Annotated in this window: 50 protein-coding genes (1 of these 50 running past the window's edge); 9 read left to right on the top strand and 41 right to left on the bottom strand. The window is 53.3% G+C overall.

Features of this window, described 5'->3' with window-relative positions; genetic code table 11:
* On the top strand, positions 1-326 hold the 3' end of the coding sequence (locus tag PT964_RS08055; protein ID WP_274362835.1) for a Ger(x)C family spore germination protein. Its footprint begins 817 nt before the window's first position; only the last 326 of its 1,143 coding nucleotides appear in the window; the start codon falls outside the window, past its left edge; the stop codon is at positions 324-326.
* Between the two features lie 77 nt (positions 327-403).
* Here PT964_RS08055 and PT964_RS08050 read toward each other — a convergent pair whose 3' ends face one another.
* The 5 genes from PT964_RS08050 to PT964_RS08030 form a co-directional block, all read right to left on the bottom strand.
* Positions 404-1,576, bottom strand: coding sequence for a trans-sulfuration enzyme family protein (locus PT964_RS08050; RefSeq protein WP_274362834.1), 1,173 nt, complete (start codon positions 1,574-1,576; stop codon positions 404-406).
* 40 nt (positions 1,577-1,616) lie between these two features.
* Positions 1,617-2,444 carry a carbohydrate ABC transporter permease gene (locus PT964_RS08045; RefSeq protein ID WP_274362833.1) on the bottom strand — a complete coding sequence of 276 codons (828 nt, stop codon included), beginning with the start codon at positions 2,442-2,444 and terminating at the stop codon, positions 1,617-1,619.
* A 4-nt stretch (positions 2,445-2,448) separates the two neighbouring features.
* The gene (locus tag PT964_RS08040; protein WP_274362832.1) at positions 2,449-3,330 is read right to left on the bottom strand and encodes a carbohydrate ABC transporter permease; all 882 of its coding nucleotides are present in this window, start codon (positions 3,328-3,330) and stop codon (positions 2,449-2,451) included.
* 66 nt (positions 3,331-3,396) lie between these two features.
* Positions 3,397-4,755, bottom strand: a complete 1,359-nt coding sequence (locus PT964_RS08035) for an ABC transporter substrate-binding protein (protein WP_274362831.1) — start codon at positions 4,753-4,755, stop codon at positions 3,397-3,399.
* A gap of 112 nt (positions 4,756-4,867) precedes the next feature.
* Positions 4,868-5,545, bottom strand: a complete 678-nt coding sequence (locus tag PT964_RS08030) for a FadR/GntR family transcriptional regulator (protein ID WP_274362830.1) — start codon at positions 5,543-5,545, stop codon at positions 4,868-4,870.
* 278 nt (positions 5,546-5,823) lie between these two features.
* Here PT964_RS08030 and PT964_RS08025 point away from each other — a divergent pair, with 278 nt between their 5' ends.
* Both PT964_RS08025 and murA read left to right on the top strand, forming a co-directional pair.
* Positions 5,824-6,693 (top strand): DeoR/GlpR family DNA-binding transcription regulator, encoded by an 870-nt coding sequence (locus PT964_RS08025; protein WP_274362829.1) that lies wholly within the window; start codon positions 5,824-5,826, stop codon positions 6,691-6,693.
* A complete protein-coding gene (gene murA, locus PT964_RS08020; RefSeq protein WP_274362828.1) occupies positions 6,629-7,927 on the top strand; it encodes a UDP-N-acetylglucosamine 1-carboxyvinyltransferase in 1,299 nt (432 codons plus the stop codon). Before PT964_RS08025 ends, murA begins: the two co-directional genes overlap by 65 nt.
* A gap of 273 nt (positions 7,928-8,200) precedes the next feature.
* Here the strand turns inward: murA and PT964_RS08015 are convergent, their stop codons facing one another.
* From PT964_RS08015 to PT964_RS07940, 16 genes are all read right to left on the bottom strand, one after another.
* On the bottom strand, positions 8,201-9,115 hold the full coding sequence (locus PT964_RS08015) for an oxidoreductase (protein ID WP_274362827.1): 915 nt from the start codon (positions 9,113-9,115) through the stop codon (positions 8,201-8,203).
* A 4-nt stretch (positions 9,116-9,119) separates the two neighbouring features.
* Positions 9,120-10,223 (bottom strand): threonine aldolase family protein, encoded by a 1,104-nt coding sequence (locus PT964_RS08010; protein ID WP_274362826.1) that lies wholly within the window; start codon positions 10,221-10,223, stop codon positions 9,120-9,122.
* 37 nt (positions 10,224-10,260) lie between these two features.
* On the bottom strand, positions 10,261-11,562 hold the full coding sequence (gene proS, locus PT964_RS08005) for a proline--tRNA ligase (RefSeq protein ID WP_274362825.1): 1,302 nt from the start codon (positions 11,560-11,562) through the stop codon (positions 10,261-10,263).
* Between the two features lie 352 nt (positions 11,563-11,914).
* Entirely contained in the window at positions 11,915-12,388 is a 474-nt protein-coding gene (locus PT964_RS08000) for a YkvA family protein (RefSeq protein ID WP_337995013.1), read from the bottom strand.
* Positions 12,389-12,400: 12 nt separating this feature from the next.
* Complete coding sequence (locus PT964_RS07995; protein ID WP_274362824.1) at positions 12,401-12,691, bottom strand: hypothetical protein; 291 nt, start codon at positions 12,689-12,691, stop codon at positions 12,401-12,403.
* 24 nt (positions 12,692-12,715) lie between these two features.
* Positions 12,716-15,514, bottom strand: a complete 2,799-nt coding sequence (locus PT964_RS07990; protein WP_274362823.1) for an ATP-binding protein — start codon at positions 15,512-15,514, stop codon at positions 12,716-12,718.
* On the bottom strand, positions 15,495-15,950 hold the full coding sequence (locus PT964_RS07985) for a hypothetical protein (protein WP_274362822.1): 456 nt from the start codon (positions 15,948-15,950) through the stop codon (positions 15,495-15,497). Before PT964_RS07985 ends, PT964_RS07990 begins: the two co-directional genes overlap by 20 nt.
* Before the next feature lie 10 nt (positions 15,951-15,960).
* A complete protein-coding gene (locus tag PT964_RS07980; RefSeq protein WP_274362821.1) occupies positions 15,961-16,704 on the bottom strand; it encodes a hypothetical protein in 744 nt (247 codons plus the stop codon).
* A gap of 14 nt (positions 16,705-16,718) precedes the next feature.
* Entirely contained in the window at positions 16,719-17,123 is a 405-nt protein-coding gene (locus PT964_RS07975; protein WP_274362820.1) for a hypothetical protein, read from the bottom strand.
* A 35-nt stretch (positions 17,124-17,158) separates the two neighbouring features.
* A complete protein-coding gene (locus PT964_RS07970; RefSeq protein WP_274362819.1) occupies positions 17,159-17,578 on the bottom strand; it encodes a hypothetical protein in 420 nt (139 codons plus the stop codon).
* A 12-nt stretch (positions 17,579-17,590) separates the two neighbouring features.
* Positions 17,591-17,944, bottom strand: coding sequence for a hypothetical protein (locus PT964_RS07965; RefSeq protein ID WP_274362818.1), 354 nt, complete (start codon positions 17,942-17,944; stop codon positions 17,591-17,593).
* A gap of 16 nt (positions 17,945-17,960) precedes the next feature.
* Positions 17,961-18,914, bottom strand: a complete 954-nt coding sequence (locus PT964_RS07960; RefSeq protein WP_274362817.1) for an ATP-binding protein — start codon at positions 18,912-18,914, stop codon at positions 17,961-17,963.
* Between the two features lie 514 nt (positions 18,915-19,428).
* Positions 19,429-20,814, bottom strand: a complete 1,386-nt coding sequence (locus PT964_RS07955; protein ID WP_274362816.1) for a glycosyl hydrolase family 18 protein — start codon at positions 20,812-20,814, stop codon at positions 19,429-19,431.
* Positions 20,815-20,985: 171 nt separating this feature from the next.
* Entirely contained in the window at positions 20,986-22,056 is a 1,071-nt protein-coding gene (locus PT964_RS07950) for a hypothetical protein (RefSeq protein WP_274362815.1), read from the bottom strand.
* A gap of 3 nt (positions 22,057-22,059) precedes the next feature.
* Positions 22,060-23,838: an HSP90 family protein gene (locus tag PT964_RS07945; protein WP_274362814.1), complete on the bottom strand. Its 1,779-nt coding sequence runs from the start codon at positions 23,836-23,838 to the stop codon at positions 22,060-22,062.
* Positions 23,839-23,931: 93 nt separating this feature from the next.
* Complete coding sequence (locus PT964_RS07940; protein ID WP_274362813.1) at positions 23,932-24,723, bottom strand: YitT family protein; 792 nt, start codon at positions 24,721-24,723, stop codon at positions 23,932-23,934.
* Positions 24,724-24,977: 254 nt separating this feature from the next.
* Here PT964_RS07940 and PT964_RS07935 point away from each other — a divergent pair, with 254 nt between their 5' ends.
* Complete coding sequence (locus PT964_RS07935) at positions 24,978-25,595, top strand: class I SAM-dependent methyltransferase (protein WP_274362812.1); 618 nt, start codon at positions 24,978-24,980, stop codon at positions 25,593-25,595.
* Here PT964_RS07935 and PT964_RS07930 read toward each other — a convergent pair.
* The 11 genes from PT964_RS07930 to PT964_RS07880 all read right to left on the bottom strand — a co-directional run bounded on the left by PT964_RS07930 (position 25,585) and on the right by PT964_RS07880 (position 39,351).
* Positions 25,585-27,261, bottom strand: a complete 1,677-nt coding sequence (locus PT964_RS07930) for a hypothetical protein (protein ID WP_274362811.1) — start codon at positions 27,259-27,261, stop codon at positions 25,585-25,587. The genes PT964_RS07935 and PT964_RS07930 overlap by 11 nt on opposite strands.
* A 4-nt stretch (positions 27,262-27,265) precedes the next feature.
* Positions 27,266-28,132 carry an ATP-grasp domain-containing protein gene (locus tag PT964_RS07925; RefSeq protein ID WP_274362810.1) on the bottom strand — a complete coding sequence of 289 codons (867 nt, stop codon included), beginning with the start codon at positions 28,130-28,132 and terminating at the stop codon, positions 27,266-27,268.
* Positions 28,133-29,029 carry an ATP-grasp domain-containing protein gene (locus tag PT964_RS07920; RefSeq protein ID WP_274362809.1) on the bottom strand — a complete coding sequence of 299 codons (897 nt, stop codon included), beginning with the start codon at positions 29,027-29,029 and terminating at the stop codon, positions 28,133-28,135.
* Positions 29,026-29,694 (bottom strand): hypothetical protein, encoded by a 669-nt coding sequence (locus PT964_RS07915; protein WP_274362808.1) that lies wholly within the window; start codon positions 29,692-29,694, stop codon positions 29,026-29,028. The genes PT964_RS07920 and PT964_RS07915 overlap by 4 nt, the downstream gene beginning before the upstream one ends.
* Positions 29,695-29,739: 45 nt before the next feature.
* A complete protein-coding gene (purU, locus tag PT964_RS07910) occupies positions 29,740-30,600 on the bottom strand; it encodes a formyltetrahydrofolate deformylase (protein WP_274362807.1) in 861 nt (286 codons plus the stop codon).
* A 414-nt stretch (positions 30,601-31,014) separates the two neighbouring features.
* Positions 31,015-32,856: a glycoside hydrolase family 127 protein gene (locus PT964_RS07905; RefSeq protein WP_274362806.1), complete on the bottom strand. Its 1,842-nt coding sequence runs from the start codon at positions 32,854-32,856 to the stop codon at positions 31,015-31,017.
* Positions 32,857-32,891: 35 nt separating this feature from the next.
* The gene (locus PT964_RS07900; RefSeq protein WP_274362805.1) at positions 32,892-33,779 is read right to left on the bottom strand and encodes a carbohydrate ABC transporter permease; all 888 of its coding nucleotides are present in this window, start codon (positions 33,777-33,779) and stop codon (positions 32,892-32,894) included.
* Positions 33,776-34,696, bottom strand: coding sequence for a carbohydrate ABC transporter permease (locus PT964_RS07895; RefSeq protein WP_274362804.1), 921 nt, complete (start codon positions 34,694-34,696; stop codon positions 33,776-33,778). Before PT964_RS07895 ends, PT964_RS07900 begins: the two co-directional genes overlap by 4 nt.
* Before the next feature lie 76 nt (positions 34,697-34,772).
* Positions 34,773-36,185, bottom strand: coding sequence for an ABC transporter substrate-binding protein (locus PT964_RS07890; RefSeq protein WP_274362803.1), 1,413 nt, complete (start codon positions 36,183-36,185; stop codon positions 34,773-34,775).
* Between the two features lie 113 nt (positions 36,186-36,298).
* Positions 36,299-37,573, bottom strand: coding sequence for a response regulator (locus tag PT964_RS07885; protein ID WP_274362802.1), 1,275 nt, complete (start codon positions 37,571-37,573; stop codon positions 36,299-36,301).
* Positions 37,570-39,351, bottom strand: a complete 1,782-nt coding sequence (locus PT964_RS07880) for a sensor histidine kinase (protein ID WP_274362801.1) — start codon at positions 39,349-39,351, stop codon at positions 37,570-37,572. The genes PT964_RS07885 and PT964_RS07880 overlap by 4 nt, the downstream gene beginning before the upstream one ends.
* 155 nt (positions 39,352-39,506) lie before the next feature.
* Between PT964_RS07880 and PT964_RS07875 the strand changes: the two genes are divergently transcribed.
* The gene (locus tag PT964_RS07875; protein ID WP_274362800.1) at positions 39,507-40,229 is read left to right on the top strand and encodes a response regulator transcription factor; all 723 of its coding nucleotides are present in this window, start codon (positions 39,507-39,509) and stop codon (positions 40,227-40,229) included.
* 22 nt (positions 40,230-40,251) lie between these two features.
* Here PT964_RS07875 and PT964_RS07870 read toward each other — a convergent pair whose 3' ends face one another.
* The 8 genes from PT964_RS07870 to PT964_RS07835 all read right to left on the bottom strand — a co-directional run bounded on the left by PT964_RS07870 (position 40,252) and on the right by PT964_RS07835 (position 52,801).
* Positions 40,252-42,132, bottom strand: coding sequence for a SpoIIE family protein phosphatase (locus tag PT964_RS07870; RefSeq protein WP_274362799.1), 1,881 nt, complete (start codon positions 42,130-42,132; stop codon positions 40,252-40,254).
* The gene (locus tag PT964_RS07865; RefSeq protein ID WP_274362798.1) at positions 42,125-43,081 is read right to left on the bottom strand and encodes a sensor histidine kinase; all 957 of its coding nucleotides are present in this window, start codon (positions 43,079-43,081) and stop codon (positions 42,125-42,127) included. Before PT964_RS07865 ends, PT964_RS07870 begins: the two co-directional genes overlap by 8 nt.
* Positions 43,078-43,473, bottom strand: coding sequence for a DUF1987 domain-containing protein (locus PT964_RS07860; protein ID WP_274362797.1), 396 nt, complete (start codon positions 43,471-43,473; stop codon positions 43,078-43,080). The genes PT964_RS07865 and PT964_RS07860 overlap by 4 nt, the downstream gene beginning before the upstream one ends.
* A gap of 23 nt (positions 43,474-43,496) precedes the next feature.
* Positions 43,497-44,042, bottom strand: a complete 546-nt coding sequence (locus PT964_RS07855) for a SiaB family protein kinase (RefSeq protein WP_274362796.1) — start codon at positions 44,040-44,042, stop codon at positions 43,497-43,499.
* Between the two features lie 74 nt (positions 44,043-44,116).
* Positions 44,117-44,485, bottom strand: coding sequence for a response regulator (locus tag PT964_RS07850; RefSeq protein ID WP_274362795.1), 369 nt, complete (start codon positions 44,483-44,485; stop codon positions 44,117-44,119).
* A 45-nt stretch (positions 44,486-44,530) separates the two neighbouring features.
* Complete coding sequence (locus tag PT964_RS07845; protein ID WP_274362794.1) at positions 44,531-45,619, bottom strand: GGDEF domain-containing protein; 1,089 nt, start codon at positions 45,617-45,619, stop codon at positions 44,531-44,533.
* 178 nt (positions 45,620-45,797) lie between these two features.
* A complete protein-coding gene (locus PT964_RS07840) occupies positions 45,798-51,680 on the bottom strand; it encodes a DUF3320 domain-containing protein (RefSeq protein WP_274362793.1) in 5,883 nt (1,960 codons plus the stop codon).
* An 83-nt stretch (positions 51,681-51,763) separates the two neighbouring features.
* Positions 51,764-52,801 (bottom strand): methyltransferase domain-containing protein, encoded by a 1,038-nt coding sequence (locus tag PT964_RS07835; protein ID WP_274362792.1) that lies wholly within the window; start codon positions 52,799-52,801, stop codon positions 51,764-51,766.
* A gap of 136 nt (positions 52,802-52,937) precedes the next feature.
* Here PT964_RS07835 and solA point away from each other — a divergent pair, with 136 nt between their 5' ends.
* Positions 52,938-54,065, top strand: coding sequence for an N-methyl-L-tryptophan oxidase (gene solA, locus PT964_RS07830; protein ID WP_274362791.1), 1,128 nt, complete (start codon positions 52,938-52,940; stop codon positions 54,063-54,065).
* A 48-nt stretch (positions 54,066-54,113) separates the two neighbouring features.
* Here solA and PT964_RS07825 read toward each other — a convergent pair whose 3' ends face one another.
* Entirely contained in the window at positions 54,114-55,319 is a 1,206-nt protein-coding gene (locus PT964_RS07825; protein ID WP_274362790.1) for a threonine synthase, read from the bottom strand.
* Between the two features lie 192 nt (positions 55,320-55,511).
* Between PT964_RS07825 and panD the strand changes: the two genes are divergently transcribed.
* The 3 genes from panD to PT964_RS07810 all read left to right on the top strand — a co-directional run bounded on the left by panD (position 55,512) and on the right by PT964_RS07810 (position 56,984).
* Positions 55,512-55,922, top strand: a complete 411-nt coding sequence (gene panD, locus PT964_RS07820) for an aspartate 1-decarboxylase (RefSeq protein ID WP_274362789.1) — start codon at positions 55,512-55,514, stop codon at positions 55,920-55,922.
* Positions 55,923-55,961: 39 nt separating this feature from the next.
* Positions 55,962-56,684 (top strand): YheC/YheD family protein, encoded by a 723-nt coding sequence (locus tag PT964_RS07815; RefSeq protein WP_337995017.1) that lies wholly within the window; start codon positions 55,962-55,964, stop codon positions 56,682-56,684.
* A 111-nt stretch (positions 56,685-56,795) separates the two neighbouring features.
* Positions 56,796-56,984 (top strand): hypothetical protein, encoded by a 189-nt coding sequence (locus PT964_RS07810; RefSeq protein WP_274362788.1) that lies wholly within the window; start codon positions 56,796-56,798, stop codon positions 56,982-56,984.
* The last annotated feature ends 687 nt before the right edge of the window (positions 56,985-57,671 follow it).

The raw sequence follows: 57,671 nt of genomic DNA, 5'->3' as shown, positions 1-57,671 counted from the left end.
CTCCGTACATGCGGGGAAATGAAGCCAGCTTTACCATTAAGGTGGAGGCGGAGGGATATATCTCGGAAGCTTTCATTCAAATGTCCGAATCGGCTCTGGAGCGAAAAACGGCGGCTCAAGTCCGTAAACAAATCAAAGAAACGTACGAAGAAGGGCTTACATACAATTTGGATCTTCTGCGGCTGGAGCACGCATTGTATCGGAAGAAGACCCGGGATTGGAAAAGACTGCAGGCGCAAGGCGGCTTGCATTTAACGCCGGATTCCCTGGAAAGCATCAATGTAACGATTAAGCTCGAGCACTCGGGCAAAAAAAAGAGTAAATGAAAAAAGCCTGCAGACTCGGGCACTTGCAGTACCGTCTACAGGCTTGCCTCATCTCTCGTTAGGTCCGCTCCGCAGCTTTATCCCAAAACTTCGTTCCAAGCCCGTTCTATATCTTCTATTAAAATGTCCGGATCCTCCATCCCGATGAACAATCGGACCAATGAAGGGTTGGAGCCGTCCGGGTTTCTGCTTTCATGCACCGCGTTCACCGTAACGAGACTTTCATAGCCGCCCCAGCTGACGCCGATGCGGAAATATTGCAGCGCATCCGCCCAACGCTTCATCCGATCGACCGGATGGATCGTCTCGAAGGAAAACAAGCTGCCGAATCCTCGCAGCTGCTTTGCCGCCAGCTCATGCTGAGGATGCGACGGCAGCCCGGGATGGTTGACGCGGTTTACGCCCGCCATCCTCTCCACATGCGCGGCAACCGTCATTCCGCTGGATTGGTGGCGTTCCATCCGCAGCGGCAGCGTCCGTACCCCTCGCGTAATCAAGGCAGCGGTGTGTGCGGTCATTATTCCGCCGAGCAGCATATAGCCTTTGCCGCCAATCTCCTGCACGAGTTCCCTTCGGCCGACAACGACTCCTCCCAAGCTGTCGCTGTGCCCGGAGAAATATTTCGTGAGCGAGTGCACGACCAGATCGATTCCCAGCTGTAACGGCTGCTGGCAGCAGGGCGTTGCCCACGAATTGTCGATGACGGTCAGCGCGCCGGCCTTCCTCGCAACGGCTGCGACTGCCTCCAAGTCTTGCAGCTGAAAATACATCGAAGTCGGACTTTCCAAATACACGATTCTCGTATTCGGACGGATCGCTTGCTCGAAATCCTCAACCCGGCTGCCGTCTATGAAGGTAACCTCGATTCGGTATCTTTGCGCCATATCCGTTAGAAACTCTCTGGTCGGCCCATACGCTTGCTCCACGCAGATGACGTGATCGCCGGTACTCAGCAGCGAATGCAGCGTGCCTGCAATGGCTCCCATTCCCGAGGCGAAGCAGCGCGCCGTTTCCCCGCCTTCCAGCTCCGCAATTTTATTCTCCAGATACTGTACCGTAGGGTTGTTCCCCCTGGAATACACATGCGACGATAAAACATCCTTCATGGCATGCTCGAAGGCTTCGTACGTATCGAAGGTAAACAAGCTGTTCAAATAAACCGGCATATTCACCGCCCCATGGTGCCGGCCGTCAACCGTATCGTGGGAAACCGTCGTATGCAGATGATCGCTCGAATCCTTTTTACTCATGGCTGTTATCCCCTATCCGTTCGCAAGTAATCTCTCTTCCTCAACCTTTCTCAGCGCCTTGCGTCAAGCCTTCAACGATATATCTTTGCGCGAAAGCAAACAAGATGACGGTCGGAATGACGGACAGCACCGTTCCCGCCGACATCGCTCCCCAATCCACGTCGAATTTCAATATAAACGAGTTCATCGCCACGGGCAGCGTCTTAGACGTTTCGTTGTCGATAAACATGACCGCCATGAACAATTCGTTCCAGTTCTGTACGAAGGCGAAGATGAAGGTGGACGCAATGCCGGGCAGCATGACGGGAATGATGACCCGAATGAGCGCCGAAAGCCGCGAGCAGCCGTCGATCATCGCCGCTTCTTCAAGGCTGGAGGGGATTCTCTGGAAGAAGCCGCGGAGCATAATCGTTGAAAAAGGAATCAGCATTACCGTATACATGATGACCAGCGACAACCGGTTATTGATCAAATCCAGGCGCGCCATCAGCAAATATAACGGAGCCAGCGCGATGAAGCCCGGAAGCATCTGCGTGGAGAAGAAGGCCAGCATAATTTGCTTGTGGCCGCGGAACGTAAACCTGGCCATCACATAGGCGCTCAGCACGGAGATGCAAATGACGATCGACGCCGCAATAATCGAGATGAGCAGGCTGTTGCCGATATAAATATGAAACTTGGAAATTTTGAAAATATTGATATAGTTGTCGAGCGTAAAGCGCTCCGGCCAATATTGCAGCGGGAAGCTGAAAATATCTTTCTGAGGCTTGAGCGACGTAATGACGATCCAATAGAGCGGAAACACCATGAGCACCAAATGAATGGACAAATAAGTGACCTTTAAGCCCGTAAACAAACGAGTTTTCATGCTCTTAAAAGTCACCTGCCTTTTCGGATTTCGTGACGAACAAATAAAACAACGTATAAAGCAGCAAGATGCCGATCATGATGACGCCGATCGCCGAAGCCGCTCCGTAATCTCCGCCGTAAATGATTTTATCCAGCATAAGGGATGACAAAATATGTGTCGTACCCGCCGGCCCGCCGTTCGTTAATCCGTAAATAATGGTCGGATCGTTAAAAATCCAGATGGCTCTTAACAAAGTCGTTGCAATAATCGTCGGTAAAATATATGGAAGCGTCACGTTGAAAAATTTGCGGACGGCGCCCGCACCGTCCATGCCCGCTGCCTCGTACAATTCCGCAGGCACCGATTGCAGCGCGGCCAGCAGCATGATCGCGAAGAAGGCGATTCCGTACCAAACGTTAGCGACGATGACGGACACCATCGCCCATTTCGGGTCCGACAGGAAGCCGATCCGCTCTTCGATGATGCCAAGCCGCATCAGAAGATCGTTAATGACGCCGATCTGCGAGTTAAACATCCACTTCCAGATGAGTCCGATCAAAAATCCGGATAATGCCCAAGAGTAAAATACGAACCCTTGGTACACGCCTCTCCCGCGGAAGCTTTTCCGCAGCAGCAGGGCGAGGGAAAGTCCGATCAGAAATTGGAAAATGAGCGAGAAAAACACCCAATACGCGCTGTTAGTCAACGCCTTTAGAAATTTCGGGTCGTGAAACGCGTTCGAGAAGTTCTGAAGACCGATAAAGCGCACGTTCGTCAGATCGAATAGAACATAATTTTGGAATGCCATCACCACCCCTTGCAGGAAGGGATAGAACGTAAAGACGATCAGCAGCACCAACGCAGGAAGCAAGCTGAATAATATAAATGTCCGCTGCTTTACCAATTCATGTTCACCGCCTTGATTAGAAAATGTGATGGGCAACGCAGGCCGCCCATCACACATTCGAAATTATTTATTTTTTTCTTCCTTCGCTTTTTTCCAATACTCGTCCCATTTCTTAAGCGTATCCTGAGCTGTTGCTTGCCCAAGCAGCATCGCTTGCCCGGTTTCCATGGAGACCGTCCCCCACTGCCCGTTGGCAGGATATTCGAACGGCGGCTTGAAGTTCAAGAACGTGTCCGGCATGTTGGTCATGTCGAGGAGCGTTTTATACGGGCCTGTTTTGAAAAATTCGTCCTCGGCTGCCGAAGAGTGAATCGGAACCGTCCCGTAGTCCTTTGAGAACTGCGTATTTTGCGCCGGCGACGACAGGAACGCAATCAGCTTCCATGCCGCATCCTTATGCTTGGAGTAAGACGTAATTCCCCATCCCGCGCCTCCTGCGGAGATGAGCGCTTTGCCGGAAGGTCCTGTCGGCATCGGAGCCGTCGACCACGTACCTTCATCCATGTTCTCCTGCAGCACTTGAATGACGTCAGGGTCCTGCAGCAGGAAAGCGGTTACACCCGATGTGAACGCTTGAACCTGCTCTTGGAAGCCCCAGTTCACGGAGTCCGGCGGAGATCCTTCCTTATAAAGCTTCAAGTAAAGGTCCACAGCCGCCTTCGCTTCCGGCGACGAGTAAATCGTGCCGCCGTCCTTCAAGAACATCGCATCGTTCAAGTCGACCTTCTCCGCGTTATAGGCTTGGATCATCGTGTCCGGCACCGCGTTCGCACCCGGGCCGCCGCGGAAGGAGAAGCCGTACCGGTTGCTCTTGGAATCCGTAAGCGCAACGGATGCGCTCACCAAGTCCACGTAGGTGGCCGGTACTTCGATTCCCTTCTCTTTCAGCCAGTCCGCACGGTAAAACATCTGGCGCTGATACAATCCGTTGGGAATGAAGTACAGCTTGTCTCCCACTGTCGCCGTAGATTTGGCGGCGGACGTCATCGTCGCGAAGTCGCTCCAATTCGCCGTGTAATCGGTCAGCGGCTCCAGAAAGCCGTTGTTCACGAATTCCGCCACGTTCAAGTCGCGCGCTTCGACAATATCGAGCTCTTGCTTCGCGCCGAGCATCGTGCGAATTTTATTGTCCGCTTGATCGAACGGCGGCGATATTAATTCCACTTTAATGTTGGGGTTTTCGTCCTGGAACTGCTTCAGCATCGCATTGAGCAGCTCCGTGCGCTTAGGGCTCGTTAAGCTTTCAATCATACGCAGTTTAATCACTTCGTCGCTGCCGGAACCGTTCGCATTGCCGGAATCTTCCTTCCGGTTCGAACCCGAATCGGCAGAATTGCTGTTGCTGCAGGCGGTAATCAAGCTCACAATCAGCAGCGCCAGCAGCGCGATCTTCATGAGCTTCGTTGAAGCTTTATGACGCATGTATATCCCCCCTAGTATTGGTATCATACTAACAACCTGTATGATAGGTTAATCATAGAAGCACCTGCACGATTATGTCAATATGGAATTGTAAGCGATCTCACATCTTTTTTTAATATTTTCGAATGTTTTCTTCGACGCAGTCCATCATCTTGTGAAATTCCCGCAGCGCATGCCCGACGTCGTGTTTGACGAGACCTTGATAAAGCGTTCGGTGAAACGGATAGGTGTCGTCAAAAAGCTGTTTCTCCCCTAGCGGCTCTACGAAAAAACGCTCGTACAGCTCTGAGATCGACTCGAAGACGCTTTGCAGCAGCGGATTGGCCGCCGCCTTGTAAATATATTGATGAAATTCAAAGTCGATTGCGGAAGTGTCCAAGCCTTTGCGTTTCCGGTCGTCGTACTCTTCCAGGCAAATTCTCATCAGCTCGATCGTCTCGTCGTCGATTCTTTGGGCCGCCAGCTCGACCGCTTTGCCTTCCAATGCTCTGCGAACATCGAGAATATGCAGCAAAAACTTTTTCTCGCTCTCGATTTTCACCTTGCCGGTATACCGGAACGACCGTGCATCCTTCACATAAATGCCTTTGCCGTTGACAACTTTAATAATATCGATGGCTTCCAAATATCGCAGTGCCTCGCGCAAAGAAGACCGGCCGACGCCCAGCAGCTTGGTCAGCTCCTCTACCGACGGAAGCTTGTCCCCTTCTCCGAGCTCTTTCTCCGCTATATATTTCTGCAATTCCTCCGAAACCAGCTCATGAACGTGCCGCTTATTTATTTTCCGCATTTTACGCGTTTCCCCCCTTCCATATTTATGCATGCAAGTCAGAAGGAATGGTATAAAAATAATGTGGTTTTGTCAAATAGGAAAAAGGTTCGAAGAATGATAGTCGCTTAATCATTCCATACCTTGAGGATAAATCCTCCTTCTTCAGAATGCTTGTCCAAAACGCTGAGAAATGCTGAAAAAAACGGAATTATTTCATTGACGATCATGAAGCATACAGAATAAAATGAGTAAAGGTCCATGGCATGGTAACTTATCACAAATGTGGAGGGCGTTTAATGCTTGCAGAGGAGCGAAGGCAGCTCATACTGGAACTGCTCGCCAGTGACGGTAAAGTCATTGCGAAGGAGCTCGCTGAGCGATTCCACCTCTCGGTCGACTCGATTCGCCGGGACCTGACGATCATGGAGGAACAAGGCCTGCTCCGGAAAACATACGGCGGCGCCATTTCGATTGCGCCTCCGACGAAGGTTCGCAAGCTGCCTCAGCCGCAATCGATCCGATACGGGAGCGGGACGCCTCATCAGAACGCCATTTCGAAGCTGGCCGCATCCTTCATACAGAAGCATGACACCGTCTTCATCGGCGGGGCCGGCATTCATTACGGGATGCTGAAATATTTCCCTGAAGGCATTCCCTTTACGGTCGTTACCAATTCGCTAACGATAGCGGAGCTGATTCGAAGCCGTCCGCATGTCGAGGCTTATCTGATCGGCGGCAAGCTTCGCCCGACGGCAGGCGGAACGATCATCGATACGATTGCGGTCGATATGCTCAGGAAATTTAATTTGGATATCGGATTTATAACCGGAGGCGGAATTGCCGAGAATGGTATTAGTACCGCCACGCCCGAGGGAGCGGCATTTACCCGCGCGGTCGCGGAAGCGTCGCAGCGCGTCGTTTGCCTCGCCCCGCATGAAAAGCTGGGCGTTAAGATGTTCGCCACCTCGATCCCGGTCGAGCGCATCGATTTGCTGATCACCGATGCAGCAGCGGCGGAAAAGATGATTCAACATTTCGAACGAAGTAATATACAAGTGATGATTGCAGATGATGAAAAGCACCTAAGCGGAGGAGTTATCCATGAAAGCGATCCAAGTGAAACGGTCCACCCCTTTGCACGGCAGCGTGAAAATACCGGGCTCTAAAAACAGCTCCCTCGCATTGCTTGCCGCCGCCTGTCTGGCGGATGAGCCGGTAACGCTTCTGGGCATCCCGAATATTGCCGATGTAAGAGTCATTTACGATATCGGACGAGAAATCGGATTGAAGTCCGAACGCGACGCCTCCGGCGCCGTCGTGATCGACCCGAGAACGATAAGCGACGCGAATTTGGATCCGGAGAAATCTTCCTCGTTCCGGGCCGCCTACTATTTTGTAGGCTCCCTGCTTGCCAAGTTCGGCAAAGTGTCGGTAGGCTATCCGGGCGGAGACGACTTCGTAAGCCGGCCGATGGACCAGCACGTGAAAGCGTTAAAGATGATGGGCGCGACGTTCACGTTCTTTGATCGTCATTACACGGTGGAAGCGAAACAATTAAGAGGAGCGACCGTCTATTTCGATATGATCACCAGCGGGGCCACGATAAACGTAATGCTGGCCGCCGTTCGGGCGAAGGGCACGACCGTGCTGTTGAATGCGGCTCGGGACCCCGAAGTGACGGATACGGCGAACCTGTTGAATCAGATGGGCGCCAAAATTACCGGAGCCGGAACGGACACGATCCGCATCGAAGGCGTTTCCGCTTTGCACGGATGCACGTATACCGTCATTCCGGATCGGCTCATAGCGGGAGCCTTCTTGATGGCTTCGGGCGTGTCCGGCGGTTCGATCACCGTTGAGAACGTCATTCCGGAGCATCTTTCGTCGTGCATCGCCAAGCTTAGCGAAATCGGTCTGGAAATCGGCGTCGGCGAGCAGACCGTCACGGCTCATTCCAACGGCTTGCTGCGTGCGACGCGGGTGAGAACCGCGATGTATCCGGGCTTCGCCACCGATTTGCAGCAGCCCTTGACCGCATTGCTGACGCAAGCCCGCGGCAAAAGCATCATCGGGGAGCGCATTTACCCCGGCCGATTCAATCACGCCTATCAACTCATTCGAATGGGCGCCCATATCAAGGTGCGCTCAGGCGTCGCGTTTATCCAGGGCGGCCAGCCGCTGCACGGCACGCTGGTGCATGCATCGGATGTGAGGGCGGGAATATGCTTGATTCTCGCGGGGCTTTGTGCGGAAGGCACGACTACGATTGCCGGCGTGCAGCATATCGATCGGGGCTACGAAGACGTCGTCGGATCGTTCCGCGCGCTCGGCGCCGACATTAGCCTGTACGACACGGACGAAGCTTCGGATTTCGGTTCCGGTCTCCGATTAAGCAATTGACGGACTCCCCCTACGATGGGGGAGTTTTTTTGTCTCCCCTTCTCTCCCCTTCCCTCTTCTCATTTCGTCTTCTATCTTGTTTCGCTCCGAGTTGTCAGTCAAATTGACAAATTTGTCAGCGTAGATTGACTAATTTGTCAATTCGATTGACTCGTGAAGGCAAATGACAATGCGATTGACAAAATAGTCAGCGCCCGCTGACAAATTAGTCAATATTGCTGACAAACTCGTCTTACTGCAAATACAGCCGGAACCTCAGGATGCTCAGCCTGTTTAAAGCGGATATGTCACACCCGTCAGCTGTTCCGACACCGCCCAAAGCCGCTCCGCCACGGGCGCATTAAACAGCTTCTTCTCTTCCCCTGTAACCGCCGGGTACCCTTTGCGGTTCCCTTTGCCGTCCGGCCCGATGAACTCGCCGCCCCGGAGGTCCGGATCGGTTGCGGCATACAATGTCGGCAACGCTCCCATGGCCGCAGGCTGGCTCACCAGCCCCATCGCCAGCTTCATGAACCGTCCCGCCTCTTTGCCGGAGCCGCGCGACAACAAATTCGTCGACGAAATGCCGGGATGACAGCATACGCTGATCGTCTCCGCGCCGCTTCGCAGCAGCCGATGCTGAAGCTCGACCGCGAACAGCAAATTCGCAAGCTTGCTTTGCTGGTAAAACTTAAAGGTGCTGTACCCGTTGCGGCCGTCCAAATTATCGAAATGAATCGTCCCTCCACGGCTTGCAATGCTGCTTACCGTCACGATCCGCGACCCGGGTGCCGCGAGCAGAGCCGGGAGCAGCCTGCCGGTTAACGCGAAGTGGCCTAGATGGTTCGTGCCGAATTGCAGCTCGAAGCCGTCCTTCGTCTTGCGGTAAGGAGGAATCATGACGCCCGCATTATTAATCAACACGTCCAGCCGATTAAAGCGATCCGAGAACTGCTCCGCAAACTGCTTTACGCTGCTTAAATCCCCAAGGTCCAAGTGCATCACGCTTACCTTCGCATGCGGATCGTTAGCATGGATTTGTTTCGCAGCCCGGTTCCCTTTTTCTTCGTTGCGGACCGCCAAAATGACTTCCGCGCCCTTGGAAGCAAGCACGCTCGCCGCTTCGAACCCGATCCCGCTGCCGCCGCCGGTTACTACAATCGTTTTCCCTTCCATGCTACCGATTTGATCTGTCGTCCATTGTGCCATGGTCTCACACGCCCCCGTTCTTACTCAATTTCTGATCCAACAGCCGAAAAGCGGTATGCAGCCGATCCTTGGGAGCCTCGCTATATTTGTCGCCGATATTGACCTCGAAATAGCAGCTTTGATCCCCGGTTTCGTTAATTCTAGGCGTAAGTCCGATACCGCTCTCGCTGTAAACCGAAATCAGAATCGGTTCAAGCTCCGCCTTCGATAAGCCGACATGAACGTGAAACATATTCGAAACCGGATGTTCCGGCCGGGTCGCGATGCCGAAGCATTGATTATATAGAGCGGCAAGCTCCTTCGCCTGCTCATAATACTGCCGCATCAACGGCAATCTTCGTTCCATATAGTAGTCCGCGCTTACGATATAAGGATATAAGCTGATTAAATCGCCGCCGTGGCGCCTTTTCCAAATTTTCGATTCGTCCGCAAAGTCCTCCGGACCGGCAACAATTGCTCCCGCAATGCCTCCGATGCCTTTGTAGAACGAAATATACACGCTGTCGAACAAGCTGCAAATTTCCGTTGCCGTCTTTTCATAGTAGGGGAGAATTTCAAAAAGCCGTGCACCGTCCAAATGCAGCTTTATTCCTCTTTCTCTGCAAACCGCCGCAATGTTTTCCAGTTCCGCATATTCGGGCAATTGTCCCCCGATTTCTCGCTGGGGCAGCTCAAGCAGCAAGCAAGAGATGTCCTCGCCCAAATTCAGCACATCGTCCAATCGAATAAGCCGGTCCCGGTCGCCCAACAGAACGGCCTCTATATGGTGCAATTCATGCAATCCTCGCTGCTCGTGAATTTCCAGATGGCATAGCGGATGATACGCCACCTTCTTGATCCCTCGGCGGTCGCACCAGATCCGCAAAGCAATTTGCTGCGCCATCGTACCGCTCGGGAAAAACACGGCCGATGGTTTCCCGAGAAGCTCCGCCATTTTCCGCTGGAACGCTTCGATCATTTCGCCGGAGCCGTACAGATCGCTGTCGAGATCGCCGTTCATATTATCGAATGCTTCCTTCAGCACTTGAACGTTTCTTTTCCCGTTTCCGATTAACGGATGGGCGGATGCGTAATAAGCTTCCGATAGAGTAAGTTGATTGTCGCTCATAGGGGAATCCTCCTGGTCAATATTTCATCGCAGTATGTTATCCAACAGTTCCGTAACCATATACTAACTTACTGATACGGGCTATTGCATCTTCGATTTGCATCTCTTGTTTTTCGCCGGCTCCGCGTTCTTCGAATTCGACGATTCCACTCGCCGACTGTTTGCCGGCGATCATCCGGATCGGAATTCCGATCAGGTCGGAATCGTTGAATTTTACACCTGCCCGCTCGTCTCTATCGTCGATCAAAACTTCGATTCCTTGATGTTTCAGCCGTTCATATATTTGTTCCGCAGCCTCCATCTGCATTCCGTCCCGAGCCGATACCGGAATCATATGGACATGATAGGGAGCAACGGCCATAGGCCAAATGATGCCCTTCTCATCGTGATTTTGTTCCACGATCGCCGCCGCCATGCGGGAAACGCCGATTCCGTAGCACCCCATCACAACGGGCCGCTTCGTGCCGTTCGAATCCGAAAACAATGCGCCGAGCTTTTCACTGTATTTCGTCCCTAGCTTGAAGACGTGCCCCAGCTCGATCGCTTTGGAAAATATCAATTCGCCGTTCAGACAATGCGGACATGAATCCCCTTCGTTTAACGCTTGCGAATTCCCCGCACCGGCTTGAACGATTTCCAAATTTGCCGCATAACCGCAGCGATCGCAAGCGACGATCGTATCTTCGCCGATATCGGCTAGCGCCATAAACTCATGTGTTCCGCCCTCTCCGCCGATCGCGCCCGCATCGGCCTCTACGGCGCGAAATCGAAGTCCGCACCGCTCGAATATACGCATGTATGCATCAAACATCGTCCGATAGGAACGATCCAGCCCTTCCAAGCTCGTATCGAACGAATACGCGTCTTTCATCAAAAACTCCCTGCCGCGCAGCAGCCCGAATCGGGGACGCCGTTCGTCCCGAAACTTCGTTTGCAATTGATATAGCGTAACCGGCAGCTTGCGGTAGGTGCCGATCTCGTTCTTTACTAATTCCGTTATGACCTCTTCGTGAGTAGGACCTAACGCAAATTGTCTCTCGTGGCGGTCTGTTAGCCGGATCAGCTCCTGCCCGTAGACGTCGTACCTTCCGGATTCCTTCCATAATTCCGCGGGCTGCAGTGCCGGCATCAAAATCTCCTGCGCTCCCGCCCGGTCCATTTCCTCGTGCACGATCCGCTCGAGCTTGCGCAGCACCCGCCTTGCAAGCGGCAAATACGTATAGATTCCGGCTGCAAGCTGCCTGATCAACCCGGCCTTCAGCAGCAATCGATGACTGGCGATTTCGGCGTCGGACGGAGCTTCCCTTAGCGTATTTACAAATAAAGCCGACTGTCTCATTGCATGGACCACCCTTCATCTTTATTAGAGAAAATAAAAAAACACATCCGTCAGGGACGAATGTGTCGTGGTACCACCCTAATTCGGCCGCCGTTCAACACGGGCGACCCTCTCTCGGATAACGGCCGACACCGGCAGCGGATACTTCTTGTTCGCCGCTGCAGCTCTCAAAGCGGGAGGGCATTGGGTCGGCGGGAAATCTTTCAGCCTTGGATTTCCTCTCTGGAATGCAGATTTAGAGAATGCCTTGTCTTTGGTCAACGCCTTTGGAACAATAAATTGGAACTAATTTACTACATGATGGCCGAATCGTCAAGAAGGCGCTCACATGTAGGCCTCCTCCGTTTCTCAACTATTTTTTGGCCCGATCAGCTTCGCCGTCATCTTCATCGCTTGGAGCGATCTCGTTTATGCTATTCTCCGCCTCAACGATTTTTCCTTCGATTTCGATAATATCTTTGTCGTCCACCCGAACGTCGCCGAACCAATCCTGCATTTTTCGAACCGCGTTGGTGCGGACGTCCTCGTTAATATATCCTGCGATGCTCCCGATCGCATACAGCAAAGCCGTCAAGTCGTCGCCGTAGCCGAGCACCGGTACCATGTCCGGAACGAGGTCGATAGGTAATATCAAATACCCGAGCGCGCCGTAAATAATGAGCTTCGCCTTCATCGGGACATTAGGATTTTGTACCGCATAGTAGCAAAGCAGCGCGCTGTATACGACCTTCTTGCCCGCGTCGATCGCGTGCTTCTTCAGCTTATCCCAGAACGATTCCTCCGAATAATGCTTCTCATAGCTTTTATTGCCGCCGTTGTTCATCATATCCCCCTCTTGCTAGAGCTGAAGCACTCCCAACTGCTTCGCTTTTTGCGTAATGTCTTTATTCTCATACGTTCGAGCGCGGATTTCCTCCGGCACTTCGCTCTCGTCCACGATCCGCGTCTCGCTCTCGATCGTAATGATCTGCTGACGGTTGTTATACTTTCGGATGTACATGCGGGACCACGACTTGATTTTGTAGCTGATTCCTTTGATCCAGTTTTTAATATTTTCCCAGAAAGCGCTCAGCGCAGCGCCTGCCAGCAGCCCGATAATCACCCATTCGATAAGCAAAACGATTCTCATATCGCCCGCTCCTTCCATTATACTTTATTTGCTCCGCACCGTCCCCGCGATTTCAACAGAGCGTATATCAAAATAAGCTTCCAGCAGCGATGAATAGTCCTCAAACTCGTAAAGCATCATGGCATAGGTAAGCTGCTTCTTCTGTTCTGCGCTCAGCAAATCCGTCCGAACCAACGCCCCTGTTTCCGATTGCTTCAGAAGCAGTTGATGGAGCGCGGCGTTCTCGTAATGCAAGCCTTCCTTAATCTTGGCGATCACACCGGACAGCCGATCCTCCCGGTACGCCGAAACCGTTCGGAAGAAGCGGTACCGTTCGAATAAGGATGAGAAGCGAGCCATTTTATGCTTGCTTTGAGCAAGAGGAAGGGCAGTGTGTGCCCATGCCGCAAAGAAAGCAAGCGGATCGCCGCTCGACTCGACGCCTCGGATCAAATCGAGCGCAACAGGGTGTGCGACGCGTTCGAACAATCGCGTATGTTTATAATACCGTTCGATCGCCATTGCCCATAGACGCTGCAAATCCGGCTCAGCCGATAGAATGCCGGGAGCGGCCGATCGAATTTCTCTTTTCAGCTCCTCATTCATTCGGTCTTCAGCTTCCGGAAACAGCAAATAGGTGTTCATGAGCCGGAAAATCGTCTTTAGAAACGAATCGTCCTGCAGCAAGTAGTTTTCGAGAACGAGCGGAATTTTCTCCGGCCTTCTCGACTCCTGCTGATCTTCGGCAAGAATCGACCGGTCGACCTCGATGCTCACCTTCATCGGCGCATCCGCCTTTCCGTGGAACACGACGGCTTCGCCTTGCTTCAGCCGCAGCAGCTCGTTCATCTGCTCCTCGCTTAGGCCCATCGAATCTCCCAATACTTGACGGTCGTCCTTGGCGTACAATCGATGTACGATTTTCATATTCGTATTTTTAATTATGTCAGGAGAAAGCTTCGTCGGAATTTGGTCGGCCACGATCAAGCCTTGGCCGTATGCCCGAATTTCCGAAAGCATATTATTGAACGCTTCCACCGCCTTCCCCTTCATATCGGCCACCTCTTGATTGCCGCTGGGGCGGGTGTTTTCAAGCAGACGGTGCGCTTCTTCAATGACGAGCAGATGCTTCAGCTCCCCGGTCGGCCTCGCCTCGGAAACATAATGCTCATAGATCGCGATCAGCAGCAGCCCCATAAGGAACACTTTCTCTTGATCGTCGCCGATGTACTCCAGCTCCATGATCGTCGGCGATTGCAGAAGCGATGCGACGGAATGGCTTTCCCGTGTGTTCAGCATCGTCCCTTTCGAGCCGCTCAGCAGACTGCCGATTCGGACCTTTAGCGCGCCGCGGATATCGCTGGACAGATCGGCGGAATAGCCGGCCGCTTCAATCGCTTGGTCGATGGCCATATACAGATCCTCAAGCGTCGGAAACAGGTCGGCCCGCTCAAGCGTCCCTTCAAAGATGTTCCGGCCGGAAACGAAATCCCATCCCGCACGGCGGTAAATGTGATAGAATGACGTCTCCAAAATATACGGCATCGGCCCGTACATCGGAAAGGCAGCCGTAAATACCGATTTCAAATGATCGAGATGCGTTTGAATATGGACATGCGCCGGAAATTCGAAAGGATTGATTTTAAAGCTGAGGCTGCCTTCGATTCCCAAGGTGAATCTACGGAGCGACGGCACCTGAGCGTCCAAATATTTATACTCCGTCTTGGCCGGCTCCAATACGAGGAAGGGGACCTTGTTCCGAACGGCTTGAACGAGCATCGACTTGACCGTGCTCGTTTTTCCGCTTCCGGTAACGCCGGATATGAACATATGCTTCGTCAAGTCGGATAGCGGAACGGATACCGGGATATTCGTATGGTAAGAGGTCATGAGCTTTCCGAGCTCGATCCGCTTTCCATCTGCGGTCTCCCCGGCTTCAGCGCCAAAAGTCGCGCGTACGTTAAGCTTCAAGCCGGGTGTAGGCTTCATCGGCAGAGCGATCAGCGAGGCGACGCCGTTTACGCTGGCGAAATTCAAGTAATCGGACGTAAACGTTTGCCCTTTCCTAAGCCGATACAGGCTGAGAGAACCGGATCTTCTGGACGTCCGCTCCAGATGGGAGGCGATGGCCGGGGCGGTTTTCTTGCTGCCGTAAATATGAAATAAGGAGGAAGCGAATATTCCTCCTTGGGTGGTGAGCATATACAAATGATTTTGCAATATTTCCATCTGCTGCTTGGCGGAAGCGTTCGTTTGCTGATACGACAAATTTTCGCCGCCCGCGAACAGCTTTCGCAGATGTTCGCCCAAGTTTCCTTGCTCGCCGACCTGCTTCTCCGCCTCTTTGGAAATTTCGTTGATATGCTTTTGCAGCAGGCTCATTTGGCGGCTCATATGGTCCGAATCCGCAACACCGAGCTTGATTTGAATCAGGAACGGCTCTTTGCCGGCTAGCCGGATCAGCTCGTCCACGGGGTTATCGTCCCGCTCCTTCAAAATCAGCGGGCTGGCGCTGCCGGCAAGCGTAACCTTATCGGCGGCGAATGCAGCGTCAAACGGCTGCCGCTCTTTCGTCCATCGCAAGCGCGGCGTGCTCTGGATCAGAACGTCAAGCAGCTCCGCACTGTCGCATTGTACGTAGTACTTGATTTGCTCGTCTATATACGCAATATGCATAATCACCGACTTGCCGGCGCTCAGCTGCGAATGTACGCACTCCAGCAGGTCGCGCACCGCCGTAAAGCCGGTATTCAGTTGAACCTCGAGCTCCTGCAAGCCTTGATACACATAGTAGCTGTGCTTCTCGGCCGGTAAATCGGCTTCTTCAATTCTGTAGAATGTCATCCGCTTCAAGCTCCCCTACATTCCAAAAAAGTACGTAATCGTCCGAAGTCATAGGCCGAAGCAACGAATAATAAGTTTCGGTCAACACGCCCGTAAGTCGTTCCTTATGGGCATCCAACAGTTCACGCAGCCTCGACGAATCGTACAAGCCGTTCATGAAAACGTATTTGGCCGGCGAATCCCCGAACCCGGAGAACGACGCTTCGGGCAGCCGGTACACCTGCGCCGAGCCTGAAGCATGCAGATGCGATATAGCGGCTTCGATGTCGCGTTTCGCCGATTCCGCGTCTTTCATCAGCTCTACTTTGCGTGCGAACGCCACGTCCTTGCCGGCCGCCGTCGCAAACCGGTCGCTGTAACGGGCGAACGCCTCCCGCAGCTTCGAATCGTTGGAGCGGAGCGCCAAAACCGTCATTTGGAAAGAAGATTTCGTCATCATAGCCCTCCTAGCTTAAAAATATAGCCGACTGCACCGCTTGGTCCGGCAGCCCGACGATCAGCTTGCCTCCGGCGTCTTGAATCGCTTGAATGATTTTGAAGCCCGCTTCCGGATTCGCCATGATCGCTCTTGCCGTATCCTCGTTGATGACGACGAACGAATGGTCCGATATGCTTTTCCCCGCTGCAATTTGCTGCTGCAGCTCGCCTGCGGCCAGCTCCTGCCGGAGATACGGCATTCCGCCGTTCTTCACCTCGAAGGAGGCGGATTCCCCTTTCATGACGTCGTAATTGTCTGTGGATACGATGCCGCCGTCCTCCACGGTAAGCTCGGTTTGTTTCAAATTCATTTTGGATTCCGTTAATTGCAGGTCTACGACGTTCGAGCTCGGGGCTCCGTCCAGCTCGACCGGCACTTGCGATTTCACTTCGCCGGCAGGCGACAGCTGCGCTTCCATAATCGCCTCGCCCATTTGTCCCTTTACATGAATGTCGCCAGACAGCGCTCTGGCCGCTTCGGGATCGGTCTGGGACAGCTCGCGAAATTCCGCCAGCTTCTTATATTTATCTTGATCAAGCAGCTCGTTTAGCGTATGTATCGTCTTTTCGTTCAATGTAACGTCTGCGACCGCACTCTTCTCCGCCGCGGCGGAGCTAAGCTCGATGGCGTGCAACGCCGCTTCCTGCATCGCCGCCCCTTCCGCGGCGGCTTCGGCGGCGACGGCCGCTGCACCGGATGTAAAAGGTTCCACAAGCTTTCCCTCCTTTAACCGGCAGTTGCGGCCGATGTCTTTGCGGGCGCATCGATATCGAACAGAAGCACGCCTTGCGCCTTGAGCTCTTGCAGCGCTTCTTTCGTTAGGATGCTGACCGGCGCCGCATCTTTATTGGTTTTCTTCACCCATTCTCCTTGCGCGTTCTGAAAATAATAGTCCGAAATGACGACGATTTGCCGCGCCGTCTCATCCAGCCGGATCGAGGTCTGGCCCGAGATAAAGGTAAGCCCGCCCTTCGCAAGCTCATCGCGGATTATTCCGTCCGTTAGTTCGGAGTATCGCTCTATTAACCGTTCCAACGTAGTCGGCGTCCGATTCGGTTTCAACATAGCGTACAAAAGTCCCGCAGCCGCAATCGCACCGGCGGCGCTTCCGACGATAATCCATTGATTCATTCGATTCATTCTCCAATCTTTATCGCGTTCGTCCGTTATGCTCTTCCATCTTCCAGTGGATTCGTAACGTCGTATTCCAACTTCTTCTCTCTCTTCAATTTCGTTTGGCTGTCCAAAATAAGTTCATACAAAGGAATAGCGGCCGAACGCCATTTCTTTCGAACCCATTCCCCGTCGAAGCGGCGGAAATACAGGTCCATCCCGTTATGAAAATGCCCGCCGTCAGCGGAAAGCTCGAAATAAAAGTTGCCCCCGACGTAATCCAGCCGTTCCATTTGAACAGCCTTCTTAATGATGGAATCGATTTTCGGCGCATACGCCTCCGCGATCCGATCGTGGCTCGGTTTTTCGATCGACAGCGTTCCGCCTCGGTATTCAGCCCAAAAATTGTCCAAAAAGCCCTCGATTCCGTTCAAAAGCTTATCCACAGGATCCCACCCGGTGCCGGCGCTCATAGACTCACCCCTCTAAAGAAACATCTTCAGCTCTTTTTCCAGCTCGTTCGTAATATCCGCTTCTTTGTTCATTTGCTGCGCTTTGGCGCGAATTTCCGGCGGCACTTCCGATTCGGGAACCGTTCTCGTTTCCGTCGTCATATGCCATTGGCCGTTCTCATCCTTCTGATACCCTTTAATGATTTCAACGTATGCTTCCTTCGTCCGCTTGATAAAAGCTTTGATGCCGATCAACGTCGCTTTTACGGCGGCGTTGAGCTTCTTCACAACATTTTTCAACCAGCTTCTAATATCGTCCCAGAACGCTATAACCGCCGCGGCCCCCGCCGTTGCCAAAGCCGCAACCAATATCGTCGTCAATATCATGTATCGATGCATCCTCTCACGATGGAATTGTTCCGAGCACGGATTTTACGGCGTCTTCGCTGACGGGAACGCGGTCGGTTCGAACCGTCCCCTGATTCGCCGCTTGGCTTTTCTTAATATCGGACAAAGCGGAATGGAAATAATGGTGTTTTACCGTCGTTTCATTCGCTCTTGCCGCCGCAAAGGCAGCCATTAATATCGCATTCGAAATATCGCTGCCGGATACGCCCTCAAATTCCTCCGCCAATACGGCAATGTTAACGTCCGTAGGCATTTTGCCCGGGATTAAGCGGGCGTACATTGTCTTCCTGCATTCTAGGTCCGGCAATTCGAATTCGATATGGGCCAAAATACGCCTCATAAACGCCGGATCGTAATTGGATATGTAATTCGTTGCGAATATGATGATGCCTTGATAATCGTTAAGCAGCGTCAGCAGCACCGATCGCGTTTGGTTCACGCTCGTATCGGTTGCGTTGTTCATATTCGTTACGCGCTTGCTCAATATGGCGTCCGCTTCGTCGAAAAACAGGATGCTGTCGCTCTCCTTGGCGATGCGGAATGCTTCCGTAATGTTTTTCGGCGTATCGCCGACATACTTGGATTCGATATCCGCATAGTTGATGATCATGAGCTTTTTGCGAAATTCATGCGCGATCGCATGCGCCGCCATCGTTTTCCCCGTTCCGGGAGGACCGTACAGATTGATGCCTACTTTACTGGAATGCTTGTGGGTCTCTTCAAGCCCCCAAACTTGAAACACGAGCTCGCTCTTTTCTCGCAAAGCAAGCGCATTGCGTATCGAAGCTATCGTTTTTTCCGGCAAAATCATATCGCTTAAACGGTATTTGGGCATCACAGGAATGAAGGACGGAAAGCTTTCCTTCTTCGCTTCTTGTTTTGCCGGGGGCTGCTGCGGAGCTGCCGGCGGTGGAACGGAAACAGCGGTGTTTTTGGGGATTAGCGCCATAATTGTCATTCCTTCTCGTAAAAATGTAGATAAAAAAAGACTGCTCCGATTACGGTAGCAGCCATAGAAGCAATTGAAGACTCTGCCTTGATCGCGATAGCACCCGATATGGAAATCCGTTGTAAATCTAGTGCTCAATTCCTAGTTCCATAGAGATAAGATACCATAATCGTTTTTCGTTTTACACCAAATTCGCGAGCTTCAATTTAACTTGAATATTGTCGGATAGTATGATACAAAATTCTCTTTACTAAGTAAAAATACCTAACGGGGCCGTTCGCACATTTTTCAGCAGCTTGCCATCGTATTCGGATGACTGGCTGGCTCTTCCCTCTAACGGACATGGTTGCAGTTATTAGGCGTTTTAGATGGAGTTTACAGTTGTAACGGACACCACTGCAGTTATTTCCTCAAAAATGCAGGGATAAGCACCAGAAATCGGGTTTTAGCGTCTGTGGTGTCCTTTAGCGGATTTTCGGTGGGCAAATTGGCGATTTAGCGTCTGTGGTGTCCGTTATTTCACCTCATAAGCTGCCGCACCGGTTCTTCCGTTATATTGAGGGTGCGTAACATTAACGGAAATATTGTAAGTTCCTTTGATCGTCCGACCCGAAGTAAAGCCGATAAACAGTGCCTTTCCGTTCGCATCGGTCGTACCGGAATAAACGGTTACTTTGCCGTTAGGATTCGTATGAATCATGTTTGCGATCGCGCCTGCAACAGGCCGTTGATTCGCATCCTTCACCTTGACGCTCATATATACGATATCGTCGCCTGTAAAGCTCGGCTTGTTCGTCAAGACCGACGTGAACAACGCGTCAGTCGCAGGCGCGGAAGCCGTCGCCCGCGTTTGCAAGCCTCTCCTCACCGCTTGCCAGAAGCCGGCGTCCTCCAGGCGCAAACACCAAGCGGCCGCTCCGGCAATGGCGTACTTGTTCACCAAAGCGGTCTTAGCGGCGATGCTTTTGGCGTTTTCATACCAAACCGTATGCTCCGCTCCGTCACCCGCGGTGTAGGAAAAGTACGGAGATTGCGATGCCGCATCCCACTTGGGAACCGCGTTTACGGCGGCGAGCAGCTTCGGCATATACTTCCACGCAACCGGTTTATGGCCGGTGCCGGTCGTTACATTCCAGTCGTAGCCGTATGCGGGAAGTCCGATCAAAATTTTGCCCGCCGGTATAAGAGAGGTCGCATATTTCAACACGCTCTCGACCCAGTCGGCCCCCGCCACAGGACCCGGTGCGCCCCATGCGCCGTGCTGCTCGTAGGTCATAATCTGCACATAGTCCGCGTGCTGCCCTAATGAGGCGTAATCGATCGTGCCCGACCATTCGCAATCGGCGCAGTCCGCCGTCTTGGCCATAACGGAAACGATCAGCTTCAGCCCCTTCGCATGCAGGGCGTCCGTCAGTTCCTTCACGAACCGGGAATACAGCCCCCGGTCCGCGGCAAACATATTTTCGAAGTCAAGATTGATGCCGCTGTATCCGTTCTTAACCGCCATCGTTACCAATTGATCTATAACCTTTTGCCGTAAAACAGTGTCAACCAATATCGAGTGAGCGATATTCGGATCGAATGCTTCGTTATATTCGTTCGTTACGGCGGCAAAGGCGCCGATCCCGTTGCTGCGCGCATAGCTCACCGCATCCGCGGGCGTTGAACCATGGACGTTGCCCAGCGAATCGACGGTGAACGTTTTGACGGAAATATCATTCATATAGGAGCCATTCGCGGCAAGAGACTCGTAAGAGGCACGATCGCCGGAATAGTAGACGGTATAAAATCCTAAAACAAGCTTATCGGCCGGTTGCTCAAGCCCCTGCGCCATGGCGGGAACAGGCAAGCCGGTAAAGATGAGGGCGGCGATCGACACAATGATGCTTACAAACTTCACGTAGGTTCTCTCACTCTCTCTATAATCTATATTATTTTAGAGTATAAGTTTTGAGATTTTTTGTATAGCCTTCGAAACGTTGAAAATGTTGTCGCCGCCGGCAAAAAAACGCTCAAACACTAAACTTATCCAAACGGACAAGCTCAGCGTTTGAGCGTATCTCATTAGCGATTATTCTTCGCCGCGCATGGTATCGTACTTCCGGGACAGCCGCTCTACCTGTTCGGTTTTCCGCACGATCAGGTCCGTGTAATAGCTGTTCCGGTTGCGCGCATCGAACACCTCGGCCAGCCGGTCCGTCTCGCGAACGATCCAATCAAGCGTCACATGCTCCGGTGCGGACAACGCCTTCCTGTGCTTGCGCACGGAGTGCCATCGCTGCATAAAGATGCGTGCGGACAACAGGTAACGGAACCGGTTCCAATCGACCTTCGTATCGAGAGCGTAGCGGATCGTCCGCTCATAGATTCGCTGCGCCTTCGCAAGATCGACCGCACTGAAATATTCCATGAACTTCCCGGAATCGTTCATAAACCGCTGGCCGTCCAATAAACGCTGCCCTTTTTTTGCGATTGCCGCCGCCTGCTCAAAGTCGCCCGTCTCCAGCAGCGAAAGCAAAATATTGCCGTATGTGTTTTGCGGCACTTCGGCGCACGTCAATCGGCCGTCCAAAATCGGTTTTACCGATTGCAGAGCCCGTTTATGGCGGCCCATGAGCACGTGATACAGCCCGAAATCGTTCTGGTCGCACGCCTTGCAATCGGACAATGCGTCGCGGCGGGCTTTCCGCCATTTCTCGTAATGCTTCGCCGCATCTTCGACTCGTCCGTTATAAAGCGAATATACATGAAAATACTTATAATACGCGTTTAAGCCGTAGCCTTGCTCCAAACATTTGGCTTTAAAGTCTTCAAAGATGCGCTCGATCCGCTCCGTCGGGATTTGTGGGAACCGCCAAATTTGGTTCACAACCCACTTATAGTGCCACAGCAGCAAGTAGCTAGAATACTCGCCGGGATGTTTCTCGAATTCGGACAGGCACCAAGCGAACGAGACAAGCAGCCGCTCCGCGTGTCCGGCTTCCAGTGCGGCTTCCCCGTACGTCATCCTTGCCTGAAAAGCGTCTTGCCGCGTCAGGTACTGATCCGCGATCCGGACGGATTCCTCCAGCAGCGTCAACTTTTGCTTACCCGTAGGCATGTCCCAAGCTTTATTTCTAAGCTGGTAGTAACGGTCCTTCATTCCTCAGACGCCTCCCGAACGATTCAAGCCTAAATTCAGAAACGCCATAAAGGATTGATTCATCAGCTTCAGCTCTTCCGGACTTAGCGGATAATTGCCCATCAACAGCGACTGCATATACAGCGTTTCGACGCTAAGCCTCTGCAGCTCCGGATCCCCGCATTCGACCGCTTTGCGGACGATCGGATTGTTAAAGTTAAAGCACAAGCTGGCGAAAGGCACCTCATACACTTCTTCGACCACCAGCCGCACAATGTCCTGAAACAGCTCATTCACGTTATCTTTGCCCGATTCGGCCATCTTGAAGAAGCCGAGTTCTTCATTTGTCGTATATAGTACGGGCAAATCCGCCGGCTCGAACCAACGAATAGCGCTCTTGCACTGAAACGGAAGCAGCACCCGATCGGCGAGCTCCAGGAACGGGCGGGTAAGCAAGCTGTCCTCCCGGTCCAGCTCTTCGAACCGTTTGAAAAAATCGATCGGATTAATGACGACGACTTGAACGTCCGGGTAACATTCGGGCAGCTTCTTGATCAGCTCGAAATCGTGAACGTACCCGCCGTTGACGACCATAAGCTCCTGTGCCTTCGATACCCTTGCGATTTGGCGGAATTCGTCGAGCGTCGCGTTCAGCAGCAGCTGCTTGCTTCTCGCCGCGATCTCCCCCGCCTCCATCGTCCCCATCGAAGTTTCGAAGGAAAGAAAGCGGATGAATAACTTGTACAATTCGTCGTCTTCCACGGCCATCGTCTTCAAAGAAGCATAGTGAATACGGATGATTCGCTGCAGCAGCTCGGGATCGGTTTCGGCCAATTGCAGAAAGTGCCTCTTGATGCATTCTCCCAGCTCATCCCGAACCGCGAGAAACAGATCGTTCTCATAGAAAGCTTCTCTCGATGCGGTCGGCCGCAGCGCGTTCGTATTCAGCATGCAGGTAACGAAAAACGCCCACGGCGGCAGCACGTTTTCCATCCGGTCGGAAAGCAGCATGTTCTTGAGATATACCTTGTGCCGTTTTTCCGCTTGCAGGCTTACCGGGTGCGGGAGAACATAGGCGACGCCCTCTGCCTCGCCGATCGCCGATTTGAGCGGAATGACGTCGAGACAAGTCTGATACAAGCGGGTTTCTCCGTATTCCAACGCATCTTTGCGGTCCATCTTCCAAGGGGGAATCGAATCGTTGATCCGGTTTTCGTAGCTGTCTTCCGTCAAATATACGGGAATCGGTAGGAACGCCCCGTAATGCTCAAGCAGCTCGCTCACCCGATCATATTCGAAATATTCCTCATAGTCCTCCTTGCACGTTAAAAACACGGTGGTGCCGATCGGCGCTTGGCTTTCCAGCTTTCGGACCGCATACGTGCCGTCGGGACGCCCGCGCCATTCAAGCGTATCGCCCTCCAGCGCCGAACGCGTAATGATGACGATTTCGCCGCTTACGACAAAGCAGGCCAGAAGCCCGACGCCGAACTGCCCGATATAATCGTCGGTATCGTCCGGCCGATCCTTCTTCGAGGTGCTGCCGATATTCGACAAAAACCGGTGAATTTCTTCCTCGCTTAGACCGATGCCGTTATCGTGAACGGCCATCGTTCGGGAGGACGGAAACAGTTCCACCGTAACCTTCTCTTCGAATTTGTGCCCAAGCCGCTTGCGGGCCGTTACGGCATCGACGCCGTTCTGCAATAGCTCTCGAATAAATACGCCGGGGTTAGAATACAGGTGATTGGAAAGAAGATCGATCATGCCCTTCAAATTCACTTGAAAATTGAGTTGGTCCATTGGCTCTCCTATGCATGATCCGTATTGTGGTTGTAAACCTTATTCTATAAGCTTCCGGTTTTTCCTTTCGCCGCAAAAAAAAGAAGCCCGGGCCTATTTCCGGGCATTCATTTCATAATACAGACTGCTTGCCAGTTGGACGTCACGATCCAATTTCTTTAACGCTTGCTTGATCCGTGCCGCGTCGGACCGGTGAACGATACAGAGCGCCGTATGTTCTTCGCCGGTCGGAACCCACATCACTCGGTACATATGCTCCGTAGTGCTTTGCATAGAGCCGATATGCCGGCTTCGCACCATAATCCTTTTGAAGGGAGATAACCCCGTAAAGCCGACCTCCACCATGCAATAGGCCAGCGAATGCGCCAGCATCGAATAGACGGCCTGCTGCCAGCCGAACACTATGCCTGCCAGTAATAAAATCAATAGATTGATACAGAACAGGACCGAGCTGACGCTCATGTTCCGGAAGAAGGGCAGCAGCCGAACCGCCGATTCCGGCTCGTCAAACCGGCCTCCTTGCCGAAAAATGACGCCGAGTCCCAAACCGAGGAAAGTACCCCCTCCAAGCGCGGCCAGCAGCGGTTCGTCGACCAAAGCGGATGCCGGGTGCAGAAAGTACGTGAACACACCGACAAACAATAACGGTAAAACCGCCAATAAAGGGCTGCGGACGGAGTACTTCGCTTTCGCAAGGATAAACGGCACATTGATTACGAATAACACCAGGCTTAGCTTCATTTCCGTCATGTGCGACACAAGCACGGACAATCCGGCGATGCCGCCGGCTGTCACTTGGTTGGGCAGCAAAAACAATTCGAGTCCGACGGAAATCATGAAGCTGCCGACGATGATCAATACGAAAGAAGCGGCTCTTTTGAACAAAGACAACCCACCTCCGTCATCGGTTTGGCCGCGCGGCGGAACGAATCAGATACGTGGAGGTAAATTGAATGGCAAAAGCAGCCATCGTTTCCCTCACGATTCAATAATAAGTTTCTCTTATAAAGGTAACATAAAACGGCCCGCCGGCTCAAACGAACACGGTCGTCACACGGTAAAATTTTATCTAAAGACAGACGACACCCGATGCGGAATATTGTATATTCAACGTAAGAAGGCAAAAGGCGGGGACGTAAGTGGAGAAGCAGAAGCAAATTCGCATATTCGATAAACAGGCGCGGCAATACGACCGAAGAAGAGAAAATCCGAAGGAAGCGCGCTGGCGGCAGCAGCTGATTCGCCATGCGAAAGGGGAAGTGCTGGAAATTGCGGTAGGTGCGGGCGCCAACTTTCCGTATTACACGCCCGGCGTAAAGGTAACGGCAACGGACTTTAGCGAAGCTATGCTGGAGAAAGCGAAACAGGCGGCTGCGCGCTATCGTTTGGACGCTCAATTCATTCGCGGCGACATGGACGAAATGGATTTCCCCGATCAATCGTTCGATTCGGTCGTGTCCACGTTGTCCATGTGCAGCTACGCCGATCCTCTCACCGTGCTGAAAAAGCTGAACCGGTGGTGCAAGCCGGGCGGAAATATTTTGCTGATGGAGCACGGAATCAGCACGAACGCAGCGGTTTCCGCCGTTCAAAAGACGTTGAACCCTATGTTATACCGCCTATTGGGCTGCCATCATACGCGGGACATTCCAGGGCTGGTACGAGCCGCCGGCATCGACATCGCAGCAACGGAAAGCTATTGGTTCGACATGGTTCATCTCATTTGGGCGAAGCCGAATCATCCGGTTATGTATTGATCTTGTTTCTTTCGTTTGCGAAACCAACGTACAGCGATAAACAGAGTGCGGCGATCACGACGGCTATTTTCCAGGCGTAAGAAATCGAAAACTGCCCAACGGCGAACACAATGCCGATCGTCGGAACGATTTGCGAATGGACGTGCTTCATGAAAATATACCCCGTATCCCGGCGCACCCGGCAGACGCAGTGAATTCCGTTCATTCCGAGCTTATTGCGCATATGGCTCGGAATGCCGATGCACATTTCGAAGTCGGAGTTATTGACGATCGCGTTCGTTTCCTTCATGTTGTCGAAATAATCGGCCTCCACCTCGAGCACCCGGGCTTTGATTTCTTGATTTCGATAGCTGACGATCACGTTGTCCGTATTCTCAATGCCGATCATCCGAAGCATGGTGCTTGTCAGCCTGACGACGTTGCTGCTTTCGTCAACGGAGCATGGCCTGATCGCCTTGAGGCTCATCGTATGATAGCCGATCAGCCACCGAAGCGCGAGCCGCTTCAGCTTACCCGGGAGTGCGGATACGTCGGACGGACGCCGCTTTTCCTCCGGAGCCGGAACCGGCTTTAACATAATCGGTTGATCCGCGGCTTTGTCGAAAATGCTTTTTAATCGCCGCCTCAAATCGAAGGTAAGCGGAGCAACCTTATCGTTCTCGTAGCATTCCCGAAGCAAATCCTTCTCTTCATCCGATAACGAGGAATGCTGCATGAACGTTTTGTAAACTTGCGGCTCGAGCACGGCAGGCGCATCGACATCCAGTAATGCACGGTGCAAATAATGCAAGCGAATCCGATTCTTTGCTTTATCCGGAATTTCCGTCTCTTCCTCCGTTTCCGCCTCGATCTGTTCCCTTGGAATGTCGAGGGAGGAACGCGTGATCCGGTTGTACAGCTCGAACATCGCGGCATTCGGATCCAGTTGACGGAATATATTCTGCGAAACGACGATTTTGTTTTGTTCGATTTTGCTGACCATCTGCGGAATGATCGTGAATCCTTGGGCCGCCTTCGGTATGGAGACAATCACTTCATGGCTGTGGTCTTTCCCTTTTATCCCCAGCGCTTGCTTTAAACCCCTCGTCACAAACATTTGCCCGGGCTTCACGTTCCGGTTTTGCTTTACGATTCCTTCCGCCGCGTGCAAAGAAACCGGATGGATTACGACGACGTAATCGTTCTCCTTGAGCCCGAAGCGGCTCATCTGCTCGGGATTCATGTTGACGCAGCGCTGGATCAAGGTGCTGTGACTGCTCGACTGAACCGGATCGACGGAAACCGGCTCGAATAGGACCCGATTGGAAGATAAGTAGCGGCGAAACAGCTTCAGCGCGCGCACAACCGACCCGATCAGCTCCTCGTCTCCGCCCGTCGCCGGGACTTCGATTTCCAAGCCGCCGTACAATCGTTTTAGCGCAGCATAAAACGGGCCATGCCCCAAGTTCGAACTGTCTGAGAACGCGATTAGACGCCTGTCGACACGGACGACAAGCTCCGGCTTCTCCGGTTCGGCGAACACGCCTTCCATCCTTACTGCCTTGCGCAGCTTGCGTTTAAAAAAGTACCCCCCGCCATAAACGCGAAGGACGGCAAACGGGAGCTCTATTTCAATCGCTTCGTCCGCTGCCGCTGCGCCCCTTGCAGGCTTGATCTGCGGCTCCATCCGATTACACCAGCCTACTGTCATCCAGAATGAATTGTAAGTATTCCCTAACGATATTGATGTCCGTATTGAGCGACAGCGTCCGGCTGCCGACGACGTCCTCGATTTCGTTGAAGACAAGCCGATCGTTGTCGTCAAACATAAAATCGATGCCGGCCATTCCGAACGAAAACAAACCGATGATCCGGTTTACAAGCTCGGTCTCCTCATTCGACAAACGGTACACGGACGATGAGCCGCCTAACGAATAGTTCGCTCTAAAATCTTGCTTCGATTCCCGAACAATCGCCGCAATAATTTTGGTGCCTACGACAAACACCCGTACGTCTTTTCCCGGTTTCATCATTTGCTGCAGTACGAACGCGCCTTCTTGCAATCGATCGATCAGCTGCGTCAGTTCCTCCGGGCCGTCAACCTTATACACCTGGCTGCCCCCTCGACCGGCGACGTCCTTCAGAATCATAGGGAAGGCGAAATCGCCTAAAGCGGCGGGATTGAACTCTTTCTTGCGGATAAAAAGAGTGTCCGGAACCGGGATGCGATGCTGAGCCAAATATTGATAGGTCGCCGCCTTGTTGTTGGCGATTTTCGACACGAACGAATTGTTGTACACCTTCACGCCCATGCTCTCCAGCTGCTCGGTAAAAAGCTCGTCGATATTGCGGACAATGGCGAACTTCGGCACATCGACCGGCTTCCCAAGGTAGGCGACAAACAGCTTGCCGGAGCGGACGCCGAAAGACAGCTGCTCCTTCAGCAGCAGCCGCAAATCGGCATTCAGCGATTCGGCTTCCTCCAGCATCCACGAGATGTAGCTGCGGTTTTTCTCCGCATCCTCTCGGTTATAAATCAACCAACCGTCGGCGTTCATTTAACGGGATAACTCCTCTTTAATATGCGTTAGCATCTTTTGGGCCAAATCGACGCCCGTACAGTCGTAAATATTTTTGAAGTGCGCGTTGGAATTGATTTCGCAGACAATCGGCTCGTCATGCTCGCCAAAGAGCAAATCGACGCCCGCAAAGTCGGCGCCGACGAGCTTGGCGCAGCGGACGGCCACCTCTTTTTGCGCGTCGGTCGGTTCATACGGGAACATGTTGCCCCCTGCCGTCACGTTCGCCCGAAAATCATGCTCGCTCTTGCGCAGCATGGCCGCCTCGACGCGGTCTCCCACAACGTTGAGCCTCACATCCCGGCCGTAGCTGGAACGCACCAGCTCCTGGAACAAGTACGGCTTCGAGCCGAGCTCCCTCGCTTTGCGGATCAGCTGCTCCCGGTCGCCAATGAGATACACCTGCTCGCCGAAGGAGCCGAACGCCTCCTTGATGACCATCGGAAAGCCGAGCTCCTCTGCGATGTACTCGAGGCCCGAAACATCCTCAAGCTCGCAGTTGTCGTATATCATGGGCGGAAGCATCGTTTTGGGGATAGGCATGCCGTGGTCGGCGAGCACTTGGTACGTTCTCGTTTTGTCGTCGCAAATTTCGATTGCCGAGGAGCCGTTGAACAGCTTAAAGCCCATGTTCTCCAGATGCCGCGCCAGCCTTACGTCTTTATCCCAGAAAAAAAAGAAATCCGGCGCATAACCGGCGTACTTGCCCTTCAGAACCGAACGCCCGCCTTCGATCGCGGGAATGAGCTCGTTGTTCCCGATCAACGAGGCGTCGAAACCGAGCTCTTTGGCAGTCCGGGCCAGCCACCGAATTTGATACATGAATTTCTCGCTTTTCAGAGCTCCGTTGTAAACGATGGCACATGTGAGCTTCAAGGCGCTTCCTCCAGTAAATATTCAACGATGCCGCCGAGCGCGGCATAGACGCGATTGAACGATTCGACGCCGTCCGACGTATCCAGCAGCCTCCAATTGATTTCCAGCTGCACGCTCGGAATGCGGCAATGGCGGAACGTGCTGGAGCTGACCGTGTGCGGGTAAGCGGCCGGGAACAAGTGGTCCACCCGGACGGGACCGATCCCGTGCTCCGCAAACAAGCCCGTCATCCGATCCACGATTTCCTGCTTGCCTTCGATGTTATCGCCGTAACCGGTGCCGATATCGATCATGTAATCCCGCTGGGGAGACATAATGTGCAGGTCCAGCAAATAACGGATCGACCGGGTGTCGGACAGCTTCTTGATCGCATCCTTATATGCGCTGCGCTCGTCGAAGTTGGCGTCGTCGCCGTCGTTTCTCGTTTTATAAATAGCATAGCAATCGTATTTTTTCTGCAGCAGCTGCGCCAGCACACCGGTCCGAAACTCCCCCTGCTTCGGCTGGCCGAGGCGGGTTTGAGCGACGCTATGCGGCGCGGAAACGATCATCGGCTGCATCCCTTCGAGCAGAACGTACGATTGCGGAACGTTGAAGCTTTCCTGAACGAAAGGATGCTCCAGCTTAGCTATCGCATCACTGCCGATCCATTCCGTGATCGTCATAGGAACATCCTCCGGTAGGTTTTGTTTGATGCCGTGCGGCAATGATTAATGGAATACGACGGTTTTGTTTTCGTTAATGATGATCCGGTCCTCGGTGTGCCACTTCACGGCTCTGGCAAGCACGATACGTTCGATATGCTTGCCGATATTTTTCAGTTCCTTGGCGCTTTCGTTATGAGTCACGCGTTGAACGTCCTGTTCGATGATCGGTCCCTCGTCCAGCTGATCGTTGACGTAATGCGCCGTTGCGCCGATAATTTTGACGCCGCGCTGGTACGCCCGTTCGTACGGCTTCGCGCCGATGAAAGCCGGCAGGAACGAATGGTGTATATTGATGATTTGGTTCGGGAATTGCTCCACGAAGGTCGGCGTCAAAATTTGCATATATCTTGCAAGCACGATGAAATCGACGTTGCCCTTGAGCAGCTCGATCTGCTTTTTCTCGACTTCCGATTTATTGTCCTTCGTCACCGGCAAGTAGTGGTACGGAATGCCCCACTGCTCCGCCGTCTCTCTGGAATTCTCGTGATTGCTGATAATCATCGGAATTTCGACCGGCAAATCTCCCGACCTCCACTGCCAGAGCAGCTCGAGGAGACAGTGGTCCTCTTTGGATACGAGGATGGCCATCCGCTTCACCTTGTTCGGCAGCGAAAGCTTCCAATCGAACATCACTTCTTTGCTTAAGCTGTCGAGCTTGTCCTCGAGGTCGCCGAGCTTTTCGTCAATATTCGGAATGTCGAATTCAATGCGCATGAAGAACATGCCGTTTACAGGGTCTGTCGTATATTGATCCGACGATACGATATTCGCTCCGTTCATATACAATAAAGTCGTTAATTTCGCTACGATGCCCGGCTTGTCCTGGCAAGAAATAAGCAGAATCGCTCTCGAATTTGTAACCATGGTAACACCCACACCCCAGTATTTATTTGTTTGTATATTATACGGTATTATAAAGCTTTTTCACACGTTTGTGCCATGAAATGAAAGAATAATATGCAAAAATCGACACGGCTCGCCTCAGGCCGGTATCCGAGTCTATAATTCTACTGATTCTGGCCAAAGCGCTCGCTCTTACGGACAAGGATGCAGTTATTCGGCGTTTTGAATGGAGTTTTCTGTTTTAACGGACGCCACCGCAGTTATTTCTTTGAAAAAGGTGGTTTCAGCGCCAAAAATCGAGGTTTAGCGTCTCTGGTGTCCGTTAGCGGAAATTCAGCGGGCAAAATGGTGAAATAACGTCTATGTTGTCCGTTAGAATCTAAAGAAAAAGCCTTTGATCGAGTCGAAACTCGATCAAAGGCTCGCAACCAACGGTTACACCCGGTACAGCGGCACATCCGTATCCTCCTTCAGCCGCATCCAAACAACCATATATCCCGGTTCGCGGTTATCCCAAGCGTAATAAGGCACGGCCTGAAACGCCTTGCCCGAAGCATCTTCTCCGTGGATGACCGTCACTCCCTCCAGCAGTTCCTTACGGTGCTCAACGACGAATTGGCCGCCGTGCGTCAACACAATCTCATCATACGGCTGCTTATTGTCTGCCTCTTCCACGCAATATACGATCGGCCCGCGCTGCAAAGCTACCCGACCCTCATCGGCGATCACCTTCGGGTGTGCGATCACCTTCTCCACAGGCATGTCGAACTCGATTGCAACGGTATCCCCCTGCCTCCACTCTCGCTCCAAATGCACGTAGCCTTTCACCGGAAGCGCCGCGCCGACCGGCTCCCCGTTCAGCCGAATCGTATAATTTCGAACCCAGCCCGGAATTCTCAGCTTCAAAGCAAACTTCCCGCCGCAGTCGCCGCCCACAACCAGCTCCACCCGGCCGTTCCACGGATAGCCGGTTCGCTGGACCAGCACGATCTCCCGCTCCCCAAGCGGGATGCGTCCTTCGCCCTGCACGTACAAATTGACCCACACCGCACCGTCGGACACCGCATACACATAATTTCCGACGGAGGGCAAAAATCTCGCCAGCTGCGTCGGGCAGCAAGAGCAATCGTACCAATGCACGCGGTGGTGCTTTCCTTGCGACGCTAGAGGATTGACGTAAAAAAACTTATCTCCGCTCAAGGACACTCCCGCAAGCGCCCCGTTGTACATCGCCCGCTCCAGCACGTCCACATACTTCGCATCCCCATGCAGCAGATTCATCCGGTGATTCCAATATACCATGCCGACGGAAGCGCACGTTTCGCAATAAGCCGTCTCGTTCGGCAGATCGTAGTCCTCGGTAAAGCCTTCGTTATGCCGGGACGGCCCGATGCCTCCCGTAACGTACATATTGCGGTGCACAGTATGCTCCCACAACGAATCGAGCGCCGTCATGTAGCCCCGATCACCCGTAATCGCGGCAACGTCCGCCATTCCGGTGTACAGATACATCGCCCGCACTGCGTGGCCGACCACTGTTCGCTGCTCCCGAACCGGCATGTGGTCCTGACAGTAAGCAGGCCCCCACTCCGCGCGATCCCAGATTGCGCCCTTCCCATAACCTCTCCCGCGCTCCTCGAGCAAATGCTGCGCGAGGCGCAAATATTTTTCCTCGCCGGTCGCTTGGGCCAGTTTAACGAGCGCAAGCTCGACCTCCTCGTGGCCCTCGACCCAATGACGCTCAGCTTGCCCCGGTCCGAACCGCTCATCGTAATAATCCGCCAGCCGGCATGCGACATCGAGCAGCGTCCGCTTTCCCGTCGCTTCGAAATAAGCGACCGCCGCTTCCATCAGGTGTCCGCCGCAATACATTTCGTGCTTCTCCATATCGGTCCACTTGCTTTCCGGAGCCTTGAGGGTAAAGTACGTCATCAAATACCCATCTTCCTCCTGCGCGGCCGCAATGAGATCGATAATGCGGTCCGCTTCCGCTTCAAGCTCCGCGTTCGGCTCATTCATGAGCGAGTATGCGACACCCTCCAGCACCTTATAAACGTCCGAGTCGTTGAAATAAATGCCTTCGTGCTCCCCATTCATCCGTCTCGCCGCCTTGGCGAAGTTGGCGATTCGCCCGGTGCGTTCGCACTGCTCCAAGCAAGCCTTCAGCGTGGCGGTTTGATTCGCCTTCATTCGCGGCCGCCATAACTCATCCTCGATCTTCACCTTCGAAAAAGGCACCGCGTTCATGCTCCGGTAAACAGACTCCGCAATCTTCATTTCCGTATCCCCATCCTTTCTATACAGTTAAATCGTCAGCCTTTAATCCCCGTTAAAGTAATTCCTTCTATAAAATACCGCTGCGCAACGAAAAACAGCACAATGATCGGAGCGACGATCGCCGTGGATGCCGCCATCAGGTAACCCCACTGCGCGTTATATAAACCGTTGAACGAAGCGAGCCCGATCGCCAGCGTAAATTTCGAGTCGTCGCTTAAATAAATGAGCGGACCGAGAAAATCATTCCACACGCCGATAAACGTAAAGATTCCTACAACAATCAACGCCGGCATTGACAAGGGCAGGACGATCCGAACAAAGACGCCGAACGGACGCGCTCCGTCCATATACGCCGCTTCGTCCAAATCCTTCGGAATCGTAAGAAAAAATTGACGCAGCAAAAAGATGTTGAACGCCCCGCCGCCGAACCACGCCGGGACGGTGAGCGGGACAAACGTATTGATCGCGCCGAGCTGCTTCCACACCATGAAGGTCGGAATCAGCGTCACCGCGTAAGGCAGCATCAGCGTGCTGAGCAGCAGGCCGAAGGCTACATTGCGCCCCGGCCATCGCAATCTGGCGAAGCTGTATCCCGCCATCGCGCTGGTGAGCAGCACCCCTGTAACCACAATCACTTCAATCGTGAGCGTATTGAGAAAATACAGTTCGAACGGGACGATCGTGAGCGCTTCGGTGTAGTTGCTCCATAGGAACGGATTCGGAATCCACTCCGGCGGAAACGTAAAAATTTGCGCCGTGCTCATAAACGAGCTTCGAAGCAGCCACAGAAACGGAAACAGCATGACCGCCGACCCGGCAATCAGAATCAAATACACGATCAATCGGCTGATTTTCAGCGTACCGGATCGGGAACGCGGCGAGCGGCGCCGCAAGGAACGCGAAGCGTACGCGGTATGGCTCATACTCTCCCCTCCCCTTCGTAATACACCCATGAACGCGAGGTGCGGAACACAAGCAGCGTAAGCGCCATAATGATCAGGAACAATACCCAAGCGAGCGCGCACGCATACCCCATCTTCGTTTCGGTGAACGCGGTCCGGTACAGGTAAAAAATATAAAATAACGATGCGTTGTTCGGACCGCCCTGCGTCATAATATACGCTTCAGTGAACGCTTGGAACGTCCCGATAATCGACATGATCAAATTAAAAAAAATGGTCGGAGTCATCGCGGGCAGCGTTACGTTCCACAGCTTCTGCAGCGCGCCGCCTCCGTCCACTTCCACGGCTTCATACAAGTGTGAAGGAACCCCCTGCAAGCCGGCCAGAAAAATTACGACCGCGTTGCCGATCCCCCAGCTGCTCATCAGAATCAACGAAGGGATTACCGTCTGTTGATCGTAAATCCACTGGGAGCCCGGAAGGCCAAGCCCCTTCAGCACCGTATTTAGCAGCCCGAAATCGGGATTGAAAATCCAAAGCCACAGCATCGTGTTGGCGATGCTGGGAACGAGCACCGGAAGGTAGAAAATCGTACGGAACACGGACAAACCTCTCACCTTCTGATTGAGCAGCAGCGCGACCGCGAATGCCAGTATGATGACGAGAGGCACACTTCCCAGTGTGTAATAAGATGTGACGAACAACGATTTGGAGAACAGATCGTCCTCAAGAATCATATGCTTGTAATTCCCGAATCCGATGAACTTGAAGTCTCCCCCGATATTCCAATCGGTAAGCGAAAATACGAACGACGCAACCATCGGCCCGATCGTAAACAAGAGAAACCCAAGCAATGCCGGAAGCGCCAGCAATATTCCCCAGCGGCGCTCCATCCGCTGCACGCCGGACAGTCCCGTACGCGATTTCGCTCTTGGCATCGGTTTTTCCTCCTATCTTCAAAAACGAGAGGGTCCCGCGCCGACCATCATGCAGCGGGCCCTCCGTTCTCTCAAATTATTGTTCCGGGTACCTGCCTTGCAGCAGCGGGTCGATCGTCTTCTTCAGCTCGTCGAGCGTTTCCTTGACCGGCTTGTTGTTCGTCCAAATGTTATCCAAGCCGGCTCCCAGCTTCGGATCGATTTCCGCCCAATTTTTCAGCGTATAAGAAGGGGAGCGCTCCGCATGCTCCAGCGTATAGTCGATCACCGCTTCCTTATATTCCGGAGGATGTGCATCGTTCTTCGTCCACTTGTCGATAAATTGCTGATCCTGGTAGTACTTGAGCTCCAGCGGCATCCACAAGCCTTGCGCATACAAATCGACCTGCTCCGGATCGTTATGGTACATGTAAAACTCGATCGCTTCGTCCGGATGCTTCGTAGTGGAGAAAATAACCGTCGGCGCGCCCAAAATCATCGTCTTCGGCTCTTTCAGCTTCGGCAGCACCCCGATTCCGAAATTCAGCTTGCTGGAAGCGAAGTCGAGAATGCTCCACTGTCCGTCGATCGCCATCGCCACCTTCCGTGTCTGCAGACGGACGCTTGTGGCCGGCAGGTTTTGCTGCTGCGTGGCGTTAGGCGCGACGTAATGCTTATACATAAGGTCTTGCAAATTTTGAAACACTTCGGCCGCTTCCGGGCTGTTCATTATAAACTCGGTGCCGTCCTCGTTCGTAATGTCGCCGCCGTTGCTCTTAAGGAACGGGTACCAGCCGGCCGACCACGTCGGAACCGAGATGCCGAACTGCACGATATTGTCCTTATCAAAGCCGGTATCGAACGGCGTCTTGCCGTTCTTGTCTTTCGTCATGCGCTTGGCGACGTCCACGAACTCATCCCACGTCCATGCGTCTTCCGCATTCGCAGGAGGCGGCTCGATCCCCGCTTCCTCGAACAAATCTTTGTTATAAAACAAATTAATCGTCTCGGCCGCGGTGTTCGTCCCGATCGTCTTGCCCGGCGCGAAGTAATAATACGTTTGCGGTATTCTTTCGGCGAGCTGAGGATGCGCATCCAAATACGGCGTCATGTCCAGCACTTTGCCTTGCTCCGCCCATTTCAAGGCCAAGCTCTCTCCCAAATAGGCCACGTCCGGAAGCTCGTTGCTGGCCATTAACGTATTGATTTTCGTCGTGTAATCTCCTGTAACGTGCTGAGCGTTAATCTTAATATTCGGATGGGATTTCTCGAACGCTTGAACCATTTTTTCAACCGCTTGCTTCTCGAACGCGCTGCCCCAAAACATGAACTTCAGCTCGACCTTTTCATTCGAGGCTTTGGAGTCGGGCTTCGTTTGTTCGCTGCCGTTCCCCGTCCCTGACGGCTCTTCGCCGTCCGCATTGCCCCCTGTCGAGGAACTGCATGCTGCGAGAGTGAAGGTAAGGATCGCGGAAAGCAGCCAAATCAACCAAGCTTTTCGATTGCGCATCTAGTCCATTTCCCCTTTCCCATTAAGAAATCGCTTACAAAACTATTTTGCAAAAATCGCTCCTTCACTCCCATAGAATATTTTCCGACGATCTTGAAATCTTTACGATTTTTTTAATAATACCGCTGCCGATATTCCGAAGGAGGCATTCCGTGGTATTTTTTGAAGGCGATGCTGAAGTAATTGGCGTCGGCGAATCCGACCCGGGCCGCGATTTCGTGCATTTTTAATTCCGGCCGCGCAAACAGCTCCTTCGATTTCTCAAACCGGACTCTCGTTACATACTCGGTCAGCGTTTCTCCGGTCGCTTGTTTAAACAGCGTGCTGACATAGTTGGGGCTCATGTGTAAAAAAGCGGCTATTTTCGGGAGCGTTATGTCTTCGGCCAAATGGTCCCGGATCCACCCTTTCGCTTTCTCCATCGCTTTCATGACCGGCCTGTTCCGATCCGGCTGACCGCCGCTTCCTCCACCGGACCCCGCAACCCGACGCTCAACGGCTTGAATCGCTTCGCGGTACGCCTCCGGCAAATCGGCGGCCTGATCCGCATTCCGGCTTACGCCGATCGTTACCGACATTTTCAAATAATCGCGGTAAGCGTTTTGCAGCCGTTCCGCTTGGGACTTCATCCGCTCCGCGGCATATGCCTTGTCTTCTAACCCGCTAGCTGCGGCAATCGCGATCAGCCTGCTCGGATTCGCCTGCAAAACAATGGAATAGCTCCCAAACGCCTCGAACACTTCTTGAGCAAGCTTCTTATACGCGTACAAATAAAGCTGGCGGTCTCTTTGCGATACTTGATCCATATAGCGATAAAAACCGTCGATTTCTACACACGCAACAGAGAAGTTCGAATGCTGACGGGAGGACATGCCAAGCTCTTCAAGCAAGCTGTCCGCCTCACGCGGAATTCGCCGATTGTGAAGCCAATCCAGGAGAATCCGCTCCGCCGCGGCCGGAGTGAACGCATGCAGCTTCCTCTCCAGCCGGTGAACGTACTCCGCCTTGCTTTTCGCCTCTTCAATACGGTCCATCGCTTTCCGGAGCGCCTCTACCAATTCGCCGTATGAAACCGGCTTGAGCAAATAATCGGAGGCTTGTACGGAAATGGCCGCCTTCGCTTTGTCGAAATCGTCGTACCCGGTCAAAAAGATGATTTGAACGTCCGGGTCGTGCTCGCGGATCGTTCGGGCAACCTCCAAGCCGCTCATTCCCGGCATATTAATATCTAGCAGCAATATTTCCGGAGCCGCTTCCTCGTACACGGCCAAAGCGGACGTTCCGTCCTGCGCTTCCAACACTTCGGCGCCGAGCTCCTTCCACGGAACAAATTCCGCGATGCCGGTACGGATATGGTACTCGTCGTCGGCAATCACAATTTTCATCATGCGTACATCCGCTCCTCTTCCGAAGTCGTAAGGACGGGCAGCGTAATCGTCACGGTAGTGTACAAGCCGTAAACGCTGTCGATCGATACGCCGTACTGCAGTCCGAAACGAAGCCGAATTCGTTCGTTCACGTTTTTAATGCCGTATATGGTGCCGGTGTCCTCGCCGCTAAGCGCAGCCTGCACCTCCTTCAGCCGATCGGGCGGAACGCCTGCCCCGTCGTCCGTAATCCGGAAGATTAGACGTCCCTCTCGGAGCTCTCCGGAAATGAGTATGCTGCCGGGCTCGTCTTTCTTCTTAATTCCATGATAAATGCAGTTCTCGACGACCGGCTGCAAAATAAACTTCGGCACGAAGCAGGACATCGTTTCATCCTCCACCTCGGTGTAAAAATCCAGCTTGTCCTTATAGCGGAATTGCTGCACTTTGACGTACGCTTTGGCATGCTCCAATTCTTCCGCAACCGTAATCATATCGCTTCCTTTTCGTATGGCGAGCCGAAAAAACTTCCCGAGCGAGCCCACGACCTCGCCGATATCGAACTGCTTGCGGGAGATGGCCAGCCAGTGCAGCGATTCCAGCGTGTTGTAAAGAAAGTGCGGATTAATTTGCGCTTGCAGCGCTTCGATTTCCGCTTCCTTGCGCTTAAGCAGAGCGGTATAAACTTCCTTATGTAACGCTTTATTCTCATCTATCATACGAATGTACCGGAAACCGATTTGCCCCACCTCGTCCGAAACGTCAAAATGGCGTTCCGCTTGGGGAAACGGTATGCCGCTTCGAATCATCGCGGACAGCTTCTTCAGCGGCCTTGTAACCGTGTTGCTGATCCATAACGCGAGCAGCCAGCCTATCAGCAGCAAAAGGAGAAACACGACGATCGTAATGCTTCGGATCACTCTGGCGTCGGCGGAAAGCTGAGACGCTTCCATCACATGAGTGAGCCTCCACCCCGTTCGATCATTCACGATCGTTTGCTCGATATATTTTTTGCCCGGCTTCAAGATTTGCGGGTTCGATGAGGGGGGCGACGATTCGGAGAAGGTATGGATTACCGTCCCGTTTACATCGGTAATGAAGTAATCGGAGCCGGTATTTGCTCGAAGAAAAGATAACCCTTCATAAAATTTTTCTTTATCGATTTCAAGCAGAATGAATCCGAGATCCCCGTAATCGCCTGTCATTTTTTTCAGCTTTTTGCCGACGATCATACTGTTGCGCCGAATATGGTTGTTCTGCTCGAGCGTCTCGCCGTCCCTCCAAACGATCGCATCCTGCGCGGACAGCTCCTGCGCCCAACGTTTGGCCAGATAGGGGGTTAAATATATCGACTGCCCGTTTCCGCTGCTGTTATAAAGTCTTTTGTCCACGGGCGCTCCGTAATGGTAAATGATGAATGAGGTGATATAAGGCTTGGAGAGCGTGATGGCGTTCATGATGTCGCGAATGTTCTTCAAATTTCTTACGTAGCGGTAATCTTCGTTCTTAGCGGTCTTTTCCACTTCTTCGTCGGTATTTCCGGTGGTGAGCAGCTGCATGATTTGGGGATTTCCTTGAACGACATTCAACAAGTCGTATAAATCGATGACCATCCGGTCTAAATATAGCCCTCCCATGTCCAAAGACGATTCAGCATTACGGACGGCGTTCTCTTCCAGCTTCATAGCGGAAATATGATACACCGCAAAGCTTAATACGAGCATGGGGGCGACAATTATGATCGTCGTAAGCAAAAAGAACTTGCCCCGAATCGTTCGAAACGTAAACAATTCGCGCATAAGGAGCACCTCTTCTTATCCGGATCCGTAATACCAACATAGATTGCCGGCGCAATATTGTAAAGTCCGCGAAAAATTCGGGATTACAACCGGGCGGCGCCAATGCTACAATCGATACTGTACAATTGTTCTGCTATTCTGGAGGGGCTCACACGATGAAGCAGGAAAAAATTTTAATTCTAGAGGATTCGAAGGAAATACGCGAGCTCATTGCGATTTATTTAAACAAAGAAGGGTTTCAGGTCATTGAAGCGGAAACCGGGTTCGAGGCGTTAAAGCTGTTTGAGACGGAGCAGCCGGATTTGCTGCTGGTCGACATTACCCTGCAAGGAATGGACGGAGCGGCGGTTTGCGCCGAAATCCGCCAATACTCGAATGTGCCCATCATTTTCGTTACTGCGCGGAAAGACAGCGAGGAAATCGTACAAGGCTTGGAGATGGGCGCCGACGATTATATTACGAAGCCGTTCGACCCCGTCGTTCTCGTCGCCCGCGTGAAAGCGAACCTTCGCAGAGCGCCGATTTTCAGCCGTGCTCAACTGTATAAGCAGGAAGATAAGAAAAACCATATTTTGTCTTACGACGGTCTTGAAATTAATACGGAAACGATGGAAGTTCGTTTGCAAGGAACCAAGCTGCTCCTGTCGGCCAAGGAAACGCAGCTGCTGATGTTTCTCGCCAAAAGGCCGGAACAAGTGTTCGCGCAGGAAGAGCTGTATAGGCAAATATGGGGGGCCGAGAGCTACAGCGACACGCGGACCGTATCCGTTCATATCAGCAGCCTCCGCAAAAAACTCGAAAGCAACCCGGAGCTTCCCCAATATATCCATAACGTTCGCGGACTCGGATATAAATTTAGCGCTGCAACCGGCCATTAATGACTTCGGCGCAGCGCCAACTTTACGGATCTTTGGGTCCGACAGCCAACGCCAATACGGTAATATCGTCCCGTTGCGGCTCTTCTCCCATATATAGCTCCAGAGCCGACTCGAACGCTTTTGCCTGATCTTTCAGCGCGCTTCCGCCGCAGCTTCGGACGAGCTCCAGAAATCTCCCTTTTCCATAAGGATAATTTTTTTCCCCTCCGTTTTGATCCAAAAAGCCGTCCGTGGTCATGTAGAGCGTATCCCCCTCATCCAGCCGGAGCTCATGGTTCAGGAACACTGTATTTTCTCCGGACCTGCGGTAACCGATGCTTTTTCGAACGCCGCGAACGACGTGTAGGCCGCCGTCCGAACCGGATCGGAAGTATAAATCCGTCTTCGCTCCTGCAAACAATGCCGGCTTGTCCCGGTAAAATCGAAGCAACCCGATATCAAGCCCGTCGTCCGCAGCGTTGCTTTGTTCGTCCTTCCTCAGCATCCGCTTCACATTCGAGTTTAAAGAATGCAAGATCGCGGCAGGGTCGCTGTTCGAATCGCTTTCGGAAATTTGGTTCAGAATCGATAACGTGATCGATGCCATCAACGCCCCGGGTACGCCGTGGCCCGTGCAATCCCCTACGGCCAGCAAATATCCGTCCGGCAGCGGTTTAACCCAATAAAAATCGCCGCCTACCGTATCTCTTGGTCTCCAAAGCAAAAAATAGTCGTTTAACACGGCTGCAAGACCGTCATGGGAGGGCAGCAGCGACTCTTGGATTTTCTGGGCGTATTCGATGCTGTCTACCAGCTTCCGCTGCTGCTCGAACAGTTCCCGGGTACGTTCTTCCACCTGTCTCTCCAGCTCGCGGTTGATCAGTATCGCTCTTTTATACGGATCGGTAAAATACCGCGATATAAAGAAAAATAGAAACGTTATGGCAAGAATGCTGATCAGCGCTGCGATGACCGTATTGATTTTAATCGTGTCGAGGAACGAAATCGTCTCGCTGCGGCGAATTTGAAACAGGAGCCTCCAATCCGTCGACTGTACCGGGTAGCTGATCAAATCGTACAGGCGATCTCCGCTGTCCGTATATTCCAATACATAAGGATCTTTGGCTTCGCCGCTTGCCAAATGCGTCAAAATATCGGAGCGGACGGCGCTCGGAAGCGAGATGCCGATATCTTTGCCGTACTGGTCGACCCGATTCGTCAAGTGGATTTTGCCGCTTCCGTCAATGAGCCAAATGCCGCTGTCCTTGCCGTATTTCATTCGCTCGAAATCGTCCGCCAGATGGGACAGGCCGAAGCCGACACCGGCGACGCCGATCGGCTGATCCGGCGGCCCGACCAAGGCGTTGATAAAAAAGAACGTATTTCCTCTCGCCTCATTGTAGTCCAAATTCAAAGCGACGGGATTGCCCGATGCGAGCGCATCGTAAAACCACCGGTCAAGCGGCTCCGACTTCGACATCGTTCCGATAATGTCGCCGTTCTCCCCCCAGTAGTGGCCCGTTACCTCGCTGACGATAAAAGAGTTGGTATATCCGTATTCCGTGCGCAGCGAAATGAGCTTCCGCCTTACATGCTCCGTTAGCTGCGGATCCGATTCCCCGTCGTCGATCCATTGAACGATTTCGGGATCGCGCGCGAGCAGCAGCGCCGTCTCCTTCGCCCGCGCGATCGTCCCGTCAATTTTCGCCGCAACGGAATCCGCGATAAATACGAGGTCGTGCTCTTTTAATTTTTTGACGGCTTCGTTTTTCGTAATTTGATATACGATCGTTCCGACCAAAATGATGGAAAATATGATGACAACGCCGGCAAACAAAGCCACTTTCAAGGCGCTCCGGTCTTGTATCGGGTCGGCTGCAAATGCGCCGCCGCCGTGCTCGCCTCGCCTTCCGAGTCTAAGCATCGCTTTGCTTTCTCGGCGCGGCCGCAACCGGAAGCGTAAAAAAGAACGTCGTACCGACGCCCGCTTCGCTTCTCACACCGATCTCTCCTTTATGCTTGATGATGATCTCTTTCGCGATGGCTAAGCCGACGCCCAAGCTCATGCCTATCTGTTGGCCGGGATTGCTCTCGCCTTTGTAAAACCGGTCAAACACGTGAGGGATATCCGCCTCGCTAATGCCGGGGCCGTCGTCGGACACTTGAAATTTGACCATTCGACGGGCCGCGTTTTCCCACTCGACCGTGATTCGGATGTTTCCGCCCTTCGGGCAAAACTTCATTGCATTGTGGACTAAATTGTTCAATACTTGCTCAATACGGACGGGATCCATCCATAATCGGACCGGCGAGTGCCGCGCTAGATCGCCTGCGGGCTCGATTTGAAAAGAAAACCCTCTGCCGGTCACCTCCACCGAATAAATTTGTTCGATGTTTTCCAAAAATGCGGACAGCCCGATCTCTCTTATTTCAATCGGAGACATATTCGCTTCCAGCTTGGACGCTTCGAACAAATCCTCAACCAGCTTGTTTACCAGCAAAATTTTATCGTAAATCATTTGTAGAAACGGTTTTTCCGGTTCGACGACGCCGTCGAGCATCGCCTTTATGTATCCTTGAATCGTCGTCATCGGAGTAAACAGCTCATGCGAAATATCGCTTAAAAACCGGCGCCGCGACGTTTCAATCTTCAGAAGGTGCTCATTCATTGTTGTAATGACGTCTTCCTGCTTCTTTAAGCTTTCTCCTTGAATATCGCTGATCCGGATAATTTTGGCGGAAACTTTAAGCAGCTTTTCATACTGCGCGATCAGCTCCGCATAGACGGCAGGCGCAGGCAAGCCTTGGTTCTCGTGATGCGACAAATCCTGCTTGGCCGATTTCAGCAGCTGGTATTCTTCACGAAAGATCAACAGGATTCTTCCTCTTCTTTTGGAATGACATCAAAGGGAAACGACAGGTCTTCTTTAAATTCCTCGGCACATTCCAATTCGCTCTCATTCTCTTTGTTATAGTACCAATATAAGTGCAGTTTTTGGCCGTCCGCGAAATAGAGGTCGAATTTTTCCAGCAGCGTCATGATGCACTTCGAGCTGCTCGTGTTGATATACGGAAGGCTGAAGCGGATCGACACTTCACCGCCGCCGGCGTTCGCAAAAAATAAGTCCACCCACTCCATTACCGGTTCATAAAATTTAAACGAATTTTCCGGATAAGACTGCCCTTTTAACGACAATGTCATCGTTTCCGGATTAAAATCGACTTCAGGAGTGCTTTTCGTGCCTGGTATAAATAATTTGTCCATTCGGATCCCCCTTTCCTTTTGTGTCACACAACCGCTTTAAGCGTAAAAAACGACAGCTGCTCATCGACCTTGGTGATGTCGAACTCCAAAGGCTGCTTTGCCTTTCTCGCAATATCGATTAAACCGATGCCCGCCCCTGATCTCTCCGGGGGCGTTTCTTCCTTAAGCTTCGCTTTGTACAGCTTTTTCAGCTCTGCCTTATCCATTCCGTTGATCATCTCAAGAATGCGCACGAGAGGCTCGATATCGGCGTTCGATACATTGTTGCCGCAGCAAATATAGCTGCCTTCTTCGGTTTTCCCGATCGTTACGATGCACGAATTTGCGACATTATCGTAAATTTCCGTACCTTGCTTGCTTTGGCAGTAATTTTTAATATTTTGCGTTTGCTCGATGAATATGGAAAAAATATTGAAAATATCGGTCTTCGGGTGCTCTTCCGTCTCCAAATATTTTTTCAGCGCCTCTCCCAATTCCTCGATGATTTCCTGAGAGAACCTGCCGGAAAAGCTGATCAGCAGTCCTCTTTCTCTTAAGCTTCTTTGCAGCTCGAGCATTTCGTGTACCATGTTTTCAGCCCCTTTTCATTGAATTGATAACAAAATAGGAATGATTAATATTAACATTCCACGGCATTTTTTTGCTATATGCTGGCGTACAATATTCTGTTTATCGCTTCCAGCACCCGATCCTCCTGAAACGGCTTTAAAATATAATCCTTCGCCCCTACCCTGAATGCGTCGTATACCTTAATTTGTTGTCCCCCCGAACTGCACATGACGATGTTCGCTTCTTTATCGAACGACATTATTTCTTTCAACGCCTCGATCCCGTCCATCTCGGGCATCGTGACGTCCATCGTCACCAAATCGGGTTTATACTGCTTGTACAGCTTCAACGCAATTTTGCCGTCAGCAGCCTCGGCTACGACCTCGTGGCCGTATTGTGTTACGATATTTTTCATAATGAGCCGCATAAACGCGGCGTCGTCGACAACCATGATTCTAGCCATTTATGCCTCCCGGTCTAAAATGACGTAATAGGCTTCGCTCGGCGGCTACAGCCCGCTGCCGCAAGTAATCCGATTTCGTCCGTCACGCTTGGATTTATAGAGAAAGCGGTCCGCAACCCCGATCGCGCGATGGATTTTTGAACGATCCGTTAATTTCGCTACGCCGATTGATACCGTCAACCGTATCGGTTCTCCTTCTTCCGTATAAAACACTTTCCGTTCAATTCCGCTTCGGATGCTCTCAACCTGCGCCAGCATGCTGCTCTTTTTCTCGGCAACCATCAACATAATGAACTCCTCGCCGCCGTACCGTCCCGCGATCATATCCGATATTCCCGGCGCATACTCCGCATGTGCGATAAACCGGGATATTTCCTTCAGAACGATATCTCCCGACAAATGTCCGAACGTGTCGTTAATCATCTTAAAATGATCGATATCAAGCATGACGATGAACATATCGCCTTTCGTGTCCGGGTATGTACGGATCGTTTCCTCGAATGTTCGCATGTTGTACAAATCGGTTAACGAATCGTGATCCGCGTCGTATCGATACCGCTCCATCGTCCGCCGCTCCGCTTCCTCTTTCCGAATGAGGAAGTCCAGCAGCAAAGCCGTGATCAAAAAAATCGGATACTGAAACGGCACGATTTGCATCCAGCGGCTCCATCCGCCGCCGGCCGCAAATATCGTCGGCAAGGAGGATATCAGCCAAGCTCCACTGAGCGGGACGATCAGCCTCCAACTTTTCACGGGGGATTTGTCGTAACGCGCATACAATAATGCAAAAAGGACGGGAAGCACAACGCCGAACAACGTTTCGGCGCTTGCTCCGGCCCCGTCGATCGCCAGCCTCCACAGTACAATGGCGGCAAGGACAGGAAACGCTAGACGCCAGCCCCACCACAAAGCCGTTAACAACAGCGGGATGAGCATCAGATCGAACCGGAAAGCACCGTACTTGACCGGCAAATATTGCATTGCTGCGCAAGACAAGGCGACGATCGCCGCTATAGCCGTCCATACCGCATAATTGGCAACCCTCTTTCTTACATCCAATACATAAACAATGAAGAGATGCATGATAAATATGACTGCCGCGTTTGAAAGTGTAGCTTGTATCACGGTCCCCATTGTCTTCCGCCTCTCACTCGTATCACAGACCTGACTTCATTATAATTTGACTGTGCTGCGCCTAGTTTAAAATGTAATGCCGTAAAGTAAAATCCGATTAAAAATTAAGTAAAGTCCATAAAAAAAACGAGGCGCTGTCGCCTCGTTTGAACTTCGAATTCGGATCGCGCCTCCGCGCTTACCCGTTATCTATCACTCTATCTTGTTCATCGATCACCGCGAGCCCGCGGGCCGCCGCAAGCTCAATGCCGGCTCTTACCGCCTTGTCGAGCGCCGCGCCGCTTCGCTGATAGCCGAGCCGCTTCACGATTTCGCGCACAAGATCGTCCTTCGGCAGGCTGATTTGCACCGACAGCACCCGCTTCGCCGCGGCGGCGATTTCCTCCGGCGGCAAATCCTCCGCGCTGCGCCGGCTTTCGTCGTCCGCCCCTTGGCGGAACCGCTCGTACGTCTCCGGCGGCTGGGATGCGGGCCAGAAGAAGACGCATCCGTCGTGCTCCGTCGTCTTCAGCTGCAAGACAGCGAACAATTCGTCGAAGCGCCTCTCGATCCTGCTGCCCATACGCGTAATTCCCCACGCCTGCAGCACTCTACGGCATAGCAGCGACCGGCTGATCGGCCCTTCCTGTTCGACCGTCCGAACGATTTGGTCCGCGATGAGCCGATTTTGATCTCTGCCGTAAAATTGCTCCGACGGCTCTTCCACGCGTTCCAGCCTGCAAATTTCGTACTTCGGCGCCTCCGGCGCAGGCTCCAATGCAGAAGTACGCGCGGCCTCATCCGTCGTATCGCGAATGACCATCTCTACCTTCAAGCCCTCGGCAACGGTCGGTCCGGAAAGCTTGGAATCGTCCATCGCTTTGCGGATCGCATCCTCGATACGCCTCGTTTCCTTGGCCGGATTTTCGAACCAATCGAGCGACCATACGTTGTGGATCGACCAGCCCAACCCTTCGAGCACCGACGTGCGCAGCAAATCGCGGTCGCGGGCCGTGCTCGCGTTCTCATAGCCGTTCCCGTCCGTCACAATGCCGAGCACATAAACGCCGGGATCTCGCGGGTCTACTACCGCGGCGTCGATCCGGCAGCCGGAGCAGCCGACGTTCGTCTGAACGTCGTAGCCGAGCTCCGCAATGCTCGCGGCAATGCTCTTTTCCAGTCCCACCGTAACCTTCCCGGCGTAAGGCGCGCGTAGCCCCGCAGCCTGCGCGCCTCTTTCCGCATATTCCAGGAACGCCTTGAGTCCGGCGACGCCTTGGGCGCTCGTTCGCGAAATATCGAGGTGCTCCGGACGCAGCGTCGAGAAGACGAGCATTTCGTGCCTCGCGCGGGACACTGCGACGTTGAGCCGCCGCCAGCCGCCGTCCCGATTGAGCGGACCGAAGTTCAAGCTCACCTTGCCGCTTGCGTCCGGACCGTAGCCGATCGAGAACAATATGACGTCGCGCTCATCGCCTTGCACGTTTTCCAAGTTTTTCACGAAGATCGGCTCCGGCGAACCCGCGGACGCCGACTCCAGCTCCGGAGCTTTTCGAAACAGCTCATCCAGCATGTCTTCGATTAACGTCTGCTGAACGGAGCTGAACGTAACGACGCCGATGCTGCGTTCCGCCAGCTGCGGATCCCGCAGCCGGCGCTCGATCTCCTGCACGACGGCCTCGGCCTCCGCCCGGTTTTGCTTCGTTCTGCCGCGGTCGTAAGCTCCTTCTACCGGAATGAGGCGCACATTCGACGTCCGTTCGCGCGGAGAGGGGAACGTAAGCAGCTTGTTTTCATAATATTGCATGTTGCTGAAGGCGATTAAGCTCTCGTGCCGGCTGCGGTAATGCCACAGCAGATGCCCTTGCGGCATGGCGAGCGCCAAACAATCGTCGAGCACGCTCTCCATATCCTCCTGCGAAAGTCCGTCGTCCCCCGACTCCGTCTGCTGGTTCGCAGTGAAGAAGCTCGTCGGCGGCAGCTGCTTCGGGTCTCCGACGACAATGCATTCGCGGCCCCGCGCCATGGCTCCGACCGCCTCGCACGTCGGCATCTGCGACGCCTCGTCGAACACGACAAGGTCGAACGGCGGATTCGCCGGGTCCAAATATTGCGCAACGGAAATCGGGCTCATCAGCATGCACGGCGACAGCCGCGACAACAGGTTCGGAATTTGCTCGAACAGCTTGCGGATCGACAGCCCCCGTCCGCCGCTGCGAATCGCCCGCTGCAGAATGCCGAGCTCCGAGCTTTGCGCCGCGGACGCCGCCGGCTGCGGCCTCCTGGCCGAAAGCCGCGCCGCTATTTCCTGGCGCGTGAACGACTCGAACCGTTCGCTGAGCTCCTGAAATTTCGCGATTTGTTGTTCAAACAGCTTGCCGGAGAAGCCGGCCAAGCTTTCGTCCGCGGCTATGACCGACTCCGCAATCGCCTTGTACAGCGCCCTTTCGTAGGACGGAACCAGCTCCTCGTTCGTCACTTGCCCGCGCTCGTATGCTTCCGCGATCGGAGCCAGACCGAGCCCGGCCGCCTTCCCGCGAGTCCGGCGCCATAAGCACCAATCGCGGAAGCTTTCCAAGCCTCCTTGCCATTTCGAAGCTTTGTCCGCCATATAGGAAAACCATGAGGCGTCTCCTGTTGAGGAAAGCTTCGCCTCATCCGCTTCCAGCAGCTCGAATATCGAACGCTCCGTTTCATTCAGCAGCTTCTTGGCATCGGCATAAGCTTGCAGCACGCCCCGATTGCGTTCCAAGAACGCTTCCCGTCCCGCTTCAAGCAATGCGGAGAACGCGATGCGGGATTCCAGCGCCCGCGCCGCATCGCCGTCATGATACGCAATCAGCAGCTGCTGCATTCGCTCCGTCCAAGCGCGAAGCTCCTGCACCGCTTGCCAGTCCGTCTCGCCCTCGTTCCACAGCTTCGCGCCGAGCCGCGTTTCCGTCCAGCCGGCGGACGCTTTGACCGCTTCCGATTCCTCGCGAAGCTTGATCGCATCCGCAAGCAGCTCCGGAACCGTCTCCTTCGCGATCGTCCGCCCCGCATTTCCCGGAAGCGCCATCGAGCCCAGGAGCTTCAGCACGCGCCGTTGACCGAGCCATCTCGGCACAAACCATTGCAGCTCCGACCATTGCCATTCCGTCAGCGCCGCCGATGCGTCAAACGTCAAAATCGAAGGCGTAAATACGCCGAGCAGCCGGGAACGCAGCCCGTCCCGCTTCAAGCCTCGTCCGGATACCGCCTTCAGCTTCGCAACCGCATCGTCGAGCTCATTGTCCCGAAGCAGCATGCTCGGCTTCTCCGGCATGGAGAGCAATAATCCGCACAGCTGCTCATAAAGCTCAAGTCCGCGCCGCGTCATGTCCGGCGGCAGCGGCATCAGCCTCGCCGCCTCATCGAAAGCCGTCTCGCAAGCTTTCAGTTGCCGAACATAGGCTGCAAGCAGCTGTTCCAGCTGCGTCTTTAAAGCCGGGGAATAATGCGATACGGCGGCGTCCTCCCATACGTTGCCGTGCGGATGGCCGCAAGCCGCTCCGGCCGCCTGCAGCTCCTTCATCGTATCCGCGCATGCGATAAGCTCGTCTGGGCGCAGCTTTCCTGCAGCCCCCGGATCGAACGCCGCAACTTCGGGCGCTTCTTTCACCCGGTCGTAGAACGTCAGCGCTTCATATAAAGAAACCCCCGTTTCCCGCTTCCGGTGGAGCGACTCGACGAAGGCGTTCAGCGATTGTCTCGCTTCCGCCAGACGGTCCGCCTGCCGGCGCCATTCCTCCGGCGGCGCGGTTTGACCCGCCTCGAGCGATAGCCGAAGCTGCTCAAGCACCGCCTTTTTCTTGCTCTTATTGGAATGCAGCTCGAGGCAGAACGGCCCCAGCCCTATCGACTCCAGCCTTTTCTGTACGACGGTCAACGCCGCCATTTTTTCCGCTACGAAAAGCACCGTTTTCCCGTTCGCAAGCGCGTTCGCGATCATATTCGTAATCGTCTGCGACTTGCCCGTTCCCGGAGGCCCGTGCAGCACGAAGCTGCCGCCCTTCCCCGCGGCGCTGACGGCGGCAAGCTGGGACGAGTCGGCCGAGATCGGCACGAACAGCTCCTTCGGGTGGAACAGCCGATCAAGCGAATCCGGTTCGGGGAACGTGTTTTCCTCCGTCCAAGTCAGCTTCCCGGCCAAGAGGCTGGCGACGACCTTGTTGCGCGCAAGCTCCGCAGATCGCGTCCTCAGATCGTTCCACATGACGAATTGACTGAACGAAAACAGTCCGATGCAGCACGCTTCCTCCACGTCCCACCGGGCATGGTGCATAACGGCATGGCGAATCGTCGTAAAGACGCGCTTGAGGTCGACCCCGTTCTCATCCTTCGGGAGCGGATCCAGCCCGTCGATGTGCGTGCCGAAATCTTGCCGCAGCATCTCCAGCAGCGTAATGTTCATCTGCGGCTCCTCGTCTCTCGCGCGTATCAGAAAGCCGCTGCGCGACGATTTGCGGACGAGTTCGATCGGGATGAGCACAATCGGCGCGTATCGCGGCTTCTGGCTTGCGCCCGACTCGTACCAGCGAAGAAGACCTAATGCGAGGTATAGCGTATTTGCGCCGTTCTCCTCTAAGGCAAGCCGGGAAGCACGGTAAAGGTGAACGACCCGATTGTACAGCTCGCCCTCCGACATGTCCGCGCGCAGCCGCTTTTGGTCGAATTCCTGCCGAAGCAGCGGCGCGAACGGATGGTCATTGCTGACGCGGCGATACAATTCCGCATCCCGCGGCGTATCCTTCCAATCGCCCGGAGCCGGCAATAATTGAAATTCGCCCCCTTCGGCCAGCGCATCCTCCAACGCCCCGAGCTGCTCGGTCATAATCGGAATGCTGGAGCGCGAGAGGCGGAAATTCAGCAGCGCGTTGCGCAAGCTCAAGTCGAGCAATCGGCGCTCCCATTCCTTCTGCTTCGGCTCCGGAATATGATCGACCTCCTGCGGCCGTTCCAATACTTCCAGCGTATCCGGAGCCGCCCCGGGGTTCTTCCCTTCCCGAGCCGGCTCGTCCTCGCGAAGCTCCCAGCCGGAAGCCGTCCGGACTCTGAGCGGCAGCGGACGAATTGAGCTCGCTCTCGCCCGTTTCAAATCCACAAAGCCGAAGAAATCGTCCTCGTTGCGAAACGATTCCTGCGCAAGCCGAGCCGCCTGTTCAAAATCGATCGACTTCCCGTCTGCGACGGCTGTCGTCTCTATCAAACATATTTCATGAATGCCTTCGGCCAGCCTCTTCGTCAACAAAGAAACGTCGTCTTGCACGCATTCCGCGAACGTTTCGCGGATGAGCCACACTCCGACGAACGCATGCCCCTTCGTAAACACGATCAGCGGGTGAAGGCCGACCGCCTCCAAGCATGCTGCATATACGAGCGTCAGATCGAGACAATTGCCCATTCGCTGGGCGAACAACGCATCCGGCAAGCGAATGCGCTGCCCGATTTCTTCGAAGCTGGCCGGAGCCACGCAGTACGTAACCGACTCTTGCTGCAGCGCCGCATAGATTGCCGCAGCCTGCATCCGGACGCGGTTAGGGTCATGACTCTGGTAAGCGTCGAAGGACGGATTGCGGTCCCATCTCGCAACAATATCGGCCGCCGAGCGCACCAATCGGGAGGTCTCGGGATGATTCGGGGTCACGAACGCGCCGATGAGCTCCGGGAGCACGGTGAGCCCGCCCCATTCGTCGAAGGCGAGCACGTCTACCGGCAGATCTTGTCTCTCTATTACTTCTTCATCGCAATAGACCGTGACGGTTAGCGAACCGGCAAGCCTTTCCGTAAGCTCCGCCAGAAACGCGCCTTCGAGCTTCAGATCGACGACGCCGAGATCGACCGTCTGTCCGGCGGGAAGCGTGTCCGCCGTCTTCCGCCATTCGCGTGCAAATGCGGGCTCCGCGGTAATGACCGCCGTCACGCCGTGAAGATCCTCACTTCCGTTGTTCGTCAGCCGAAGCCTCCGAATGACCGGGACGTAATTTTGCTGCATGGCGTAATTGATCGTTCGTATGTACTCGCACTCGCAACGCACACCGGCTGCAGTCGTTACTTGTTTCACTGCTCTAGCCTCCATAAATAAAAATAACCCACCCCGGCACGCTTTCGAAAAAAGACACGAGGTGAGCAGCATTCGCGCACGGATTAAAAATGCAAGGTGAAAATGTTCGGGTGCAGTCCCTTCAGGCTGACTTCAAAATCGACATAATGCTCTATGCCGAATTTATCGGCAGCCCTCCGCAATTCGTGCGTTTTATCCGTCATCAGCACCGCACGGCTGCCCGGCTTCATCACCCGTTTGAACTGCTTCATCAATTTCAAATATAAATCGTATATTTCATCGGCTTGCAAAATTTGTTCTCCGAACGGGAGATTCGATACGACCGCATCGACGGAGCTTGCATCGAGCGGCAGCTCTCTCGCATCCCACTGCCGGACGATCAAGCGGTCGAGCTTGGGCGCGTTCTGTGTCGCTGCCTCCGCCGCCTCGGCGGATATGTCTCCTCCGACGATGTGCCCGAACGGATAAGCGGCGCGTTCCGCCACAATGGTGCCGGAGCCGCAGAACGGGTCGACGAACATGTCGTCCGGCATAGGCTGCGAATGCCATACGAGCGCGTGGGCGACGGACGGTCGCAAGGCCGCTTGGGAGAACAGCCTCAGATTCCCCCGGAATCGGAACGTTGAAGGCGTCAACCGGAAACAAAAAATCGCCTGGTCACCCGACAAATCGAGCCGAAATTCCAATTGATGCGCTTCGGCCGTGCCTATTTTCCACTTAGGAAGCTGCTTCAGCAAACCTCGGCCGGCCGCTTCGGACAAATCGAACCGGCTGTAGGTCTGATTGCCGGACCGGCTGGAATTGACGGCGAACGTCACTCCTTCGCTTTCAATAAGGTCCGGAGAAATCGCCTTGCTTAAATCGACCGCTTCCATCTCTTTCTCGAGCTGCTGCAAGTGAATCTTGTGAGGACCTATCGAAAATTTCCGAACGAAAGCGTATAAATTATCAACCGAACGAAGTGACATGAGCGTTCCTAACGGTTGTTCCGAGCTGAAAAACACTTTTCCGCGGAGGGTCTCGACGACACGGGCGTCTTTAATTTTATGCTTGATTTCATCGGTAACGATGCTCTCCAGCCCCGGAAGCATCGTCGACATATATACAGGTCTGGCGCTCAAATGGTATTCCTCCGCGTTTCTCTCGGTTAAAATTTAATAACATTATACACTTTCAATAGTTGATATTAAACGTTGATGATGTAGGTTATTCTTCTTTTCGATTACAATAGAAGATAGAAAGTGAGGAGAACACGACATGAATGACGTCATAGTGGTGGGCGCGGGTTCCATGGGTGCAGCCGCCGGGTATTTCTTGGCATCAAATGGACTGAACACCTTGATGCTCGACAGCTTCCGGCCGCCGCATAGCCGGGGAAGCCATCACGGGGACACAAGAATCATCCGGCATGCTTATGGAGACAACCGGAATTATGTTCCCTTTGCGCTAAGAGCCCAAAGTCTTTGGGAAAATCTACAGGAACAAACGGGACAAACCTTGTTTTACAGAACGGGTCACTTGAATGCGGGCAGCCCGGATTCCGCGTTTCTCCAAGAAGTGGCGGTCAGTTCCTCCGAATTCTCCCTCCCTATTGAGCGGCTCGCTTCGACAGAGGTCATGAAAAGATGGCCGGGCATCAAGCTTCCGGAGCATTATGTCGGGTATTTCGAAACTGCTTCCGGAGCGCTAAAAAGCGAGCTGTGTGTGGAAGCGTATCTTTCTCTTGCTATCTCCCGCGGCGCAAAGCTTCAAACCGATACCAGAGTTCATGACATTGACATCCATCCGGATGGCGTTACCGTCCGAACCGACAACGGAACATTCCATGCGGGATCGGTCGTCATCAGTGCAGGGGCATGGGCCGGACGGTTGCTTTCATCCGTTGGCGTGAACTTGCCGTTAACGCCGACTCGGAAGACGATTGCCTGGTTTGATGCCGATGAACGGCACTTCGGCTCGGATTGCTTCCCTACCTTTATCTTTGACCTTGACGATTCTATTTTTTATGGTTTCCCCAGCATCGGAGGAGCCGGGCTAAAGGTCGGAAGGCATGACGGCGGCAGGCCGGTCCTGCCCGACGGTCCGATCCGGAAGTTCGGGAGCGACCCGGATGATTTGGGCGATCTTACTTCCTTCCTGGAGCGACATATGCCCGGCGCCGAAAAGAAGTTCAAGCACGGCAAAGTGTGCATGTACACTATGACTCCCGATCAAAACTTTATTATCGATGTCCATCCGGAGCATTCGCATGTGGCGTTTGCCGCAGGATTTTCGGGTCACGGATTCAAATTTTCGAGCGCTGTCGGGGAAATATTATCCCAACTCATCGTATCGGGCCGCAGCGGCATGGACCTCTCCATATTTTCCTCACTGCGCTTTACCTAAACAAAAGCCCGCTGGCCGGACATTCCGGGGCGGGCGATCCATTTGATTTCACGAGCGAGTCATGCCCACCCAGTCCGCATATGTTTTCACTACGGGGAGATTGTTTCGGCTCCACGGCCAATATTTCAGCGCATGCGAAGTATTGAATAATACGACTTCGTCGCTCTTCCGAATCCATCCGCGGTCGAGCAGCCGATTGAGCCCCGCCCAAGTGGCGGCTCCTTCGGGCGACGAAGAAATGCCTTGATTGCCGAAGGCCGTTTGCGCTTGCCGGATTTCTTCCGGAGTAACCGCCACCGCGGTGCCGCCCGATTCGCGCAATATGGAGACGATCAATTCGCCGTCCGGCGGGTTAGGTACACGCATTCCGGTCGGACTTGAGCTCACTCCCTCCGCTTGAGGGACGAAGCGCCCTTTCTCTACGGCGTCCACAATCGGTTGGCAGCCTGTCTCCTGCACGCTGACCATACGCGGCAAATCGCCTTGAACGAATCCCATCTCCCGCAATTGCCGAAAGGCATTCCACATCCCGATCACTCCCGAGCCTCCGCCGGTCGGATAAATGATCACATCGGGCAGCCTCCATTCCAGCTGTTCCGCTACCTCCAGCCCCATCGTCTTTTTGCCTTCCGCTCTGCCGGGCTCCCTTAAGGTGCCCACGTGATACCATCCTTGCTCCGGCTCCCCGTCTCGAATAATGTTGCCGGCATCGTGAATGAATCCGTCCACCAGATACGTTTGTGCACCGTAATGAACGCACTCTTCTACAATCAATCCCGGGCAATCCTTAGGAAGAAATACGTACGCCTCCATTCCGGCGTAACCGGCGTATGCAGCCATGGCCGATGCCGCATTCCCGTTTGAATTGACGGCTACCTTGCGAACGCCGTATTCCTTGGCAATCGAGATCGCAGCGGAAAACCCCCGAGCTTTAAAGCTTCCCGAAGGATTTTGCTCTTCTCGTTTCACCCACAGCTTTTGTAAAGGAAACGCTTTTTCCGCTTGTGACATACGAATGAGAGGCGTCATGCCCTCGCCTAAAGAAACGACATTGTCCATGCTTTGAACGGGCAACAGCTCGGCGTACCGCCACATGGTCATCGCCCGATGTTTTAAGCTTTCCTTCGTCAGTGTACGTCTAACGAGATCCAGATCGTACTCTACCAACAGAGTGCCACCGCAATCGCATTTGTTTTGTTTTAGCATGAAAGATTTCCGTTTCCCGCACACGCGGCAAGCTAACCAATACCTCATAGCCGTTTGCCCTCCTGTCCGCAGATTAATCTATTTAGCATATGAACGGGTGAGCAAGCCGCTTGGGTAGCTATATATATTCCTCCTTTTTTCAACAAGTGCCCAATCGGTCGATTTCACTAGCACATAACTTGATGTAAGAGATGCTCTTTTGCCGCGAAACCGTAATTGGAAAGAGGAGACCGCCTAACAATGAAAAGATTGATGTGTAAAGGGAAAATCCACAGAGCTGCCGTAACGGAAGCCAGTCTGGATTACGTGGGAAGCATAACGATCGATACTCTGCTGATGAAAGCCGCGAACATTCATCCCTACGAAATGGTGCAGGTCACCAGCTTGCGCAACGCCACCCGTTGGAAAACGTATGCGATTCCCGCGCCGGAAGGCTCCGGGAAAATTTGCTTGAACGGCCCGCCCGCTCATTTGTTTCAACCCGGGGATTTGGTCATTATTTTAAGTCTCGGTCTTTTCGATGAGGAAGAACTGAAAGGACTTATTCCGCGGGTCGTTTTTGTCGATGCAAACAATCAAATAACCCGATGTGCGGATCATCCGTTGTATAACGAGGCCGGAGAGGTGAATTGGATCGAATTACAGCCGTAGCCTCTCAGTAACCGAACCGTCGTCGATAGGAAAGGAGGGCTGTTCCTGGGAAAAATTCGATTCCACCGCATGCTTCGGAAGGTGCCCCAAATTAGAGCTTACTTACCGCATACGGCGTTTTGTAACGAGCGTCGGTTAGCTGAATTTTTAAACCGCTACCCTGCCGTATTCATCAAGCCGGACGGAGGCGAACGCGGGATCGGGGTTATAAAAGCTTGGAAGGAAGGGTCTTCGATTTCTTATATAAAGGTAAAAGGAGATCCTCAGACCGTCGGTTCCGTTCGCGAGCTGATCCAAAAGCTGAAGCTGCAAAGACCGCATATTGTTCAGCAAGCGATCGACCTTGCCAAAATCGACGGCCGTCCGTTCGATATTCGCCTCATGATGATGAGGAATCGATCGAAACGATGGACCTATATCGGAATGGTCGCCAAGGTGGCCGGATCGAAAAGCGTAGTCACCAATGTTGCGAGAAGCAATGGGTACGTATCGCCGATCGACCGGGCGCTGCGGCTGTCGTTAGGACTTACCGGAACGAGAGCGGAGCAGAAAAAGAGAGAGATGATCCGGTTGGCCGAACGATGTAATCGTGTCTATAGCAAAACACGCTACGGCTGGCAGCTCGGATACGACCTTGCGATCGACAACACGGGCAAGGTATGGTTCATAGAGCTGAACCCTTCGCCCGCCCACAGTTTGTTTCGGAAGGAGCCTTCGGCTTTCCGAACGATCAAGCGGCTTGCCGCCGTTCGTAGAATTTAGGCAAATAAGGAGCACATGGAAAACGACGTTAAAAAAGCATAGCGTACATGCCGCTCTTCGATTCCGGGAACATTAATGTTGTAGTAAAACGAGTTGAGGGGCGACTGAAAAATGGAGCAATCGAAGCAATCGAAGCAATCCAATGGCAGCAAACCGTTTACTCCGCACGAGACCGACGCAGGATTCGGGGATGACGGCTTCGAAACGGATGTGCCTTCCAACTATGAAACGAGTCTTGCCGGAACGCCGAAAAGCTTAACTGGCTTTGAGGTAACTAAATCCCCCGGCCGCTTGGGATAAACTTATGCCAAAAACGCCCTTGATCCCCTTAGTTCGATCAAAGGCGCTCCGTTTGTCGGCTTGGCGTCGTCCTGCTCTCCCGGGACCCTGCGGTCCGAGTTCCATCCGCGCTGAGAGCGAAACGGATCGGCTCGGATATGTGCCCGGTCATTGGGGCAGGCTGACACTCGTTGTGATTTGCCAGGGTATGCGATTCCGAGCGGAATTAGCGGAACACAAATTGCGAGAAAAAACGGTGTTAGCGGACAACGCGTTCCGTTACATCGCCGAATTATGTAAACTTGCCCTTTTAGCGGACATCCGTTTCCGTTAGCTCATGTTCGTCACCTTGTTCTAGATCGAAACGAAAAACGCCCTTGATCGTTGATTCGATCAAGGGCGCTCTGTTGTCGGCTTGGCGGCGTCTTGCCCTCCCGGGCTCTTCTCCCGCACTTTAGTGAAGTTTCACCGTCTTATTCCTGGGCTTTGGTTGTTCATCCTCAAAATTGTGAGGTCAGACCTCCTTATTCGGATGAAATTAATGCATCGGGCAACAAAACGGTCGAATAAGAAAGTTTCACCTCACTATTGCGGCTCTCATTGAGAAAAAAGACTACATAGTGAAGTTTTGCCTCACTATGCAAAAACGCCCTTGATCGTTGATTCGATCAAGGGCGCTCTCTGTTGTCGGCTTGGCGACGTCCTACT

Origin of the sequence: Paenibacillus thermotolerans (genome assembly GCF_028745515.1) — a bacterium.
Taxonomy (GTDB): Bacteria; Bacillota; Bacilli; order Paenibacillales; family YIM-B00363; genus Paenibacillus_AE; species Paenibacillus_AE thermotolerans.
The sequence above is the reverse complement of the archived record's forward strand: the minus strand, read 5'-3'. Positions and strand labels throughout refer to the sequence as shown.

Bases quoted from the DNA above. Each gene is read 5' to 3' on its own strand.
- PT964_RS07885 (WP_274362802.1), bottom strand. From the start codon at position 37,573: ATGATGAAAATTGTGATTGCCGACGACGAGTACCATATCCGTACCGGC.
- PT964_RS07850 (WP_274362795.1), bottom strand. From the start codon at position 44,485: ATGGCTAGAATCATGGTTGTCGACGACGCCGCGTTTATGCGGCTCATT.
- PT964_RS08030 (WP_274362830.1), bottom strand. From the start codon at position 5,545: ATGCGGAAAATAAATAAGCGGCACGTTCATGAGCTGGTTTCGGAGGAA.
- PT964_RS08025 (WP_274362829.1), top strand. From the start codon at position 5,824: ATGCTTGCAGAGGAGCGAAGGCAGCTCATACTGGAACTGCTCGCCAGT.
- PT964_RS08015 (WP_274362827.1), bottom strand. From the start codon at position 9,115: ATGGCACAATGGACGACAGATCAAATCGGTAGCATGGAAGGGAAAACG.
- PT964_RS07870 (WP_274362799.1), bottom strand. From the start codon at position 42,132: ATGCTTAGACTCGGAAGGCGAGGCGAGCACGGCGGCGGCGCATTTGCA.
- PT964_RS07890 (WP_274362803.1), bottom strand. From the start codon at position 36,185: ATGCGCAATCGAAAAGCTTGGTTGATTTGGCTGCTTTCCGCGATCCTT.
- proS (WP_274362825.1), bottom strand. From the start codon at position 11,562: ATGAGACAGTCGGCTTTATTTGTAAATACGCTAAGGGAAGCTCCGTCC.
- PT964_RS07930 (WP_274362811.1), bottom strand. From the start codon at position 27,261: ATGGAGCCGCAGATCAAGCCTGCAAGGGGCGCAGCGGCAGCGGACGAA.
- PT964_RS07875 (WP_274362800.1), top strand. From the start codon at position 39,507: ATGAAGCAGGAAAAAATTTTAATTCTAGAGGATTCGAAGGAAATACGC.
- PT964_RS07855 (WP_274362796.1), bottom strand. From the start codon at position 44,042: ATGGTACACGAAATGCTCGAGCTGCAAAGAAGCTTAAGAGAAAGAGGA.
- PT964_RS07970 (WP_274362819.1), bottom strand. From the start codon at position 17,578: ATGAGCGCCGGCACCGGGTGGGATCCTGTGGATAAGCTTTTGAACGGA.
- PT964_RS07995 (WP_274362824.1), bottom strand. From the start codon at position 12,691: ATGAGAATCGTTTTGCTTATCGAATGGGTGATTATCGGGCTGCTGGCA.
- murA (WP_274362828.1), top strand. From the start codon at position 6,629: ATGAAAGCGATCCAAGTGAAACGGTCCACCCCTTTGCACGGCAGCGTG.
- PT964_RS07960 (WP_274362817.1), bottom strand. From the start codon at position 18,914: ATGGCGCTAATCCCCAAAAACACCGCTGTTTCCGTTCCACCGCCGGCA.
- panD (WP_274362789.1), top strand. From the start codon at position 55,512: ATGAAAAGATTGATGTGTAAAGGGAAAATCCACAGAGCTGCCGTAACG.
- PT964_RS07915 (WP_274362808.1), bottom strand. From the start codon at position 29,694: ATGACGATCACGGAATGGATCGGCAGTGATGCGATAGCTAAGCTGGAG.
- PT964_RS07825 (WP_274362790.1), bottom strand. From the start codon at position 55,319: ATGAGGTATTGGTTAGCTTGCCGCGTGTGCGGGAAACGGAAATCTTTC.
- PT964_RS07880 (WP_274362801.1), bottom strand. From the start codon at position 39,351: ATGCGCGAATTGTTTACGTTTCGAACGATTCGGGGCAAGTTCTTTTTG.
- PT964_RS07965 (WP_274362818.1), bottom strand. From the start codon at position 17,944: ATGATATTGACGACGATATTGGTTGCGGCTTTGGCAACGGCGGGGGCC.
- PT964_RS07945 (WP_274362814.1), bottom strand. From the start codon at position 23,838: ATGGACCAACTCAATTTTCAAGTGAATTTGAAGGGCATGATCGATCTT.
- PT964_RS07845 (WP_274362794.1), bottom strand. From the start codon at position 45,619: ATGGGGACCGTGATACAAGCTACACTTTCAAACGCGGCAGTCATATTT.
- PT964_RS07950 (WP_274362815.1), bottom strand. From the start codon at position 22,056: ATGAAGGACCGTTACTACCAGCTTAGAAATAAAGCTTGGGACATGCCT.
- PT964_RS07990 (WP_274362823.1), bottom strand. From the start codon at position 15,514: ATGACATTCTACAGAATTGAAGAAGCCGATTTACCGGCCGAGAAGCAC.
- PT964_RS07895 (WP_274362804.1), bottom strand. From the start codon at position 34,696: ATGCCAAGAGCGAAATCGCGTACGGGACTGTCCGGCGTGCAGCGGATG.
- PT964_RS07860 (WP_274362797.1), bottom strand. From the start codon at position 43,473: ATGGACAAATTATTTATACCAGGCACGAAAAGCACTCCTGAAGTCGAT.
- PT964_RS08000 (WP_337995013.1), bottom strand. From the start codon at position 12,388: ATGATGAACAACGGCGGCAATAAAAGCTATGAGAAGCATTATTCGGAG.
- PT964_RS07810 (WP_274362788.1), top strand. From the start codon at position 56,796: ATGGAGCAATCGAAGCAATCGAAGCAATCCAATGGCAGCAAACCGTTT.
- solA (WP_274362791.1), top strand. From the start codon at position 52,938: ATGAATGACGTCATAGTGGTGGGCGCGGGTTCCATGGGTGCAGCCGCC.
- purU (WP_274362807.1), bottom strand. From the start codon at position 30,600: ATGGTTACAAATTCGAGAGCGATTCTGCTTATTTCTTGCCAGGACAAG.
- PT964_RS08050 (WP_274362834.1), bottom strand. From the start codon at position 1,576: ATGAGTAAAAAGGATTCGAGCGATCATCTGCATACGACGGTTTCCCAC.
- PT964_RS07975 (WP_274362820.1), bottom strand. From the start codon at position 17,123: ATGAATCAATGGATTATCGTCGGAAGCGCCGCCGGTGCGATTGCGGCT.
- PT964_RS07925 (WP_274362810.1), bottom strand. From the start codon at position 28,132: ATGAACGCCGACGGTTGGTTGATTTATAACCGAGAGGATGCGGAGAAA.
- PT964_RS07985 (WP_274362822.1), bottom strand. From the start codon at position 15,950: ATGACGAAATCTTCTTTCCAAATGACGGTTTTGGCGCTCCGCTCCAAC.
- PT964_RS08035 (WP_274362831.1), bottom strand. From the start codon at position 4,755: ATGCGTCATAAAGCTTCAACGAAGCTCATGAAGATCGCGCTGCTGGCG.
- PT964_RS08010 (WP_274362826.1), bottom strand. From the start codon at position 10,223: ATGAGCGACAATCAACTTACTCTATCGGAAGCTTATTACGCATCCGCC.
- PT964_RS08045 (WP_274362833.1), bottom strand. From the start codon at position 2,444: ATGAAAACTCGTTTGTTTACGGGCTTAAAGGTCACTTATTTGTCCATT.
- PT964_RS07900 (WP_274362805.1), bottom strand. From the start codon at position 33,779: ATGAGCCATACCGCGTACGCTTCGCGTTCCTTGCGGCGCCGCTCGCCG.
- PT964_RS07905 (WP_274362806.1), bottom strand. From the start codon at position 32,856: ATGAAGATTGCGGAGTCTGTTTACCGGAGCATGAACGCGGTGCCTTTT.